At 68.7% G+C, this 55,451-nt stretch carries 56 protein-coding genes (1 of these 56 running past the window's edge); 34 read left to right on the forward strand and 22 right to left on the reverse strand.

What is annotated here, in order from left to right; genetic code table 11:
* The first annotated feature begins 223 nt into the window (after positions 1–223).
* Positions 224–775, forward strand: coding sequence for an IS630 family transposase (locus PUT80_RS15165; RefSeq protein ID WP_275292328.1), 552 nt, complete (start codon positions 224–226; stop codon positions 773–775).
* 190 nt (positions 776–965) lie between these two features.
* Here the strand turns inward: PUT80_RS15165 and PUT80_RS15170 are convergent, their stop codons facing one another.
* A complete protein-coding gene (locus PUT80_RS15170; RefSeq protein ID WP_037817921.1) occupies positions 966–1,547 on the reverse strand; it encodes a TetR/AcrR family transcriptional regulator in 582 nt (193 codons plus the stop codon).
* A gap of 79 nt (positions 1,548–1,626) precedes the next feature.
* Here PUT80_RS15170 and PUT80_RS15175 point away from each other — a divergent pair, with 79 nt between their 5' ends.
* The gene (locus PUT80_RS15175; protein ID WP_275292329.1) at positions 1,627–3,024 is read left to right on the forward strand and encodes a cytochrome P450; all 1,398 of its coding nucleotides are present in this window, start codon (positions 1,627–1,629) and stop codon (positions 3,022–3,024) included.
* Here PUT80_RS15175 and PUT80_RS15180 read toward each other — a convergent pair.
* Positions 3,007–4,491: a SulP family inorganic anion transporter gene (locus tag PUT80_RS15180; protein ID WP_275292330.1), complete on the reverse strand. Its 1,485-nt coding sequence runs from the start codon at positions 4,489–4,491 to the stop codon at positions 3,007–3,009. The two genes, PUT80_RS15175 and PUT80_RS15180, sit on opposite strands and share 18 nt — an antisense overlap.
* A 209-nt stretch (positions 4,492–4,700) precedes the next feature.
* Between PUT80_RS15180 and PUT80_RS15185 the strand changes: the two genes are divergently transcribed.
* Genes PUT80_RS15185 through PUT80_RS15200 form a run of 4 tightly spaced genes read left to right on the forward strand, consistent with a single transcriptional unit; the run spans position 4,701 to position 7,430 of the window.
* On the forward strand, positions 4,701–5,285 hold the full coding sequence (locus PUT80_RS15185; RefSeq protein ID WP_037817925.1) for a TetR/AcrR family transcriptional regulator: 585 nt from the start codon (positions 4,701–4,703) through the stop codon (positions 5,283–5,285).
* Positions 5,282–6,481: an FAD-dependent monooxygenase gene (locus PUT80_RS15190; protein ID WP_275292331.1), complete on the forward strand. Its 1,200-nt coding sequence runs from the start codon at positions 5,282–5,284 to the stop codon at positions 6,479–6,481. Before PUT80_RS15185 ends, PUT80_RS15190 begins: the two co-directional genes overlap by 4 nt.
* Positions 6,478–6,975, forward strand: a complete 498-nt coding sequence (locus PUT80_RS15195; RefSeq protein ID WP_199818006.1) for a nitroreductase family deazaflavin-dependent oxidoreductase — start codon at positions 6,478–6,480, stop codon at positions 6,973–6,975. The genes PUT80_RS15190 and PUT80_RS15195 overlap by 4 nt, the downstream gene beginning before the upstream one ends.
* Positions 6,975–7,430, forward strand: a complete 456-nt coding sequence (locus tag PUT80_RS15200; RefSeq protein WP_037817932.1) for an NUDIX domain-containing protein — start codon at positions 6,975–6,977, stop codon at positions 7,428–7,430. Before PUT80_RS15195 ends, PUT80_RS15200 begins: the two co-directional genes overlap by 1 nt.
* 112 nt (positions 7,431–7,542) lie before the next feature.
* Here PUT80_RS15200 and PUT80_RS15205 read toward each other — a convergent pair whose 3' ends face one another.
* Positions 7,543–8,112, reverse strand: coding sequence for a heme-binding protein (locus PUT80_RS15205; protein WP_275292332.1), 570 nt, complete (start codon positions 8,110–8,112; stop codon positions 7,543–7,545).
* Positions 8,113–8,297: 185 nt separating this feature from the next.
* Here PUT80_RS15205 and PUT80_RS15210 point away from each other — a divergent pair, with 185 nt between their 5' ends.
* The 3 genes from PUT80_RS15210 to PUT80_RS15220 all read left to right on the forward strand — a co-directional run bounded on the left by PUT80_RS15210 (position 8,298) and on the right by PUT80_RS15220 (position 12,780).
* Positions 8,298–9,416: a sensor histidine kinase gene (locus tag PUT80_RS15210; RefSeq protein WP_275292333.1), complete on the forward strand. Its 1,119-nt coding sequence runs from the start codon at positions 8,298–8,300 to the stop codon at positions 9,414–9,416.
* A complete protein-coding gene (locus PUT80_RS15215; RefSeq protein ID WP_134728770.1) occupies positions 9,409–10,044 on the forward strand; it encodes a response regulator transcription factor in 636 nt (211 codons plus the stop codon). The genes PUT80_RS15210 and PUT80_RS15215 overlap by 8 nt, the downstream gene beginning before the upstream one ends.
* A 546-nt stretch (positions 10,045–10,590) precedes the next feature.
* On the forward strand, positions 10,591–12,780 hold the full coding sequence (locus PUT80_RS15220) for a hypothetical protein (RefSeq protein WP_275292334.1): 2,190 nt from the start codon (positions 10,591–10,593) through the stop codon (positions 12,778–12,780).
* Here the strand turns inward: PUT80_RS15220 and PUT80_RS15225 are convergent.
* The 6 genes from PUT80_RS15225 to PUT80_RS15250 form a co-directional block, all read right to left on the reverse strand.
* Positions 12,755–14,335: a hypothetical protein gene (locus PUT80_RS15225; protein ID WP_275292335.1), complete on the reverse strand. Its 1,581-nt coding sequence runs from the start codon at positions 14,333–14,335 to the stop codon at positions 12,755–12,757. The genes PUT80_RS15220 and PUT80_RS15225 overlap by 26 nt on opposite strands.
* Positions 14,336–14,485: 150 nt before the next feature.
* Positions 14,486–15,364, reverse strand: a complete 879-nt coding sequence (locus PUT80_RS15230; RefSeq protein WP_343076884.1) for an SAM-dependent methyltransferase — start codon at positions 15,362–15,364, stop codon at positions 14,486–14,488.
* Between the two features lie 30 nt (positions 15,365–15,394).
* A complete protein-coding gene (locus PUT80_RS15235) occupies positions 15,395–16,297 on the reverse strand; it encodes a helix-turn-helix transcriptional regulator (RefSeq protein WP_275292336.1) in 903 nt (300 codons plus the stop codon).
* A gap of 157 nt (positions 16,298–16,454) precedes the next feature.
* Positions 16,455–16,685, reverse strand: a complete 231-nt coding sequence (locus tag PUT80_RS15240; protein WP_009081852.1) for a DUF397 domain-containing protein — start codon at positions 16,683–16,685, stop codon at positions 16,455–16,457.
* Positions 16,686–17,653: 968 nt separating this feature from the next.
* On the reverse strand, positions 17,654–17,800 hold the full coding sequence (locus PUT80_RS15245) for a hypothetical protein (protein ID WP_275292337.1): 147 nt from the start codon (positions 17,798–17,800) through the stop codon (positions 17,654–17,656).
* 210 nt (positions 17,801–18,010) lie between these two features.
* Positions 18,011–18,886, reverse strand: a complete 876-nt coding sequence (locus PUT80_RS15250; protein ID WP_275292338.1) for a helix-turn-helix transcriptional regulator — start codon at positions 18,884–18,886, stop codon at positions 18,011–18,013.
* Between the two features lie 103 nt (positions 18,887–18,989).
* Here PUT80_RS15250 and PUT80_RS15255 point away from each other — a divergent pair, with 103 nt between their 5' ends.
* Together PUT80_RS15255 and PUT80_RS15260 are read left to right on the forward strand one after the other, a co-directional pair.
* Positions 18,990–19,895, forward strand: a complete 906-nt coding sequence (locus PUT80_RS15255; RefSeq protein WP_275292339.1) for an MBL fold metallo-hydrolase — start codon at positions 18,990–18,992, stop codon at positions 19,893–19,895.
* Positions 19,896–19,905: 10 nt separating this feature from the next.
* Positions 19,906–21,210: a carboxylesterase family protein gene (locus PUT80_RS15260; protein ID WP_275292340.1), complete on the forward strand. Its 1,305-nt coding sequence runs from the start codon at positions 19,906–19,908 to the stop codon at positions 21,208–21,210.
* 3 nt (positions 21,211–21,213) lie between these two features.
* On the opposite strand, the gene PUT80_RS15265 is transcribed toward PUT80_RS15260, so the two are convergent.
* The gene (locus PUT80_RS15265) at positions 21,214–21,996 is read right to left on the reverse strand and encodes a helix-turn-helix transcriptional regulator (RefSeq protein WP_275292341.1); all 783 of its coding nucleotides are present in this window, start codon (positions 21,994–21,996) and stop codon (positions 21,214–21,216) included.
* A gap of 148 nt (positions 21,997–22,144) precedes the next feature.
* Between PUT80_RS15265 and PUT80_RS15270 the strand changes: the two genes are divergently transcribed.
* Positions 22,145–22,735 carry a nuclear transport factor 2 family protein gene (locus PUT80_RS15270; protein WP_275292342.1) on the forward strand — a complete coding sequence of 197 codons (591 nt, stop codon included), beginning with the start codon at positions 22,145–22,147 and terminating at the stop codon, positions 22,733–22,735.
* A gap of 75 nt (positions 22,736–22,810) precedes the next feature.
* On the opposite strand, the gene PUT80_RS15275 is transcribed toward PUT80_RS15270, so the two are convergent.
* A complete protein-coding gene (locus PUT80_RS15275; RefSeq protein WP_343076885.1) occupies positions 22,811–23,452 on the reverse strand; it encodes a hypothetical protein in 642 nt (213 codons plus the stop codon).
* An 87-nt stretch (positions 23,453–23,539) separates the two neighbouring features.
* Here PUT80_RS15275 and PUT80_RS15280 point away from each other — a divergent pair, with 87 nt between their 5' ends.
* Together PUT80_RS15280 and PUT80_RS15285 are read left to right on the forward strand one after the other, a co-directional pair.
* A complete protein-coding gene (locus PUT80_RS15280; protein WP_275292343.1) occupies positions 23,540–24,745 on the forward strand; it encodes an MFS transporter in 1,206 nt (401 codons plus the stop codon).
* A 59-nt stretch (positions 24,746–24,804) separates the two neighbouring features.
* Positions 24,805–25,578, forward strand: coding sequence for a hypothetical protein (locus PUT80_RS15285; RefSeq protein WP_275292344.1), 774 nt, complete (start codon positions 24,805–24,807; stop codon positions 25,576–25,578).
* A gap of 6 nt (positions 25,579–25,584) precedes the next feature.
* Here the strand turns inward: PUT80_RS15285 and PUT80_RS15290 are convergent, their stop codons facing one another.
* Complete coding sequence (locus PUT80_RS15290) at positions 25,585–25,980, reverse strand: PaaI family thioesterase (protein ID WP_205670028.1); 396 nt, start codon at positions 25,978–25,980, stop codon at positions 25,585–25,587.
* 31 nt (positions 25,981–26,011) lie between these two features.
* Here PUT80_RS15290 and PUT80_RS15295 point away from each other — a divergent pair, with 31 nt between their 5' ends.
* Positions 26,012–26,593 carry a TetR/AcrR family transcriptional regulator gene (locus PUT80_RS15295; protein WP_275292345.1) on the forward strand — a complete coding sequence of 194 codons (582 nt, stop codon included), beginning with the start codon at positions 26,012–26,014 and terminating at the stop codon, positions 26,591–26,593.
* A 4-nt stretch (positions 26,594–26,597) separates the two neighbouring features.
* Here the strand turns inward: PUT80_RS15295 and PUT80_RS15300 are convergent, their stop codons facing one another.
* Entirely contained in the window at positions 26,598–27,179 is a 582-nt protein-coding gene (locus PUT80_RS15300; protein ID WP_275292346.1) for a TetR/AcrR family transcriptional regulator, read from the reverse strand.
* A 584-nt stretch (positions 27,180–27,763) separates the two neighbouring features.
* Here PUT80_RS15300 and PUT80_RS15305 point away from each other — a divergent pair.
* From PUT80_RS15305 to PUT80_RS15320, 4 genes are all read left to right on the forward strand, one after another.
* Positions 27,764–28,111: a lactococcin 972 family bacteriocin gene (locus PUT80_RS15305; RefSeq protein ID WP_275292347.1), complete on the forward strand. Its 348-nt coding sequence runs from the start codon at positions 27,764–27,766 to the stop codon at positions 28,109–28,111.
* Positions 28,112–28,224: 113 nt separating this feature from the next.
* The gene (locus PUT80_RS15310; protein ID WP_275292348.1) at positions 28,225–29,181 is read left to right on the forward strand and encodes a hypothetical protein; all 957 of its coding nucleotides are present in this window, start codon (positions 28,225–28,227) and stop codon (positions 29,179–29,181) included.
* Positions 29,182–29,213: 32 nt separating this feature from the next.
* Positions 29,214–30,485, forward strand: a complete 1,272-nt coding sequence (locus tag PUT80_RS15315; RefSeq protein ID WP_275292349.1) for a hypothetical protein — start codon at positions 29,214–29,216, stop codon at positions 30,483–30,485.
* A 3-nt stretch (positions 30,486–30,488) separates the two neighbouring features.
* Complete coding sequence (locus PUT80_RS15320; protein ID WP_275292350.1) at positions 30,489–31,154, forward strand: ABC transporter ATP-binding protein; 666 nt, start codon at positions 30,489–30,491, stop codon at positions 31,152–31,154.
* On the opposite strand, the gene PUT80_RS15325 is transcribed toward PUT80_RS15320, so the two are convergent.
* A complete protein-coding gene (locus PUT80_RS15325; RefSeq protein WP_275292351.1) occupies positions 31,134–32,126 on the reverse strand; it encodes a helix-turn-helix domain-containing protein in 993 nt (330 codons plus the stop codon). The two genes, PUT80_RS15320 and PUT80_RS15325, sit on opposite strands and share 21 nt — an antisense overlap.
* Before the next feature lie 122 nt (positions 32,127–32,248).
* Between PUT80_RS15325 and PUT80_RS15330 the strand changes: the two genes are divergently transcribed.
* From PUT80_RS15330 to PUT80_RS15340, 3 genes are read left to right on the forward strand one after another with little or no spacing between them, the layout of a single operon-like run.
* A complete protein-coding gene (locus tag PUT80_RS15330; RefSeq protein WP_275292352.1) occupies positions 32,249–32,893 on the forward strand; it encodes a DJ-1/PfpI family protein in 645 nt (214 codons plus the stop codon).
* On the forward strand, positions 32,890–33,339 hold the full coding sequence (locus PUT80_RS15335) for a hypothetical protein (protein ID WP_275292353.1): 450 nt from the start codon (positions 32,890–32,892) through the stop codon (positions 33,337–33,339). The genes PUT80_RS15330 and PUT80_RS15335 overlap by 4 nt, the downstream gene beginning before the upstream one ends.
* Positions 33,336–33,605 carry a hypothetical protein gene (locus PUT80_RS15340; protein WP_275292354.1) on the forward strand — a complete coding sequence of 90 codons (270 nt, stop codon included), beginning with the start codon at positions 33,336–33,338 and terminating at the stop codon, positions 33,603–33,605. Before PUT80_RS15335 ends, PUT80_RS15340 begins: the two co-directional genes overlap by 4 nt.
* Here the strand turns inward: PUT80_RS15340 and PUT80_RS15345 are convergent.
* Positions 33,577–36,237, reverse strand: a complete 2,661-nt coding sequence (locus PUT80_RS15345) for a LuxR family transcriptional regulator (RefSeq protein ID WP_275292355.1) — start codon at positions 36,235–36,237, stop codon at positions 33,577–33,579. The two genes, PUT80_RS15340 and PUT80_RS15345, sit on opposite strands and share 29 nt — an antisense overlap.
* A gap of 106 nt (positions 36,238–36,343) precedes the next feature.
* On the opposite strand from PUT80_RS15345, the gene PUT80_RS15350 reads away from it, so the two are divergent.
* The 3 genes from PUT80_RS15350 to PUT80_RS15360 all read left to right on the forward strand — a co-directional run bounded on the left by PUT80_RS15350 (position 36,344) and on the right by PUT80_RS15360 (position 39,532).
* Entirely contained in the window at positions 36,344–37,186 is an 843-nt protein-coding gene (locus PUT80_RS15350) for an SDR family oxidoreductase (RefSeq protein ID WP_275292356.1), read from the forward strand.
* A 12-nt stretch (positions 37,187–37,198) separates the two neighbouring features.
* A complete protein-coding gene (locus tag PUT80_RS15355; RefSeq protein WP_275292357.1) occupies positions 37,199–37,615 on the forward strand; it encodes a Dabb family protein in 417 nt (138 codons plus the stop codon).
* A gap of 309 nt (positions 37,616–37,924) precedes the next feature.
* Positions 37,925–39,532, forward strand: a complete 1,608-nt coding sequence (locus PUT80_RS15360) for an ABC-F family ATP-binding cassette domain-containing protein (protein ID WP_275292358.1) — start codon at positions 37,925–37,927, stop codon at positions 39,530–39,532.
* On the opposite strand, the gene PUT80_RS15365 is transcribed toward PUT80_RS15360, so the two are convergent.
* Positions 39,516–40,811 (reverse strand): MFS transporter, encoded by a 1,296-nt coding sequence (locus tag PUT80_RS15365; protein ID WP_275292359.1) that lies wholly within the window; start codon positions 40,809–40,811, stop codon positions 39,516–39,518. The two genes, PUT80_RS15360 and PUT80_RS15365, sit on opposite strands and share 17 nt — an antisense overlap.
* Before the next feature lie 86 nt (positions 40,812–40,897).
* Here PUT80_RS15365 and PUT80_RS15370 point away from each other — a divergent pair, with 86 nt between their 5' ends.
* Together PUT80_RS15370 and PUT80_RS15375 are read left to right on the forward strand one after the other, a co-directional pair.
* A complete protein-coding gene (locus PUT80_RS15370; RefSeq protein WP_037817963.1) occupies positions 40,898–41,254 on the forward strand; it encodes a helix-turn-helix domain-containing protein in 357 nt (118 codons plus the stop codon).
* Between the two features lie 21 nt (positions 41,255–41,275).
* Positions 41,276–42,148, forward strand: a complete 873-nt coding sequence (locus PUT80_RS15375; RefSeq protein ID WP_275292360.1) for a cyclase family protein — start codon at positions 41,276–41,278, stop codon at positions 42,146–42,148.
* A gap of 51 nt (positions 42,149–42,199) precedes the next feature.
* On the opposite strand, the gene PUT80_RS15380 is transcribed toward PUT80_RS15375, so the two are convergent.
* Both PUT80_RS15380 and PUT80_RS15385 read right to left on the reverse strand, forming a co-directional pair.
* Positions 42,200–46,189: a trypsin-like peptidase domain-containing protein gene (locus tag PUT80_RS15380; protein WP_275292362.1), complete on the reverse strand. Its 3,990-nt coding sequence runs from the start codon at positions 46,187–46,189 to the stop codon at positions 42,200–42,202.
* Positions 46,186–46,524: a CU044_2847 family protein gene (locus PUT80_RS15385; RefSeq protein WP_275292364.1), complete on the reverse strand. Its 339-nt coding sequence runs from the start codon at positions 46,522–46,524 to the stop codon at positions 46,186–46,188. The genes PUT80_RS15380 and PUT80_RS15385 overlap by 4 nt, the downstream gene beginning before the upstream one ends.
* Positions 46,525–46,820: 296 nt before the next feature.
* Between PUT80_RS15385 and PUT80_RS15390 the strand changes: the two genes are divergently transcribed.
* From PUT80_RS15390 to PUT80_RS15400, 3 genes are all read left to right on the forward strand, one after another.
* Positions 46,821–47,438: a sigma-70 family RNA polymerase sigma factor gene (locus tag PUT80_RS15390; RefSeq protein WP_275292366.1), complete on the forward strand. Its 618-nt coding sequence runs from the start codon at positions 46,821–46,823 to the stop codon at positions 47,436–47,438.
* A 21-nt stretch (positions 47,439–47,459) separates the two neighbouring features.
* Positions 47,460–47,840, forward strand: coding sequence for a hypothetical protein (locus PUT80_RS15395; protein ID WP_134664726.1), 381 nt, complete (start codon positions 47,460–47,462; stop codon positions 47,838–47,840).
* 385 nt (positions 47,841–48,225) lie between these two features.
* The gene (locus tag PUT80_RS15400; RefSeq protein ID WP_275292368.1) at positions 48,226–48,507 is read left to right on the forward strand and encodes a hypothetical protein; all 282 of its coding nucleotides are present in this window, start codon (positions 48,226–48,228) and stop codon (positions 48,505–48,507) included.
* A gap of 8 nt (positions 48,508–48,515) precedes the next feature.
* Here PUT80_RS15400 and PUT80_RS15405 read toward each other — a convergent pair whose 3' ends face one another.
* Together PUT80_RS15405 and PUT80_RS15410 are read right to left on the reverse strand one after the other, a co-directional pair.
* On the reverse strand, positions 48,516–49,430 hold the full coding sequence (locus PUT80_RS15405) for a hypothetical protein (RefSeq protein WP_275292370.1): 915 nt from the start codon (positions 49,428–49,430) through the stop codon (positions 48,516–48,518).
* Positions 49,427–49,765, reverse strand: coding sequence for a helix-turn-helix transcriptional regulator (locus PUT80_RS15410; protein WP_275292372.1), 339 nt, complete (start codon positions 49,763–49,765; stop codon positions 49,427–49,429). The genes PUT80_RS15405 and PUT80_RS15410 overlap by 4 nt, the downstream gene beginning before the upstream one ends.
* Positions 49,766–49,854: 89 nt before the next feature.
* On the opposite strand from PUT80_RS15410, the gene PUT80_RS15415 reads away from it, so the two are divergent.
* The 4 genes from PUT80_RS15415 to PUT80_RS15435 all read left to right on the forward strand — a co-directional run bounded on the left by PUT80_RS15415 (position 49,855) and on the right by PUT80_RS15435 (position 54,155).
* Positions 49,855–50,571 (forward strand): TetR/AcrR family transcriptional regulator, encoded by a 717-nt coding sequence (locus PUT80_RS15415; protein ID WP_238604756.1) that lies wholly within the window; start codon positions 49,855–49,857, stop codon positions 50,569–50,571.
* A 592-nt stretch (positions 50,572–51,163) separates the two neighbouring features.
* Entirely contained in the window at positions 51,164–52,066 is a 903-nt protein-coding gene (locus tag PUT80_RS15425; protein ID WP_275292377.1) for an NADP-dependent oxidoreductase, read from the forward strand.
* A gap of 26 nt (positions 52,067–52,092) precedes the next feature.
* A complete protein-coding gene (locus PUT80_RS15430; RefSeq protein ID WP_275292378.1) occupies positions 52,093–53,583 on the forward strand; it encodes an MFS transporter in 1,491 nt (496 codons plus the stop codon).
* 119 nt (positions 53,584–53,702) lie between these two features.
* Complete coding sequence (locus PUT80_RS15435) at positions 53,703–54,155, forward strand: hypothetical protein (RefSeq protein ID WP_275292379.1); 453 nt, start codon at positions 53,703–53,705, stop codon at positions 54,153–54,155.
* A 486-nt stretch (positions 54,156–54,641) separates the two neighbouring features.
* On the opposite strand, the gene PUT80_RS15440 is transcribed toward PUT80_RS15435, so the two are convergent.
* Entirely contained in the window at positions 54,642–55,157 is a 516-nt protein-coding gene (locus tag PUT80_RS15440; RefSeq protein WP_037817976.1) for an SRPBCC family protein, read from the reverse strand.
* A gap of 20 nt (positions 55,158–55,177) precedes the next feature.
* Positions 55,178–55,451, reverse strand: partial view of a VOC family protein gene (locus PUT80_RS15445; RefSeq protein WP_275292382.1) — the 3' end only. It continues 647 nt past the right edge of the window; only the last 274 of its 921 coding nucleotides appear in the window; the start codon falls outside the window, past its right edge; the stop codon is at positions 55,178–55,180.

A 55,451-nucleotide genomic window follows, 5' to 3' on the forward strand; every position in this document is an offset into this window, starting at 1 on the left:
CAGGTGCCCTCTCCCTCGGTGACAATTGCTCTGTCGCAAGAACAATCATCCCAGGCCAGAGGGCACCTGCCCGACCGGACACGACCCACAACACCAATTCACACCGGTGGATCCAGGTCTGATTCCCTCAGGGAGCCCCTCGCAGACGGCATGCCCCGCTTCCCGGGTCCGGCGTCACCGTCGGAACGCGCGGGCACGCCACGCCCTGCGACACCGGCTTGAGGTGCAGGCCCTGGACCGGACCCAGCCGCTGCTGCCGATCACGTTCGACGCGACGGAGAAACGCACGCACGACTACGTCCGCAACGGGGTGACCAACCTGTTCGCCGCCTTGAACGTGGGCACCGGCGAGGTGTTCGGCGAGTGCTACCCCGTCCGGGACGGCGCGAACTTCCTGGCCTTCCTGAAGCGGGCGGTCAAACCCCATGCGGGCAAACAGATCCACGTCGTGCTGGACAACCTGTCCACCCACACCACCCCCGCCATCCAGACGTGGCTGGAGGCTCACCCGCACGTGCGGTTCCACTTCACCCCGAAGGGAGCCTCGTGGACCAGCCAGATCGAGACCTGGTTCGGCATCATCACCCGCCAGTCCATCCGCCGCGGCACCTTCTCCAGCGTGAAAGTGCTCATCACCCAGATCCGCGACTACATCGACCACTGGAACACCAACCCCCAGCCGTTCGCCTGGACCGCCACCGCCGACGAAATCCTCGCCAAGGTCCGACTCGTGCAGACCAGCGTCAGAAAACTCGTCGACAACAACGGAAAGTAAAGACATCAGAATCACAAGACACTAGTGGCCTGGCGGCGAGCCCCAGGTGGGATGACCACCCGAAGTTTGAGTGTGTTTCTGGCTTCGTATCGGGGTTGGGGGTGGGGTGGGGTGGCGCGCGAAAGTGCCTGAGGGGAACCCTGAGGGAATCAGAGTCAATGAGGGTGGCCCTCACGCACGTTCGCGTGCGCTAGATCGTGGTGGGGTCTACGTCTACTGCGGCGAAAAGGGTTCGCGCGCAAAGGTCTCGTAGCTCTTCGGTGCTGATCTTCGGTTCGTCCAGCCAGTCCAGGATTAGTGTTGCCACGAAAGAAAGCCATCCCCGCACCGCGAGTTGTGTCGTGGGGGTGACTGGGCGCAGCTGGCTCACCGCGGACAGGATGCGGTCCGCGTTCGCTGCCATTCCTGCTTCGCAGATTTCCCGGATTTCGCGGTCCGCGTCGCCTGCGCTGCGGTGCACGATGCGGTAGCCGTCGGGGTGGGTGCGGGCGAATTCCAGGTATACCTCCAGCCCGGCGCGCAGTTGTTCGGCTACCGGCAGTGCTGGGTCGGGTTCGCTCATGGCCAGGAGCTGGTCTCGCTGGCCGCGCACGATTGCGGCGAAGAAGTCCTTTTTGGTGGGGAAGTAGTGGTACAGCAAGCCGCGGGAGACGCCCGCGATTTCGGCTACCTCTTCGATCCACACCTCGTCGTACGGGCGGCCCGCGAACAGGCCTGCTCCGATGGTCAGCAGCTGTTCGCGGCGCTGTTCGGTGCTCAGGCGCGTCCGCATCTCCCCAGCTTACTTGACACCGGTTCAGTAGCGGGGGATGGTAACCCTATTGGATGTGGGTTCAGTAGGGAGCGAAACTGTGGACACCACCGCGATTCCGCATCGGCCGGGCCGGTTGCCGGTGCTCGGGGACCTGCTCGGGACCAATGTGCGCACGCCGTTGCAGAGCACCATGCGGGCCGGTGCGGGGCTCGGGCCGATTTTCACCCGGAGGTTCTTCGGTCTCGAGATCGTGTTCGCCTGCGGGATCGACCTGGTCACCGAGCTGAACGACGAGACAAGGTTCGGCAAGCACGTCGGGCTTGGCGTCGAACGGTTGCGCGGGGTCGTCGGCGACGGGCTGTTCACCGCGCACACGCGCGAGCCCAACTGGCGGCTGGCGCACGACATCCTGCAGCCCGCGTTCTCCGCCGAGGCGATGCGCCGCTACCACTCGATGATGCTCGACGTCGCTGGCGAGCTGACCGCGGCGTGGGACCGCGCGGACGGTCCGGTCGACGTCGCTGCCGACATGACCCGGCTGACGCTCGAGACGATCGGGCTCGCTGGGTTCGGGTACCGGTTCGGGTCGTTCGAGCGGGCCGAACCGCATCCGTTCGTCACCGCGATGATCCGTGCGTTGCGGTTCGCGCAGCTGGACAACGTCAAGCTTCCGTTCGTGCGGCGGGCGCTGGCCGGGTCGTCCGCGCAGAACCAGGCTGACATCGCGACCATGACGAACCTGGTCGACGAGGTCATCGAGAGCCGCCGCCGGGAAGGCGGCGAAGCACGCGACCTGCTCGGTCTGATGCTCACCGACGGGCACCCGATGACCGGGGAGCGGCTCGACCCGGTGAACATTCGCAACCAGGCCATCACTTTCGTCGTCGCGGGGCACGAGACGACGTCTGGCGCGCTGTCGTTCGCGCTCTACTACCTGACGCGTCATCCGGAACTGCTGGCGAAGGCGCGCGCCGAAGTCGACGCGGTGTGGGGTGATCGCGAACCGGCTTTCGGGGACGTCGCGAAGCTTCGGTACGTCCGCCGCGTGCTCGACGAGGCGATGCGGCTGTGGCCGACCGCGCCCGGCTACACCCGGGAAGCCCGCGAAGACCTGGTGCTGGGCGGGAAATACCCGATGCGCAAGGGCGATTCAGTCATCGTGCCGCTGCCGATGCTCCACCGCGACCCGGCCGTGTGGGGGCCGGATCCGGAGAAGTTCGATCCGGACCGCTTCGAGCCGGCGGCGGTGCGGAAGCGTCCGGCTCAGGCGTACAAACCGTTCGGCACCGGGGAACGCGCGTGCATCGGCCGCCAGTTCGCGCTGCACGAAGCGGTGCTGGCGCTGGGGGTCATGCTGCAGCGCTACGACTTCGAGGCAGACCCGGCGTACGAGCTGAAGATCGTGGAATCGCTGACGCTGAAGCCGAGCGGATTCACCCTCCGGCCGCGGATCCGGGAGCGAGCGGCCGGGCTGACCTCAGCTGCTGCCCGCTAGTTCCCCGGACAGGGTTTCGTGCATCGCCGCGCTGTGTTTGTTCAGCCCGACGATCTCGACGGTTTTCCCGCGGGCCTCGTACTTCGTCGTGATGGCGTCGAGCGCGGCCACGGTCGAGGCGTCCCAGATGTGCGCGGCCGATAGGTCGACGACCACGCGCTCCGGGTCGTCGGCGTAGTCGAACTGGTAGACCAAGTCGTTGCTGGACGCGAAGAACAGCGCCCCGGTCACGGAGTACCGGACGCTGCCGGGCTCGCGCACCGCGGTCACCTCGACCAGGTGCGCGACCCGGCGCGCGAAGATCACCATCGCGGTGATCGACCCGACCACGACCCCGATCGCGAGGTTGCTGGTCGCCACCACGATGCCCACGGTCACCGCCATCACCGCGACCTCGCCGACCGGCATCCGCTTCAGCGTCTTGGGCGCGATCGAATGCCAGTCGAAGGTGCCGAACGCGACCAGCACCATCACCGCGACCAGCGCGGCCATCGGGATCCGCGACACGATCGGCCCGAACACCAGGCACAGCACCATCAGGAACGCCCCGGCGAGGAACGTCGACAGCCGGGTCCGGCTGCCCGCGACCTTGACGTTGATCATGGTCTGGCCGATCATCGCGCAGCCGCCCATGCCGCCGAAAATCCCGGTGACGACGTTGGCGACGCCCTGCCCGACCGCTTCGCGGGTCTTGTTCGAATGCGAGTCCGTGATGTCGTCGACCAGTTTGGCGGTCATCAGCGATTCCATCAGCCCGACCAGCGCGAACGCCAGCGCGTACGGCGCGATCAGGCCGAGCGTGCCGAAGGTGAACGGCACGTCCGGGATCCCCGGCACCGGCAGCGCCGAGGGCAGCGCGCCCTTGTCGCCGACGGTCGGCACCGCGATTCCGGCCGCGATCGTCAGCGCGGTGAGCACCGCGATCGACACCAGCGGCGCGGGCACGGCCTTGGTGAGCCGCGGGAAGAACACCATGACCGCGAGACCGCCGGCGAACAGCGGATACACCGGCCACGGCACGTCGATCAGCTCCGGCACCTGCGCCAGGAAGATGAGGATCGCCAGCGCGTTCACGAAGCCGACCATCACGCTGCGCGGCACGAACCGCATCAGCCGCGCGACGCCGAGCGAGCCGAGCACGATCTGGAACAGCCCGCCCAGCACCACCGTCGCGACGAGGTAGCCGAACCCGTGTTCCCGGGCCAGCGGGGCGACCACCAGGGCGATCGCCCCGGTCGCCGCGGAGATCATCGCCGGACGGCCGCCCACGAACGAGATCACCACCGCCATGGTGAACGACGCGCACAGGCCCACGCGCGGATCGACCCCGGCGATCACCGAGAACGAGATCGCCTCCGGGATCAGCGCGAGCGCGACGACCAGCCCGCCGAGGATTTCGGTGCGCGCGACCCGCGGCGACAGCCATGCCGGACGTCGAATGGACCCAGTGGACAGTGACGAGGGCACGGTGGATTACCTGTCGGTTTCGGGGGCGGGCAGAAAGAGCCGTTTCCGACGGTAGCGGACCGATCGGACAGCGCCGCCGTCTCCCGCCTTCAGGTGAGTTGTGGGTCACCTCGCTTCCCGGCCGCGGGAGACCGCGCTACGATCAGGGCAGTCGTACAGGACGATCGCCCTGAACGACTGCACAGGACGATCGACCAGGAGAAATGCGGATGACTTCACCGGCAGCGGCACGGGGGCGTGACGTGCGGCAACGGTTGCTGGCGGCGGCGACGGAGCTGGTGCCCGAACGAGGCTGGGCAGCGGTGAGCACCCGCGTGCTGGCGGACCGGGCGGGGGTGACGCCGAGCGTGGTGCACTACCACTTCCCGTCGCTGCAGGCGTTGCTCCGCGAGGCGGTCCTGGACGCGATGCGCGAGGTGCTGGAGAGCGTCGGGCCGGCGCTGGCCGCGACGCAGAACCCGGCTGACCTGGTGTCCGCGCTGTTCGGGTCGGTCGAGCCGTACAGCGGGGTGGACCCGCTGTCGGTGCTGTTCATCGAGGCGTATCTGGCGGCGCGGCGCGACGACGAACTGCGGGACCAGATCGGGGGACTGCTCCTGGCGTTCCGCGCGCAGGTCAGCAGCTGGCTGGCCGAACGCGGCGTCCCCGATCCGGAGGCGACCACGGAGGTGCTGGTGGCGACCGTCGACGGCTTGCTGCTGCACCGCGGGCTCGCCCCCGGTGGGGATCCGGCGGCGGTCACCGCCGTCCTGCGCGGGCTGGTCACGCAACCTCAGGGAGGGGAAATGCGATGAGAATCCTGGTCTGCGGCGCCGGTATCACCGGGCTGGCCGCGGCGAACCGGCTGTCGGAGCTGGGCAACGAGGTCACGCTGGTGGAGCGGGCGCCCGGGCCGCGTCCGCAGGGCTACATGATCGACTTCTTCGGTCCCGGCTACGACGCGGCCGAAGCGATGGGAGCGTTGCCCGCCATCAAGGAGGCGGCGTATCCGATTTCCGAAGCGATTCTCCTTGACGCACAAGGAAAGCGTCGGTCCGATATTCAATTCGGCCAGTTCGCGCGCACCGTCGGCGGCCGGTTGCTGAGCGTCCTGCGGCCGGATCTGGAGCAGGCCTTGCGCACGTCGCTGCCCGCAGCGGTCGAGCTTCGGTACGACAGCGGGGTGGTCGCTGTCGAGGACGACGGCGACCGGGTCGCCGCGACGCTCTCGGATGGTTCCGTGCTCGAAGCCGACCTGCTGGTGGGCGCTGACGGGATCCATTCGACGGTCCGGCGGCTGGTGTTCGGCGAGGAATCGCGGTTCCTGCGCTACCTCGGCTTTCACACCGCGGCGTTCCTGTTCAAGTCCCCCGAGATCCACGCGGTGGCAAACGGACGGTTCTGCCTCACCGACACCGTCGGCAGGCAGATGGGTTTCTACGGCTTGCGCGCGGGAACGGTCGCCGCCTTCGCGGTCCACCGCACGCCCGATCCCGCCCTGCCCGGCGACGTCCGGGAGTCGCTGCTGGACACCTACGGCTCGCTGGGCTGGATGGTGCCGGAAGCGTTGCGGCACTGCCCGCCGTCCGAGGAAATCTATTACGACCAGGTCGCCCAAATTGAGATGCCAACGTGGCGCAAGGGCCGCGTCACGCTGGTCGGGGACGCGGCGTACGCGGTGTCGCTGCTGGCCGGACAGGGTGCGTCGCTCGGGATCGCGGGCGCGTACGTGCTGGCCGATCAGCTGCACCGGGCGTCGTCGATCGCCGAAGGGCTGGCGGAATACGAGCGGCTGTGGCGTCCCGTCGCGGCCGACAAACAGCACTTGGCCCGCAACGGCGCACGATGGTTCCTCCCGGACAGCAAACCGCAGCTCTACCTGCGTCGGCTCGCGCTCAAACTGGCCCGGTTGCCGGGAATTGACCGAGTCGTGGCCGGGAGTTTGACCGGGAAGTCCACCGCGCTCATCACGAACCTGCACCATTCGGCAAGGGAAGGAGTCCGACCGTGAAACCGATCGCGCGCACGGTCTTCAAGGCGCCGGCGAAGCTGTACGACCGCGACCTGGGATGGTTGCTGGGCAAGCGGTTCCTGTGCCTGACGCACGTCGGCCGCAAGTCCGGCCGCGAGTACCGGACGGTCCTGGAGGTGATCGGCCTCCGTCCCCGCTCCGACGAGGTGCTGGCCATCGCGGGATTGGGCCCGTCCTCGGACTGGTACCGCAACATCCAGGCGGCCCCCGCGGCGGAGGTCGCGATCGGCCGCCGGAAGTTCGTCCCCGCGTACCGTGTCCTCGACGAAGCCGAAGCCGCCGACGCGATCGCCGACTACGAACGCCGAAACCTGCTGCTGCGCCCGGTTTTGCACCCCGTGCTGAGCAAACTGCTGGGCTGGCGCTACGACGGCTCCGACGCGGCGCGGCACCGGATGGTCCGGCAATTGCCGATCGTCGCCTTCCGTCCCCGGGACGGAGCTGAACCCGACCAAGAAGGTACTGACCGCTGATGAACTACATCGCCGAACTGCGCGAACTAGTCGGCACGCGCCCGCTGATCCTGCCCGGCACGTCCGTGCTGATCGCCGACGAGCGCGGCAGGCTGCTGCTGGTGTTCCGCGAGGAAAGCCAGGACTGGGGGCTGCCCGGCGGATTCCTCGACCCCGGCGAGTCCTACGAGGACGCGGGCCGCCGCGAGGTGCGCGAGGAAATCGGCCTGGCGGTGCGGGACCTCGAACTGTTCGGCGTCTACTCCGGACCGGAGTACTTCTACCGGTACCCGCACGGCGACGAGGTCCACAACGTCACCGCCGCGTTCACCGCGACCGTAGAGAACACCGAGGTCACTGTGGACGGCACGGAGATCACCGGCTACGAGTTCTTCGAGCTGGACCGGCTTCCGGACGACATCATCGCGCCGGAAAGGCCGATCGTCGAGGACTACGTGAAGCGGTTCGGCGGCTGACCTGGCCTGGTCGGTGGGGGCGCATCGTGCTCAGCGGACCCGGTTGACCGCCGGGCCCGGTGGGCCTCGCCGCAGCCGACGAGGCTCACCGGATCAGCGCCGGGCTCGCCGTTTACTTGCCGAGCGCGTCCACTCCGGCCTGGGCGAAGGTCTCGTCCTGCGCACCCGACGGCGCGCCCGCGACGCCGACCGCCGCGATCGGGGCGTTGTTCGCGTCCACCGGGACCGCTCCGGCGAGGAACAGGGTGCCCTTGATGTCCTTCAGCGTCGGGGCCTGCTGCAGCCGGCCGGTCAGTTCCGAGGTCTTGGCGTTCCACGCGACCGCGGTGAACGCCTTCTCCTCCGCCGACGAGTACGACTGCGGGCCGGCACCGTCGCCGCGCAGGGTCACGATGGTGTTGCCGTCGCGGTCGACCACCGCGACCGACACCTTCTGGCCCGCCTTCTCGGCGGCGTCGAGCGCGGCCTGCGCGGCCTTCTGCGCGGCGGCGATCGACAGGTGCGTGGTCTGGACCAGCCCCTTCGGCGCGGCCTGGGCGGGAGCGGCGGCGGCCGCGGCGTTGGCGGCGGGGGCGGCCGGGGTGGCGGCGTTGGCGGCCAGCGCGCCGGTCGTGGCGGCTCCGATCACGGCGAGCCCGCCGACGACGGTGGCGACGCGGGTCTTGGCGGTGAAGTTCTTCATCGGGTGCTCCTTGGCTTGTCCGGCTTAATGGATTCATCGTGCGTCCGGGACCGCCTTCACCGGATCGGAGTCTCGGCTCGCCTCGCGGCGCGGAACGGCCGACACTCGGGTCATCCGATCGGCTGATGCCGACCGGGTTCGCACAGGTCAGGCTCGATGTGGGACCGGAAAAACGGAGGGCGGCGATGACCGATCGGGACGCGCGGTGGCTCGCCGCGACCATGCACACGGCGTTCTTCCTGCTGCTGGTCGCGTCGATCGTGCGCTTCCTCGACCACCACCACGGCGAACCGGCCGCGCCCTGGGTGATCGCGCTGACCGGTTGCCTGGCGGCGGTCTACGCGGTCGGCCTGGTGCTGCGGGTCACCGGGCCCGAGCAGGTCACCGTGCCGTATCTCGGCTGGCTGACCGTCGTGACCGTGCTGTGGGTGGTGCTGGTGCTGCTCGCGCCGAGCTTCGCGTGGTGCGCGGTCCCGCTGTTCGTCACCGGCCTGCGCACGCTGCCGACCGGACCGGCGTTAGTACTGGTCACGCTGGTAACGGCGCTCGTGGTGATCTCGCAGAACCGGCTCTCGACCGGCTTCGACCCGAACCTGACGATCGTGCCGGTGGCCGTCGCCGCGGTGACTGCCGCGGTGATCACGTACCTGCGTCGGCAGGCGGTGCGGTTGCGGGAAACCGAGCGCCGCGCGGGGATGCTGGACGAACGCCAACGGCTGTCGCGCGAGATCCACGACGCGCTCGCGCAAGGTCTGTCCAGTCAGGCGATGCTGCTCCAGGCGGCCGACCGCGCGTGGGCCGATCCGGACCTGGCGCGCGAGCATTTGCATGCGGCACAACAGATCGGCACGCGAAACCTGGCCGAAGCCCGCGGTCTCGTCCAGGACCTGGCTCCTGCCGACCTCGACGGGCACTCGGTCGAGGAAGCCCTCCGGAACGTCGCCGAACGCGAACCGCAGCCGGTGCGCGTCCAGGTCGACGGGCCTGCCCGGCCGCTGCCCAGCCGGGTGCAGTCCACTTTGGTGCGGATCGCGCAGGGCGCGCTGGCCAACGCACGCGAACACGCCGACGCGTCGGGAGTGGCGCTCACTCTCACCTACCTAGACGATGAGGTCGTGCTGGACATCACCGACGACGGCCGCGGTTTCGACCCGGCCGCCCCGAGCGCCGACGGCCGCGGCCACGGCCTGCCCGCTATGCGCGCGCGGGCGACCCAGCTCGGCGGCCGGTTGACCGTCGAATCCGCGCCCGGGCAGGGCACCGCCATCTCGGCCGCGATTCCGTTGGGACCAAGCCATGTCTGACGACCAGCTCATCCGCGTCGTGCTGTGCGACGACCACGCCATGGTCCGCGCCGGCCTGCGTGCGTTGCTGGCCGGTGCGGGCGGGATCGAGGTCATCGGCGAGGCCGCGACAGGGCAGGAGGCGATCAACCTCGCTGCCGCGTTGCGGCCGGATGTCGTGTTGATGGATTTGCAGCTGGGTGACGGAATGGACGGGGTGGAGGCTATTCGACGTATTCGTGCTGTTGCTGAGCCGCCTCGGGTTTTGGTGTTGACTACTTATGACACTGACGCTGATATTACTCGGTCTATTGCGGCTGGGGCTACGGGGTATTTGCTGAAGGCTGAGTCGGCGGATGAGCTGTATGCGGCTATTCGGGCGGCTGCGGCTGGGCGGACTGCGTTGTCGGCTCCGGTGGCGGATCGGATGATGGCGCAGTTGCGGGCGCCTCGGCCTGCGTTGACTGATCGGGAGCGGGATATTCTCGAACAGTTGGCGCAGGGGGTGGGGAATCGGGAGATCGCTCGGCGGTTGTTTATCAGCGAGGCTACGGTTAAGACGCATTTGGGGCGGATTTATGAGAAGTTGGGGGTGGATACTCGGGCTGGGGCTGTTGCTGTGGCTAAGGAGCAGCGGTTGTTGCCGTGATAACCGTGGTTGCGTGGGGCACCCCGAAGCTTGATTGTGCTGACGGGCGGCGGGTGCTTGTCAAGGCGGGAAAGATGCCTTGACAAGCACCCGCCGCCCGCAGGGAGGCTTCGTATCGGGGTGCGGGGAGGGGCTGGGTGCCTCGATGGTTGGGTGCATTGGCTGCGGGGACGGGCTGGGTGCCTCTATCGCGGGTGCATCGGCTGCGGTTTGGGTGGTGGCTAGCGCCCCAATGTGGCATTGGGTGCGTCGGATGCACCCAATGTGGCGTTCGGTGCGTGGGATGCACCCAATGCCGCATTGGGGCGGCAATCCCGATGGCGAGCCGGGCGGGGGTGGTCCGTGAAGGGCTCCTTGAGGGAATCTAAGTCCGTGAAGGAGCCCTTCACGGCGCGCGGGGAGGTGCGTGAGGGGAACCCTGAGGGAATCAGAGTCAATGAGGGTGGCCCTCACGTACTGGCTGGCGCGGGGAGTGTGACGTGGGGTGACGTGCACACCGCGCACTGCTAGCGTGGTTTTGCGCGTACCAGGAACTAGGGGTGGGGCTTGATCGACGCGGTTGCGGTGTTTTCCAGTGAGGCGGCAAAACTGCTGGCCACCGCCTTGGTCGGGCGGGTCGACAAGGGGCTGGGGCAGCTGGCGGGCATCGCCAGGGCCAAGTTCGGGGCGAAGTTCGGGTCCGGGCCGGTTTCCGTGGCGGAGCTTCGCGGGCAAGTGCTGGCCGCTTGCCAGGACGATCCTGGGTTTTGCGCGGAGCTGATGGAAGCCGTCGCGGTGTTGAATGCCGCGGGGCAGCGGCCGCCCGTCGTTGAGGGTGTTGAGCGGTTTTTCAATAATGCCGAGCATCTTCGGGAGCCGCGCGAATCCGGGGTTTGTCTTATTTACGGGGCGGTCGGGTCCGGGAAGACCGAGCTCGCCCGGCAGATCGCCGGGCTCGTGCGGGAGCGGTTCCCTGGCGGCTGGATCGAGATCGACGTCGCGGAATCGCGTACTGGCGCGGTCGTCGATCTGGCGCTCGTCAAACGGCAGGCGCTGCTGAAGCTGGGCATTCCCAGCGGCGAGATCGCGGCCGACGACGCTGGTCTGGACCAGCAGTTCGGCTCCGTGCTGGCGACCCGGTTGTTCACCGTCATTCTCGACAACGTCGGTTCGGCGCGCGAGGTCGAGCTGTTCCGGCCGTTCCGGATGAACCTGGTGCTCGCGACCTCCTCCGCTCGCACCCGCGACCTCGACGCGCTCGATCCGGCGCCGATTCTGTTGGGCGGCCTCGAGAACGAGGGTGCGCAGGAAATGCTTGCCTACTATTGCGGCGCGGTCCGGCTTGACGCGGAACCCGACGCGACCGACGCGCTGCTGGAGATGTCCGGCCGGATGCCGTCCGCGATTCGTGAAGTGGGCTTGAGCCTTGCGCGGCACAGTGGCGAGCCGTATCCGGTCAGCGGGCTCCTCGCGCGCTACCAGGCGAACGGGATCGTGGACGCTGAGGGCGTCATCAACGACTCGCTGGAACAGGCTTTCGGGAGGCTCGCGCCGGAAACGGCGGAGGCGGTCGCGTTGTTGTCCGGGTTTCCTGGGCACTGGTTTACCCGGGAAACCGCGATCGCCTATCTCGGGATGCCGGACGAAGTCTTCGAGGATGTCCGCAGTTCTATGCTGACTGAGCAGGTCGGTGGCTGGCATCGGCTCACCGCGCTGGTATCTCAGTACGCGGCGAAGCTTCCCGCGGATCGCGACGCGGCGTTTCTCCGGCTGTTGAGCCATGTCCGGGATCGAACGGTCGCCGCGGATCTTGCGGGGGACGCCGGGCGGTTGCGCGAATACGTCGTTCCGCCCGGTCTGTCGTGGACGCTCCCCGAGGACCGGCTCGACTGGCTGCACCGGCATCTGGGGCTCATCACCGAGGTGGTGCGCGCCGCGGCCCGGCGGGGGAAGCACGTCGAGGTGTGCCAGCTCGCCGGTGCGCTGGAAGTGCTGATCACCCGGCGCTGGCTGTGGCGCGAGTACGCCGAGATCAGCGACCTCGCGGTGCGTGCGGCGGCGGCTTTGGCTGGTGGCGAGCCGCAGGCGCTTTACGCGCGGACTTTGTCCATGCGGGCCAAAAACTGGTTCCTGGCAAGGGCTTTCGACACCGCAGACGCCGATCTTCGTCTGGCGTGGGAGCTGGCTGAGGCCGTCAACATCCGTCCGGCGCGGCGGGAGCGGCTGCAGTCATCGGTGGCGGAGTTCCGGGCGCGGTTCTTCGAGGAACAGGCCGACGCGCGTCCGGCGGAGCGCGCCGGTTCGCTCGCTGACGCCGAGGTCTGGCTCCGGAAAGCCATCGCGCTCGACCAGCATCTCGAACACGGCTACGCGCTCGGCATTCACCATCGGATGCTCGCTTCGGTCCTGATCAAGGCCGGACGCCCGGCGGAAGCGATGGCCGAGATCGAGCGCGGCCGTCAGCACGCCACCGGTGCCAACCTCAGCCGGCTGGACATGGTGGCTGCGCGGGCATTCCTCGCGCTGGGCGACCTGGTGCGCGCACGGGAGTGCTGGAGCCGTGCCCGCGCGGAGCTGAAATCCACTGGCGCGGACCAATACCAGTGGGAAGTCCGGGAAATAGAGGCGCGCATCCTTGCCGCGGAAGGCCAGCCGGAGGCTGCTCGGACGGCGTGGGGACAGTTGATCGGCGACGCCTGGAAGCTCGGTCACCCGCGGACGAACGAGTACATCACCGAATTCGAATCGCTACGCTGACCCGGTTCCGGCCGAAGTCCAGCTCGGTCCGTCCTAAGTAGAGCATCGACACTGCCGCCAGCGGGTCGACCTGGCGGGAGTCCGGGACAAGTTCGTAACGGCGGCCGCTGCGATCCGCGGCGAGGCAACGGTCTTCGACCCGGGCGGCAGCGAATTGGGCGTCCGGCCACTGCTTGAGGACGTCGGCAGCCCAGTCGGGGAAGCCGACCTCGGTGTCGTCGGTGAACACGATTGCAGCCGCCGACAGTTCGTGCAGCGACGCGCGGGTGTGGTGCGCGATCACGTGCAGATGGTGCAGCTGCTGCGGCACCTCGGTCGCAGGCAGCCGGACGAGCACATCCGTCGACCCGTGCTCGCGGATGCCGGCGACGAACGCGACCGGTTCCGTCCGAGCCGGCGAGGTGACCGGGTAGCTGGTGAATTCCGCTGGTCCGCTCGGCTCCGGCAGTTTCATCAAGCGGTAGCACGCGGCACGCAACAGCTCAGCCGACTGTCCGGGCACCGCGACCGCTTGCTTGGCAACAGGTTCGTAGCTGCCCGGGACATGCCGGTCGATCGCGTCGTCGATCTGCGCGGCCAGCGGACCGTCGGTGGCAAGCGGGTCCGTGCGCGCGGCCAGTAACGCGGCGGGAGAGCCGGGAACCGTTGCCGGAGAAGGGCTTCCGGCCATCAGCATCGGCCGGTCCAGCGCGGCGGCGTAAAGCGATACGGAACTTTCGTCCCCGATCACGCACGAGGACGCGGTCACCGCGGCCTGCCAGCCGGTTTCGGACGGGATCACCAGCAGCCCAGCCTGTTTCGCCTCGGCGAGCCACGCGTCGAGCTGCCACGAGCTGTGCGCCGCCGCGATGCCCGGATGCAGGATCGCGCACACCGTGGTGGTGTCGACCGGCAGTTCGGCGACAAGCCGGAGCGGAAGGTCGGGACGCTGTCCGAGAACCGACGACGGACCCCAGGTGGATGCGATGGTCACGAGCCGCTTACCCCGTCCGGCCAGCGCCGCGCGGTACTCGGCCGCCCGGTGCGCCCCGGCCACGAGCCGGTCGAGACACGGATCGCCGACGACCTCCGCGCGCTCGGCCGCCTCCGGGCTCGCCGTGCGGAGCTGGTCGCGCTGCTCGGCGTGCGCGACGGCGATCAGCGCCGGGACGACCCGGCCGTCGTGCACGAGCCGTTCCGGGTTGAGCCCGGCGACGACCGAACTGCCGGGGTAGTACTTCTGGTGGCCGATCCCGTGCGGCAGCAGGACGACCGGGGCGCGCAGCAGGTGGAGATCGTCGTTTTCGCTGGCCGCGATCGCGAGGTCGAACTCGGTCGTGATCGCCTGCTGCCACGGGACCACCGCGGCGCCCAGCTGTTCCAGCAGCCGGGGCACCCCTGCCCCGAGGATGGCCGGACGCTCGCGGTCGAAGGTGAAAACGGTCTGGACGCGGTGGTCGCCGCTGAAGAGCGTGAGCACGTCGAGCAACCGGTTGAGCGTCGTCACGGTCCGCACCACCACCAGGACCCGGCGCTCGAAACCGACGGTCAGCCAGTGGTCAAACCCAGGATCCACGGGCACTCTCCGTGAAAAAAGTCCGGGGGGGTAGGTATTTGCCATCAGACCGCGCACATCACCTGGCGAAACACTGGTGAAGCCTACCTGCCGCGCCCGGCCGCTCGCGGGAGTGCCCGCGACCACCGGCCGTGGTCGCGGGCGCCGCGCTCACTCCTTGCGGGCCACCCCGGCGAGCAGCAGCGACTCGTTCGCCGCGTCGAGCGGGATGGTCCGGTCGTCCGGGCCGGCTTCCTCCGGATGCCACAGCGGGGTCCAGGTGACGCCGGGCTCGAGCAGGGTGAAGTCTCCGAACAGGGCGGTGATCTCGGCGCGGTCGCGGTAGATGAGATCGGTGCCCGCGGCGGCGTAGCGTTGTTTGGCGTCGGCCAGCAGCTGCTCGCAGTGCGGCGGGACGCCCTCGTCGGTGACGTGCGACAGCGCCAGATATGACCCGGGAACGAGGAGTTCGCGGTACGCGGCGGCGACGCTGGGGCCGAGGTCCGCCGTGCTTTCGCTGCCCGGCGCGGGCGGCTGCTCGATGTGCAGGACGCAGATGAGCAGCAGCGCGATCGGCTGGTCGAGGTCGATGACGCCCGATCCGGCGAGCAGGGACCACAGCCGTCGCGGGTCGCGCAGGTCCGCGTGCAGGGCGACGTGCCGGGCCGGGTCGCCCTTTTCGCGCAGCAGGCTGGTGGAATGCGCGACAGCGACCGGTTCGCAGTCGACGTACGCGACCTTCACCTCGCCCGGCGCGATCTGCTCGGCGATTTCGTGCGCGTGCCCCATCGTGGGGACGCCGGATCCGAGGTCGACGATCTGCCGGATTCCGGCGCGCACCAGATGCCGGACCACCCGGTGCAGAAACCGCCGGTTGGCCTGGGCGATCGGGCGCACCGTCGGATAATCGCGCAGCATCCGCCCGGCGAACTGCCGGTCGATTTCCCAATTCGCGGTTCCGCCGAGGTAATAGTCGTAGACGCGCGCCACGCTGGGACGGCTGAGATCGATCCCCGGCGGCGGAAAGGACTCGTGCTCCAGGCCAGTCACCGGTTTCTCCTCGTGGTCGACGGCGCGGGATCAGCGTAGCGTCTCTCCGGCCCGGCGGGGAGAGGGCGGACGGACGCTGAGCAGATCCGCCTCGGCTTCTTCGAGCAGAATTGCCGATTCCTCCGCCGAAAGGGCGACACTCGAAAGGGATTCCCACGATTGCAGATCGGTGTCGTACGTTTCGGTGTCGTTGAGGAAAGACTGAACGCCGTTCGACGTTTCGGCGAAAGAACGGTCGAGCTTGCTGTTGACGAACTGCAAAATGGTGAAATCGGGGCCGACGTGCAACGGGCCTTTGTCGAACGGCACGAACCGGATGGTCGCCCAGGGGCGGGTGCGGGCGAGGGCGAGCAGATGCCGGACCTGGCCGAGCGCGACGTACGGATTGTCCGTGCGCGCCCGGGTCAGCCGGTGGACCGCGCTTTCGCTGAGGAGGAACTTGTACGTCCGGTCCGGGTGGTCGTCGAGCAGCTTGGCCCGCAGTTTGCGCTCGTGCACGGCGTCGGTGACGTCCGTGCGGCCGTAGGCCTGGAACTGCTCCATCATGTAGTCCTCGGTCTGCAGCATCCCGCTGATGCGCTCGCCGGTCCACTTCAGGATGATCGCGGCCTCCTGCTCGGCCTCGAACACCGGATGGAACCAGGCCGGGCTGGCCGCGAGGCGCCGCGCGTTCCACACCCGGTCGGCGCGGGCGGCCAGGTTGTAGTGCCGCATCCGCTCCGCCTCGGCGGAATCGATCTCCAGGACGTCGATCCATTTGTCGAGCAAATGCGGATGGATCCGCGTCTTGCCGCGCTCCATCTTGCTGATGTTCGGCTGCGTGTAGCCGAGGGCGTCGCCGAGTTCGCCCTGGGTCAGCCCGCGTTCGACGCGGGTGGCGACGAGAATTTTGCCCAGTTCGACAAGCTGGGCCTCGACGGAAAGCCGGCTCACGAGGCGCGAGCCGTCCGATCGGGGGAGAAAACCACACCTTTTCCGGGCACGAAATCATGATAGTCCCTCGCATTACCGACGGCCAGGACGGACGGGTTCGCCCGGTTGTCCGGAGGCGGCGCCGAATGGGGGACCGGGGCGGGCGATCTGTGCGCGATCAGCGGTCGAACTGCCCCTCGCGCAGCGCGCCGGCGAATGCGGCCCATTCCCGATTGTCGAAGACCAGGGCGGGAGAACGGCCGATCTTGGAATCCCGCACCGCGACGACGTCGGGATCGCTGAGATTGATCTCGACGCAGTCGCCGCCGTTGCCGCCGCACGCCGACGGCCGCTGCCAGGCCGCGTCGTCGAGCGAAGAACTCACGGTGTTCGGATCGTAGGAACTCATGGTTTCGTCCTTGTCAAGCCGATGACCTTCTTCGGAATATTCAAACCTCAGGATCGAGGAGGGAATAGGGCGAAGCAAGGCGCGGACTTGCACCGTGCCGAAATGGCCCGATAGGTTCACCTGTTTGGCGTCGGGACAGTTTTCTCGCGGTGATCGCGGTCATGGCGTTGTCCTTTTCCTGGCCGGGATCTGTCCAATGCCGCGGTGTTAGCGGCCGGTCGGGAGCTTTCCGGCGGGCCGTCGCCGGGGCGCCGGAAGCCGGGTGGGCAAGGCATGTCAGAATATTCTGCCTAGGCGGGGCAGGTATGCATATTCCAGTCGGCAGATGCCGTGCGGTCTGCGATAAACGGAGAACGCCGCGGTGGGTTGGCTGAATGCCAATATTCTTCGGCGGTCCGGCTTTTTCGGTAAAATCACTGGTCAGGGCTCCCTGTGGCATCCGGTGGCGCTGCGGTCGCAGTTCTCGGTGATCGGTTCTCGTCGAGCACAGATTACCACTCTTGTGAGTGATGAAAAATTGTTCTCGCTGCGCTAAGAATCGCTGCCGTCTTCCGGTCCGACGAGGGTTCCGCTCCCTGCCGGGGCTTCGCGTGCAGTGCTGTGCCATGCCTGTTAACGCAGGTCGGAGCCGGTGGGGACGGTTGCGAGCCGGAGTTCGGCCGGGGAGTTCGTTGTCGCCGAAGTTACCGGCGCCGTCCGGCAGAACCGGCGGACGATATTGCGCACGGTAGTTCGTCGTGTCTCTTTGCCGTTAACCGACAGTTGGATGCCGCTGGGCGAGACGACCGTCAGTGGGTATCGAGTTCTGTGTGCGCTCGTGGTCAAGATGAGAAGTATCGAACCGGGCCGCGCGCCCGGAGAGATGGATGTGGCCCCCTGCTGGAACAGGGGGCCACGGAGTTGTCTGAAACCCGCTTCTAGGCAAAGGAACAGACGCGATGACTGTACCGCCGGAGAACACCGATCCGCTAGACGACGACCACGCCGGAAGGGTGGAACGCGTCGAATTCGGGGCCGCCGTCGCCCCGGCCCGCGGCGGGAAACGGATCGCCACCCGCGACGAGATGCTCGCCGCCGCCACGAAAGTCTTTGCCCGCCGCGGCCCGGGGCGGCACCGCAAGCCGGTGGCCAGGGGCCGGTGGGTGTGCGCGGCGTCGGAAACGCTGTCGTGGCTGGCACCGGTGTTGTGGGGGGTGCCTGCAGCTGTCTTTCGCCGCGAGCGTGATCAGCGCGGTGGCGCTGCTGATCAGCCCGGTGGTCGGGGTCGCGGTCGCCGGGCTGGTGCTGATCTGCAGCGTCGTGCTGTTCAACCCGGCCCGGCCGAGTCATCGCCGGTAGGTGTCGTATTCGGCCGTTTCCGGAAGGCTCGCCGGGGCGCTGACCTGCCGAAGCAAGGTCAACGCCTCCTCCGAGGCCGACCCCTCCGGAGTGGTGCACACGATCAGCACCTGCTCCGGCGACCGCGCCACCGACAGCGTCTGCTGGGTCACCGTCACCCGGCCGACCACCGGGTGCCGCAGTTCGTACGAATCGGCGTCACAGGGCCCGACCCGGTGGTCCTGCCACAGCGAGACGAACTCCGGGCTCTTCATCGTCAGCTCGCCGATCAGTTCGGCCAGCAGCGGGTCGTCCGGGTGTTTCCCGACGGTGATGCGCAGGTTGCCGACCACCGCGCGGGCCTTGCGTTTCCAATCCGCGTACAGCTCGCGGCAGTGCGGGTCCAGGAACAGCATCCGGCTCAGGTTGGGGCGTTGGCCGAGGTCCAAGTGCCCGGCCAGCAAAGCGTGCCCGAGCGGGTTCCACGCCAGGACGTCCGTCCGGCGGCCGAGCACCAGCGCCGGGACGCCGTCGAGCGCGCGGAGGAGGTCGCGCGTTTCGTCGGCCAGCTTCTCCGGGCGGGGACGGCGCGGCTGGGGCGTGCGGCGGGCCGCCTCGGCGAGGCGGTCCAGGTGGGCTCGTTCGTGGGTGTCGAGCTGCAGGGCGCGCCCGATCGCGTCGAGCACCTCGGCGGACGCTCCGCGCGAGAGGCCCTGCTCCAGCCGCGTGTAGTACGAGACGCTGACGCCGGCCAGGTGCGCCAGCTCCTCCCGGCGCAGTCCGGCGACCCGGCGGCGGGGTCCGACGTCCTGCAGGCCGACGTCGGACGGGCGCAGCCGGGCGCGTCGTGCGTGCAGGAAGTCTCCGAGCGGGCCAGCGGTCATGGGTTCCACTATCCGCCGCGGTGAGATATCACTGCCACCCCCTGCGCGGGGTAGGAAAACGCGGGAGTGGTCCGGGCGGGCCGGTCCGCGCAGGCTCGGTCGCATGGACGAGATCATCCTGGGCGACGTCACGGTCACCCGCGTCAAAGAGTTCTCCGGGTCGGTCGAGATGGGCCCGGACCAGTTCTTCCCGGACAGTCCGGCGGGCTCGTGGGACGAGCATCGCGGCTGGCTGGCCCCCGATTTCTGGGATCCGGAGACCGGCGAATGCCAGTCGGCGATCCAGTCGTGGCTGCTGCGCAGCGAGGGCCGCACGATCCTCGTCGACACCGGCGTCGGCAACCACAAGGACCGGCCGTACGCGCCGGTGTGGAACCGCCTCGACACCAGCTACCTCGATCACCTCGCCGCCGCCGGTGTGTCGCCCGAGGACGTCGATGTCGTGATCAACACTCACCTGCATATCGACCACGTCGGCTGGAACACCCGGCTCGACGGCCGCGCCTGGGTGCCGACCTTCCCGAACGCCACGTACCTGATGCCGTTGCGGGACTTCGAGTTCTGGGATCCGGCCAACGAAAACGAGACCGTGCTCGGGCGAGGGAACCAGAACGTCTTCGAGGACAGCGTCGCTCCAGTGCGGCGGGCGGGGCAGGTCCAGCTGTGGGACGGGACGCACCGGATCGACCGGAATCTGCGGCTCGACCTCGCGCCCGGGCACACTCCCGGCTCCTCCGTGCTGACGCTGGACTCCGGCGGCGACCGGGCGCTGTTCGTCGGCGATCTGGTGCACACCCCGTTGCAGATCGCGGAGCCGGAGACCAACTCCTGCTTCTGCGAGGACCCGGCGGAGGCGCGGGCGACCCGGCGCACCCTGCTCGGCCGCGCCGCGGACGACAACGCGCTGCTGTTCCCGGCGCACTTTCCCGGTTCCGGCGCGGCGGAGGTCGAGCGGGACGGGTCGAAGTTCGCGATCAAGAAGTGGGCCGGGTTCTCCCGGATCTCCTGAAGGGATTCTCGTGTCTCAGCAAGAACATCCGGTCGTCGAGACCGCGGCGGGCGCGGTGCGCGGCTTTCGCGACGCGGCGGGCGAGCTCTACCGGTCCATTCCCTACGCCGCGGCCCCGATAGGGCCGGGCCGGTTCGCTTCGCCGGAACCGCATCCGGGCTGGTCCGGAGTCCGCGACGGTACTCAGCCGTCGCCGACCGCTCCACAGCCCACGCGCGACTTCGGGCGACTCGACATGACCCCGTACTTCGGCCCGGGCTGGGTTCCTGGCGAGGAATACCTGACGCTCGACGTGCGTACCCCAGCGGCGGACGCTGGTAACCGTCCAGTCATGGTCTTCGTGCACGGCGGCGGGTTTGTCACCGGTTCGACCCGCGCCGCACTCTACGACGGCAGCGCTTTCGCCCGCGACGGGATCGTCCTCGTGACGGTCAACTACCGGCTCGGCATCCCCGGTTTCCTTGCGCTGGAAGGAGCTCCGGACAATCGCGGGCTGCTCGACGTCCTCGCCGCACTCCGGTGGGTGCGCGATTCGATCGCCGCGTTCGGCGGGGATCCGGGGAACGTCACGGTGTTCGGGCAATCGGCGGGGGCGACGCTCACCTGTGCGCTGCTCGCTGCCCCGGAGGCGGTCGGACTGTTCCGGCGCGCGATTGTCCAAAGTGGAAACGGCACGGGTGCCTTCACCCCGGAGCAGGCGCAACGGGTCACCACGGCCGCGGCTGCCGCATTGGGCGTCGAGCCGACCGCGGCGGCGTTCGGGGAGATCTCTGACGAGCGGTTCCTGCAGATCTTGCCTGCGCTGGCCGGGCTGGACCTGCACACCGCGACCGCTGCTGATCCGCTCGCCGGCCTCAGCCCGTTCAGCCTGGTTCTGCCGGTACAGCCCGCCGACAGCGTGGTCGGCGACGTCGACCTGCTGATCGGCACGAACACCGAGGAGGGACGGCTTTACCTGGTTCCGCAAGGAAAACCGGACGACACCGCCGACCAGCTTGGCGAGTTGTTGTTCGGAACTGGCACCGCTCGGATGGCACAGGCGCACGCTGAGACCTCAACCGCCGGCCGCACGTATGTCTACTCGTTCGGCTACCGTTCCACAGCCCTGGACGGACGTCTCGGCGCGGCGCATACCGTCGAGCTGCCGTTTGTCTTCGATCTCGCGGATGAACCGTGGCTGCACGGCGATACCGGTTTGCTGGGCCCATCCGCTGCTCCGGCTGGTTTGGCGGCGGAGGTGCACGCGGCGTGGGTCGCGTTCGCGCGGACCGGGGAGCCGGGCTGGGCGGAGGGTGAACTGCGTCGGTTCGGCTGATTCTCACCGAGTCATGGCGGTCTGGCGTCGGAGTTCGGTTTGGTAGCTGCCTGGTGTCTGGCCGAGGATGGCGGAGAAGGTCTCGATGAAGCTGGTCGGGTTGGCCCATCCGCAGCGCAGCGCGGTGTCGGTCACCGAACGGCCCTGTCCGAGGTACACCAGCGCGTGCTGGATCCGCAGCTGTGCGCGCCACTGCGAGAAGCTCATCCCGAGTTCCGTGCGGAACAGCCGGCTGAGCGTCCGCTCGCTGGCCCCGACCGCCCGGCCGAGTTCGCCGAGCGTGGCGGTTTCGGCCGGGTTCCCGCGCAGGCGATCGGTGACCGCGCGGAGCCGGTCGTCGACGGGTTCGGGCAGGTAGACCGCCTGCTCCGGGAGTGCGGTCAGCTCGTCGACCAGCACCCGGAGCAGCCGGTCGCCGACGTCCGGCGGCAGGGGCGCGCCGCCGGTCAGTTTCAGGATCGCGGCGCGCAGCAGCGCCGAGACGGTGAAGACGGTCGGTGTGGCGGGGAGTGCGGAACACAGCTCGGCGGGCACTTCGAGAATGCTGATTTCGGTCTCGCCGTACGCGCGGTGGCCGTGCTCGAAGGAGGGCGGCGTCCACGAGATACGGTCCGCGGGCGCGACCCACGTGCCCCGCTCGGTGGTGGTGGCCAGCAGCCCGCTCGCCGCGTACAGCAGCTGCCCCCGCGCGTGCTGATGCGCGGCGACCCCTTCCCCGTGGGCCAGCGACCAGCGGCCCTGGATGGGATCGTCGCCCGACCAGCAGAGGTGGCGGCGTTTCGGCATCGGCTCCCAGGATACCGCCGAACGGCCTGCCGGTGATCTTGGCGGGATCCCGGTATCGCCTGTCCGACGGGCGGTGGTGGCGGGTTCTCCGCCGGGCGAAGCTGGTGAGGCAGGGGTGTAGATTCCGTTCGAGATCAGGAGAATCGCTATGCCAGAAGAAGTGCCCGCCGCCGACCGGCAGGCGATCGCCGACTTGACGACCGGTTGGATCCATCGCGACCGGGAGGACTGGGACGCACTGGCGAAGCTCTTCCACGACGACGCGACCCTGACGATCCTGTGGTTTTCCGGACTGGCCAAGGATTTTGTCGAGGGATCACGGCGGATGAGCGGCGGACCGTTGCGCAGCAAGCACTTCATCGGCACTCCGGTCATCGAGGCCGCCGGCGACCGTGCCTTCGTGGAGACCAATGCGATGCTCGTCGCCGATCACCTCGAACTGGGAATCGGCGTGACCGTCCACAACAGATTCCTCGACCGGATCGACCGCAGGGACGGCGTCTGGCGCATCGCGCGCCGCGATTCCGTCTACGACATGGGCGGCTTCACCTATCCCTACGGGATTCGGCCTACTGACGATCTTGATCCGCTTCGGCATCCGCGCGAGTACGCCGCGTTGGCGTATCTGCTGGAGCACAGTGGACATCAGGTTCCCGATACCTGTCCGACCCGTTTCAGCAAGCGGGAACAGGAAATCATCGAAGAAGGCCGCACCTGGTTGCGGGGAGTCCGCGCATGACTGGCAGCCGGACTGCGCTCGGCCGCATCGGCGAGCGCGAAGCTCGACGCGTCCGGCGGCGTCGGCCGGTAGCGGTCACGAGTCCGCGGGGCTGATCTCCAACGGGGCGGCCGACCCGCCGTCGAGTTGCTGCCGCCGGGTGACCGCGTGCTCGAGCTGCCGCGCCAGATGCGGGACGTTCGCCGAGGTCAGGTAGGTTTCCGCGCCGGCGTCGAGCAGCCGCCGGACCGGGCCGTGGTAGCTGACGCCCAGTTCCGGGTCGTCGACCTCGGCGAGGACGACCCGCGCCTTCGGGAACTGCGCCCGCAGCCCGCCGACCAGCTGCGGACTGACCGGCGGCACGAGCAGCACGTCGGCGGTCGCGGGTGCCGAGTGCAGGTCCAGCACGAGGTAGTCGGAGCCGAGTTCGGCGGACAGCGACATCCGGGCCGAGGCCGACAGCTTCATCGCGGTGGCGACCACTGTCACGTCGTCGTAGTCCGTCCGCGGCGGTTCGGGCCGGGCACCGGCGCTGGAGACCGTCGCGACTGGGTTGCCGTCCCTGGTGAGAATCAGGTTTTCGCCGGGTCTGAGCGACTCGATGAGGTCTGCGACGTCCTCGGGCAGACGGCCGACGTCGATCTGCCGCGCCCGCTCGCCGGTCATGATCGGACCGGTCGGCTCGGCAACTTTCCGGAGCGCGGCGACCGCGGTGGTGTCGTCATGGAACTCGATCATCCCACAAACCGCGGCGGCTTGTCCGGTCCTTCGGGTGATGGCGGATTTTCGCCAGCGTTCGCGTGCGGTCCTTTCTACGCTCGGCCCGTGCATTCGGAGAACATTCGCGGTCCTGTCGTCTGGTTCATTTCACTTGCCGCCGCGCTGGGCACCGCGGCCGTCTACCCGCTGCAGCCCGCGATCGCCGAGGTCGGCGGAGCGCTCGGCACGTCCCTCGGTTCGGTCGGCGTCGCGCTCGCCTGCGGGCCGGTCGGCTACCTGTGCGGGCTCGCGCTGCTGGTGCCGCTCGTCGACCAGTTTCCACCGCGCTACGTCCTGTCGGCGCAGTTCGGCGCGCTTGCCGTCGCGTTGGGACTGAACGCGATCGTCGGCCAGGTGTGGCTGCTCGGCCTGGTGCTCGGCGTGCTCGGCGCGTGCTCGTCGGCAGGGGCCGGGCTGAGTTCGGTGACCGCCCGCCTGGCGAGCCCGGACCGGCGCGCTACCGCGCTGGGAATCGTCACCGCCGGAATCTCAGCGGGCATTCTCGCGGGCCGCATCGTCGGCGGCTGGCTGTCCGACCTGATCGGCTGGCGCGCGATGCTGGGCGTTTTCGCCGCCGGATGCGGGGCGGTCGCGGTGGCGGTGCTGCTCGTGCTGCCTTCGGTGACCGGTACGAACAATCGCGGCTACCTTGCCACGTTGCGCTCGATTCCGGGCCTATACCGGCGATATCCGGTGCTTCGCCTCGCGGCGGTCCGGGGAACGCTCTGGTTCTTCGCGTTCTGTGCGGTGTGGTCCGGGATCGCGGTTGCCCTGTCGAAGCCGCCCTTTTCGTACTCCGCCGAGCGGATCGGGCTGTACGCTTTCGCTGGCATATTAGGAATTCTCGCTACCCGGATCGCGGGAGCGTGGACCGATCGCGTGGGCGCGCGCCGGGTGATCCTTTGTGGACTGAGTCTCGCCGGAGCGGCCAGTGCGGTGCTGGCTCTCGCGTTGCCGAGCACTGTTTCAACGTTACTGTGCTTGGCGTTGTTTGACGCGGGGCTTTTCGCGGCGCAGGTGGCGAATCAGAGCACTGTGCTGGCGATTGAGCCAAGCGCGCCCGCGCGGTTCAACAGTGCTTACATGGTGGTGTATTTCGCCGGGGGAAGCCTCGGTACGGCGTTCGGCGCGACTGCGGCGGAGCAGCTCGGCTGGCCGTTGACCGCGTTGGTTACCACTGCGGTGATCGTGGCCGCGGGTGTCATCACGCTGCTCGCTCAGGGCGCGGAACATCCGGCTGAGGGCGTGGAATCGGTCGCGGCGCGGAACTAGGAACGCGCGCGGCACGTCGGAGAGCCGTATCCGCAGCGCGCCTTGAGAGGATCCCATCGGTGAACGACGACTGGCCGGAGCAGGCCGACGGCTGGGAACTCGCCCGGCACGACCGGGTCGAGGCCTACCGCAAACGCCTCGCCAACAACGTCACGGTCACCGCGACCTGGGACGGCAGTGTCGGCACCGGCCGGGTGGAGGCTTACGTCGAACCGGCCGGGATCGGGCGGACGTTGAGCCGGAGCCGCAAGGATCTCCGCGACAAGGAAGCGTTCTGGACCGCCGCGCACTCCGTGCTCGAAATGGCCGCGAACCTGCCGTCGCTGGGCCAAGGACACGAAAGCCCGGCCGAGCTGGTGCTGTTCGGAGACGTCGCGGGGACCGTCGAAGCCGAACCGGGCAGTGCCGGGATCCCCGAGGCGGAGCTGACGTTCACGCTGACTGACGGCCGCAGCGTCGCCCTGCGCCTGTCCGACGAGCAGGCATTCGACCTGTGCCGCCGCATCGATCGGCTTGACGACCACGTGTGGTCTGTGGAACGAGAGGAATCGGCGGACTCCTTCGCGGAAACCGATGCCGAAGTCCCGGATGCGCGCGGGATCCAGTCGAGCCCGGACACCGCCCACGACGTGGTCGCGCTCCTGGGCACGCAGTTCGGGGTCGGCGAGGACCATCTCCTGGCGTACGTCGACTGGTCGGCGGTGATCGTGGTCGGCGAACCCGCAGTCAGCTCGCTGATCGCGCGGCGTGACGAACTGGCCGCGGCGGTCGGTCCGCGTTGGCAGCCCGCCGTCGTCGACCGGCCGGGGGAGCGATGGGTCGTGCTGAGCTGACGTCTTTCAGCTTGGGCGCAGGTATGTCAGCGTGTGGTGGGAGACCTGCCGTCCGGCGTCGTCGGTGACCGTCGCGGTGCCGTAGATCGTGCGACGGCCGGTCCGGGTCAGGGACGACTCGCAGGTCAGGTCGGACCGCGCGGCGCCGAGGAACGCGGTCGTCATGTTCACCGTGACGGCCGGTTCCTCGGGACCGAGCGCGGAGAGGATCGCGATCCAGCAGGTGACGTCGGCGAGCGTCATGGCGCAGCCGCCCTGCAGGACGTTGCCGGGGCGGAAAAACTCCGGACGGGCGGGCAGGGAAAGAGTCGCGGCGCCCGGCTCGACCGCCTTCACCACCAAACCCCACCACGGCCCGAACGGGCTGCTGTCGATGATCTCCTGAGCCCGCACCGTGTCCACGCTCAGAAACATAACATGATTAGGTAGATGGATGCGGCGAACGAACGAGGAACGGTCCCGGACCACCCGCCACGACCTGGTCGAGGCCGCGCGGTTGCGCTTCGCCGAGCAGGGCTACGCGGGTACTTCGCTGGCCCAGATCGCCGCCGCGGCCGGGATTACCACCGGCGCGGTCTACCACCACTGGGAGAACAAGCAGGAGCTGTTCCACGCCGTGGTCGAGCAGGTGCACGCCGACCTGCACCGGGTGTTGCGGTCCCGCTCCGGTGGCACGGCAACGCCGTCCGACCGGCTCAAGGCGTCCGGTTCGCTCTTCCTGCGCCGGTGCGCGGACCCGGCGGTCGGGCGGATCCTGCTGGTCGACGGCCCGTCCGTGCTGAGCCAGGAACGGTGGCGAAACTTGGACGAACAGTGGTGGCGGGAGCCAACTGTCGCGTTGCTGCGCGAAGCGGGCGGTTCTGGCAGCGGTCTCGAAGAGCTCGCTGTCGCGTTGCTCGGATCGCTTACCGCGCTGGGGCAAGAGATCGCGCACGATCCGCGTCCGGTGCGGATTCGGCGGTGTCAGCAGGTGTATCGGACGCTGGTGGATGCGGTCTCAGGTCAGGTGAACTGAGATATTACGAAGCAGCAAGAAGAATCGCTGCCTGCACTGCTTCCTCGGTGCGCACCGCATCACCACGCCGCAGCGCGTCCTCGGCTAGTTTTTCCAGTCCTCCCAACAGGATCAGCGCTCGGTTCCGCGACAGCGGAGCGCCGCCGGACGCGCGGAATTCGTTGCCTGCCGAGATGGCGCGGGCGACGTCGATGTACGCGTCGTAGTTCAGGTCCGGAGCGTCAAGCAGCGGTACGTCGTGGAGGTAGCTCAGCATGAGCGCGCGCCGGGCCTCGACGACGCCGATCCACGCCGTGACGAGCTGGCGGAGTTGCCTCTGCCAGGGCGCGGTGCGGTCGACCGCCGCGGCTACCTGCGCGGATCCGGTCGCGGCGGCTTCCTTGAGCAGGGCGGCCAGGCAGGCTTCCTTGGAATCGAAGTGCTCGTAGAAGCCGCGGCGGGAGGTGTGCGCGCGGCCGACGAGGTCGCCGATCGTGATCTTCGGGAAGCGTTTTTCCGCGAGCAGCGACTCCAGCGCGCCGGTGAAGCGGCTCCGGTAGGCGCCGGGGCGTTCGACTGGCGGATGCGGCTCTGCTGCGCGTGACACCGCGCGGGTCCTTCCTGTCCGCGGTTGTCCCGCGATTCTACCAGTCCGGCACCGGCCGGTATTCCGAAACGGGAGCGCGATATCCGAGGAATAGCAAGGGAGGAAAACGCGCGGCGGCATTCGGCGGCGCTGGCTGGTCCGGGTGGCAGTAACGCCGGCGACGCTCCGGGAGCGGTTACGCCATCTCAGTGACATGACGGGAAGACGTTTGGCCGATTGCGGGTACGTTCGGTAGTGTTTTGTTCCAGCGTCAGATTGGGGAGTCGAGCGCTAGGGGGATCCAGGTGTTTTCACCGTTTTTCTTCACGCCGCGCGCTAGACGCGGCACTCTGTGACGAAATAGCTGTTACCGCAGGTCAGCGGGTCTAGTGACGGGTGCGTGCGCGCCTGTTCTGATCGACCGCGCCTGCTCGCCGGAATGCTCCGGCGCATGCGTCCCGCCGGCGTTGGGGGCCGGCGGGGACGACGCGGCTGTTCTCGTCCCGGCATTACCGTGCCGAGGATAAAACCTGAATGTTTTTCGTTCAGGCTGGGGGAACATCCGCTCAGGGGAAATCAGGAAAAAGAATGGGGAAATCATGACAATGGGGTCTGCGTCTCTGAAGATCGCCAGGGTGGCTTCGGTCGCTTCGCTCGCGGTCGTCATGTCCGCGGGGATCGTTTCGGCCGCGAACGCGTCGCCGTCCCGGGTGGCTGCCCCGGCGAGCTGCGGCAGCGCCGGCGGCGGCACCTGGTGCCACGGTTCCGGGAGCGACGGCATCTGGAAGGGCTGCTTCTCGAATTACAACCACCCGAGGAACTACCACAGCTCGACGGCGGCCATCGGCGGCGCCAACGACAAGCGGTACGCGTCGGCGGGTTCCTGGTCCAACGCGCACACCAGGGCGGGATGGGCCTACACCTGCTACACGTACTACAACCCCAACGCGTGATCGTGGCCTGACGCTCCGGGCATGATCACCACGGCGCGGTGCCGGGCCAACGGGGTCCCGGCACCGCACCTCCACCGCAGCAAGCACGCAGCAGCGACGAGAGCGAGCTTTCCGTGCGACTGATCCTCTCTCTTCTTTTCGCGGGAATACTGTTCGCTGTTCCGGCGGTCGTCCTGATGGACGTGGTTCTCGAACAGGAAGCGCACAGCGAGACCGCGGCGGACCGGATCGGGGTGCCGTTCGTCTGGCCGGAACGCCCGCAGACCGCCGATCCGGAGACGACGCTGCGCATTCTCGCCGAAGCGGCGGAGAAGACCGGTGCCACGGTTGTGCGCACCACCGTGAGCATTCAAGCGGACCGCAAGCACATCACGCATTACGTCTTGCTCGGTGGCGATCGGACGGCGCTGTTCGGCGAATTCGCTCTCGCACAAGGACGTTGGCTGAGCCCAGCGGAATCGCGGAGTGGTTCGGCGACCGTCTCAACGTCCGGCAAGGCGGGAAACGTCGGGGTGCCAGCGGTTTTCGCGGACCGATACGAGCTGACGTTCGCGCCGTTGCGCCAGGCGTTCGATTCTTTGCCCAGTTCCGGCCAGTACGTGGTGGACGCTGGGCCCGCCACAGACCGTTTTCTCGGGCTCGTCCGCGAGCGGTTGGCGGAAGCGGGCGTCCCGGACGCTGAGCTGACTCTGCCGCAGCGCGGATCGCGGCCGACGACGGAACCCGGGCCAGGGCTGCGAATCCTGGCGTATCTGCTGGCCGGCGCGTCCACTGTGGTCATTGCGTTCCGGTTGCTGCGCGAGGGAAAGCGGATCGGCGTGCTCCGCCTGGTCGGGCATCCGACGGCACGGATCTGGTACGAGGTCGTCGGGAGAACGCAGATCGGCGCCACTCTCGCGGGACTGGGTGCGTGCGCGGCAGTCGTGCTCGTCTCGCCCAGCGTGGACTCGTCGTTCCTGTTCGCGGTGGCGCCGGTGACGGCCGCCGGGTTCGCGGCGACGCTGGGCATCGGGCTGCTCGTCGTCAACCGGGTGCGCATTTCGGATCTCGTCAAAGGAAGTCTGCAGTGAATCACAGGACGCGACACCGCTCGCCTTTCGGTTTGTCGATCGCCGCACCGGCCGTGGTCAAGGCGGTCTGCGGCGCGATTCTCGCGGTGCTGGCCGTGGTGGTCTGGCAGCAGTTCTCCGAACTGGCCAAGCAGCAGGATTTGCTGGCGCCGTGGGAGAAAGTCCAGGGCTATGCGGTCTTCTACCCGCGCATGATCGGAAACGACCAGCAGGAAATGGAAACCGGGGGCAACGCGTCGTCGGTCGCGGAAGCCGGCGACCTCTATCCGGTGCTCGACCGGGCAGGCGCGCTCTTCGTCGACGCCGCCAACTACGAGCCGGGCACACCGCCGGATCCGACGTCGCGCTGGCCGGTGCCGCCGATCCGGGTCAACACGCATTACCTCGAGCAGTACCCGATTCTGGACGCCGCGCGGAAGCCGATCACGGTCGCCGCCGACGATCCGGAGTGGGTCGTGGCCGTTCCCGAGCAGTTCAAGCCGCGGGAAGCGCAGATCCGCCAGCTCCTTCAGGAAACCCGCACCGGCGGTCCGGGAATCACCGGGGCGACGCAAGCGGAACAACGCATCACCGGTGACCAGCCGCGGTTCACGAGCCAGCGCGTCCGGATCGTCTGGACCGCGTCCGGGCAAGGCGTGTTCAGCTACGATCCGCAGGTCAATCCCGGGCACGGGAACCTGATCACCGACCCGATCGTCGAGATCATGACCCCGGCGAACAGCCTCACTGTCGACCGGCTCAACGCGATCACCGGCGGTCTGGACACCGGGCTCAAGGTCCGCGTCGGCGACGATCCGGCCGGCACGCTGGCCGCGCTCGGCCCGAAGCTGAAGCAGCTCAAACTCGACGACAACCTCCAGCACCTCGTCACCGTGCACCAGGCCATGGCCGCGCAACTCGACCAGGTGCGCGGCGGGATCACGCAGATCGCCGTGTTCGCGGGTGCGGCGCTGTTCGTCCTGATCGCCCTGACCGCGGTGATCGTGCTCATCGGTTCCGACCGGCTGCGCCGCCGGCTCACGGTGCGCAGACTCCACGGCATCGGCTTCGCCCGTTCGTACCGGGAACTGCTGATCGCCCTCGGCACCACGTGGCTGGGCCAGACCGTGCTGGCTGGGATCGGACTGGCGGTGCTGGCGATGAACACGCTGTCTCCGGCGGATACCACGGCAGGCCCGCTGGACCGGTTACCGGAGCTGGCTGCCATCTCAGTGCTCTCGCTGGCGATCGAGGCGATGTTCGTGGTCGTGACCGCTCGCATCCTGGAGCGCCGCAACACAGTCAACCGCTTGAAGGAGCTGTGACCCATGGAATTCTCGTGCGAACTCCGCGGAGTCCGGAAACAGTACGCTGCTCACCTGGACGATTTCGCCCTCCGCGTCGAGCCAGGCGAGTTCACCGCGCTGACCGGCGCGAGCGGGGCCGGGAAGTCGACCGTCCTGAACCTGCTCGGCCTGCTGGAATCGCCGGACGGCGGCGAGGTCCGCCTTTTCGGCGAACGCGCGCCCCGGCCTCGCTCGCGGGCGGCGAATCTGCTGCGCCGCAACCGGTTGGGCTATCTGTTCCAGAACTTCGCGCTCATCGACAACGAGACGGTCGAGCACAATCTGGAGATCGCGCTCACCTACGCCCAGCGTGGGACGCCGAAGCAGGACCGGATCAAGGAGGCGCTCGCGCAGGTCGGGCTGCGCCGGTCGGAACACCGGAAGATCCACTCGATGTCCGGCGGCGAACAGCAACGCGTCGCCGTGGCGCGGCTGCTGCTGAAACCGTGCGACCTCGTCCTGGCCGACGAACCGACCGGCTCGCTCGACGCCAAGAACCGGGATCGGGTCCTGGACCTTCTGCAGAAGCTCAACGAGGCGGGCAAGACGATCATCGTGGCGACGCACGACGAAGCGGTGGCCGGGCGGTGTTCGCGGGTGGTGGATCTGTCGGCCCGCGAGGCGGAATCAGTCGCCATCGGGCACTGACGCCGCAGGAGTTTTCGCGGGTCCGGCATCCGGTCCCGGCCGGAATACCTTCCGGTACGCGCCGGGCGTCACCCCGACCGCCTGGCCGAACTGGGAACGGAAATTGCTCGTCGTGGGGAATCCGGTCTGCGCGGCGATCCGGTCGACGGTGTGGTCGGTGGTTTCGAGCAGTTCCTGAGCGTGGCGGATGCGCACTCCGGCCACCCATTGCATGGGGCTTTGGCCGGTTTCGTCCTTGAACCGCCTGGTGAGCGTGCGCACGCTCATCCCGGCCGCGTCCGCGAGATCCGCGAGCGCGAGGTCCCGGTACGCGTTTTCCTCGATCCACGGCAGGACCTGGTCGAGCGTGGTCGGGCGGCTGGGCGCGCGGTTGCGGACGATGTATTGCGCCTGTCCGCCGGGCCGGTGCAACGGCGCGACAGCGAGGCGGGCGGCGTCGGCCGCGACCGCGGTTCCGTAGTCGTTCTGGACGATGTGCAGGCACAGATCAATTCCGGCTACCGCACCCGCGGAAGTGAGGATTGTCCCGTTGTCGGTGTAAAGCACATCGGGGTTCACCTGGACTGCCGGGTACTTCCGCTTGAATTGGTCGGCGGCGAGCCAATGCGTGGTCGCGTCCAGGCCGTCGAGCAAGCCTGCTTCGGCGAGGGTGAACGCTCCGACGCAGATCGACGCGATTCGGGTACCGCGATCCGCGGCGGCCCGCAACGCGTCGAGGACGGCTGGCGGGGTCGGCGCCAGCGGGTTCTCCCGTCCGGGCACCACGATGAGGTCGGCCCGCTGGAGGGCGTCCAGGCCCTCGCTGACTGACAGCCGCAACGGACCCGCCGCGATGTCGCGCTCCGGACCGGCGACGAGCGTCCGGTACCCAGGGCGGCCGTCCGGGAGCCGGACGCGTCCGAAGGTCTCGATCGGGGTGGCCAGATCGAAGGGGATCGCGTCCGGGAGAGCAAGCACCGCGGTGGTGTACATCCCTGGATGGTAAGGCATCTCCGGTGTGGCCAGATACCGGTGGAAGCTGTCCAGATAGCCATTGTGGAGATCATCGCGGATGGCTTTCGATGGACGAAAGCGTCCATCGAAAGGAACCACCCATGCTGCGGGCCCAGTTCGTGCTCTTCGACGGGTTCGACCCGCTCGACGTCGTCGCTCCGTTCGAAGTGCTGTCGGCGAGCGGCAAACTCGCCGTCGAACTCGTGAGCGCGGACGGCCCCGGCGTCGTGCGCTCCGGCGTCACCGGGCTCACCCTCACCGCGACCGCCGCGTTCGACCCCGATGCGTCCGGCTACGTCGTCGTCCCCGGAGCCGCCGGCCCGGTGGACGAAGATCCCGACCCGAGCGTCGAGACCATCCCCGTCCTGCTGTCGCGCTTCGCTTCCGGAGACGCGATGCCGTTGCTGCGCCGCGCGTTCGCCAACCCGGACAGCACGGTCGTGACCATCTGTGGGGGTTCGCTCGCGCTGGCGATGGCGGGTTTGCTGGAAGGCCGCACCGCGACGACGCATGTGCTCGGCGTCGACCGGCTCGCGTCCATCGGTGTGAACGCGGTCCGCGCCCGCGTGGTCGACGACGGCGACCTCATCAGCGGCGGTGGCGTCACTTCCGGTCTCGACGTGGCGCTCTACGTGCTGGAGCGCGATTTTGGCTCGCACACCGCGCATGCGGTCGAGGAGCTTTTCGAATACGAACGCCGCGGCACCACCTGGGTCAGCGCGAGCGGTGTCGGTGAAGTCGCGTGAACGCTTTCCTGCTGTCGATTCACGTCCTGGCTGCCATTCTCGCCATCGGTCCGGTCGCCGTCGCCGCGAGTATGTTCCCGAGCGCGGCGCGGCTCGCCGCTGATGACCCGAAGAAAGCCGCGACGCTGCAGGTTCTGCACCGGACGACCCGCGTCTACGCGGCGATCGGGGTGTTAGTCCCGGTTTTCGGCCTCGCGACCGGCGCGCGGATGGGAGTGCTCGGGGATACCTGGCTGATTGTCTCGCTGCTTCTGACAGTCGTCGCCGCCGGGATTCTGGTCGCGCTTATCCTGCCCGGGCAGAAACGCGTTGTCGACGCACTCGGTGCCGATCAGCCGGTAACCGTTCGCTTGGGAATTACGACCGGCATTTTCAACCTGCTTTGGGCGGCAGTCGTCGTTTTGATGATCTACCGTCCCGGTTCGACGACGGGGGTGGGATTGTGAGCCCGAAGCGGATTCTGGAAATCATCGGCGCGGTGGAATTAACGACGCTTGTGCTGATGTTGGGAAACATCGTGACAGTGCACCAGCCGGAAGTCTCGCAGGTACTGGGCCCAGTGCACGGATTGGCTTACACGGCAACGGTGATCGCCGCGGTGCTGGTGATGGGCGGCCGTCATCGGGTATGGCTGCTGGCTTTGGTACCGGGAATCGGCGGGCTTTTGGCGTCCCGGGCTACGCCTAGTCCCGAAGATCAGGCATGTCCCTGAGCTGTCTCCGCGAAGTAATCCCGAGCTTGCGAAAGATGTTCCGCAGATGCGCGTCCACCGTCCGAGGGCTGAGGAACAGCCGCGTCGCCACCTCCTTCGACGTGGCTCCCGCGGCGACCTCGCGCGCGATGTGCATCTCCTGCATGGTCAAGCGGTCGTAGGTATGCGAGGAACGGTTGCGCGCGACCTCCCCGGTTGCGCGCAGCTCATCGGCAGCCCGTCGGGCGAACGCCTCCAACCCGATTTTCGACAGTTGCTCATGCGCCGCACGCAGTTGCTCGCGCGCATCTCGACGGCGTCCCGCGCGGCGCAGCCATTCCCCGTACCGCAGGTGCGCCCGCGCGACCTGCACGGAAAGCGGGCTGTCTGTGAGATATGACAGCGCCGCGACGTACTCGTCCTCCGCGTCGTTGACCATCGCCCGTGCGCTCGCCGCGATGCCGAGCGCGAAATTGGTGCCCGCGGGTTCCGTGCGCTCGACCAACGCGTCCATGGCGGACCGGGCGACGGCGTCCTCCCCGCATCGCACGGCGGCTTCGATTTGCTCGGGCAGCGCGATGCCGGTGAGGAAGAGGTCGCCGCTCGCGATCGTGTGTGTCGCGGCCTCGAGAGCGGCTGGGTACTCGCCGAGGCCGTTGTGCAGTACGGCCATCGCCCAGTGCGCGTTCGCGGTCAGCTGGCCGGTGCGTCGGCTCGTGGCCTCGGCGAACAGGTCGAGGACCTCCTGCCGGCGGCCGCGCATCGCCGCCAGGTGCATTCGCGGGTAGAGCTGCGGCGGATCGCCGAGCGCGTCGGCGATGGCTTCTTCCTCGGCGATCGCGGCCATCGCCTGTCCGAAGTTCCCGGTGAACACCGCGTAGAGCGCGGCCTGCGACAGGCCGAGCCGGACGGTCATCGGCGATCCGGTCGACTCCCCGGTCCGCGCCAGCCAGTCGACGATCGTCCGGTGCAGGTCGAGGTCCCACAGTTCGCCCGCGAGCACGGTGGCCAGTGCGGGCGTGCGCGTCCAGCCGTCGTCGTCGCCGGTGAGAGCCTGCCGGATCGCGGGCACCCCGGCGCGGTGGCCTTCGGTCGTCAGGCGCACGAGTGCGGTGAGAAGGTCCGGCGGCCCGGCCGGGGGAGCGGCGGCGAGCACCTGGTCCAGCACTCCGGCGGGCCTTCCGACGACGAGGCCCATCTCCAGCGCGGCCACCAGGAATTCGCGCGACCGTTCGGGATCGCTCCCGGCGAGCTGCTGCGCGGCCCGCAGGATGATCTCCGGACCGCGAACCGCCCCGTTCGGGCCCTGGACGAAGGCGATCTGCCCGCGCAGCAGATCGACGGAGGCGCGCTCGGGGAGAGCCAACGTCGAGGTGTCGATGCTGGTCAGAAGGTCGGCGGCGGCGTCGGTCCGGCCCGCCGCGAGCGTTGCCCGCGCGGCGGCGAGCGTGCGTTCGACCTGTTTGCCGTGGTCGAGCGACAGCGCGGCGGCCCGTTCGAGGAACGCCGCGGCGGCCGCTACGCCACCGCGGGCCTGCGCGCGCGACGCGGACACCTCCAGCTCCGCCGCGACCTCCTCGTCCGGCCCGGCGGTCGCCTGCGCGCGGTGCCACGCGCGGCGGTCGCCAGCGGTGTCCGGGTCGGTCGAGTCGGCTAGCGCCTGGTGCGCGGCTCGCCGTTGTTTTGGCTCAGCCGCGCGGTAAGCGGCCGAGCGCGCCAGCGGATGGCAGAACCGTGCGCGGGTGTCGAACTGGATCAGCCCGGAAGCCTCAGCCGCGGCGCTCGCGGCGGGCACGTCGAGGTCCAGCTGCCGGGCGGCCGCCCACAGCAGGCCCGGGTCGCCGGTGGGATCGGCACTGGCGAGGACCAGCAGCTCGCGCGCGTCCGGGGGCAGGTCCGCCATCCGGGAGAGGAAACTTCGCTCGATCCGGCTCGCGATCGGCGACGGCGTCGGCAGCGCGAACCCGCCGGCTTTCGGCAGCTCGATCAGGGCCAGCGGGTTGCCGCGGGCCTCGGCGAGCAGGCGATCGCGCACCCGCTCGTCCAGGGTCACGGTCTTCTCCCCGGCCAGCAGCTCGCGGGCGTGCGCGTCGCTGAGCCCGCCGACGGTCAGCCCGGGCAGTTCGTCGAGCCCGGGGACCGGCTCCTGGTCGCGGGCGGCGAAAACCATCGCGATCGGCTCCGCCGAGATGCGCCTGGCCAGGAACGTCAACGCGCGCGCCGAGGCGGGGTCCAGCCAGTGCGCGTCGTCGATCACGCACAGCAACGGACGTTCCGCCGCGGCCGTGGCCAGCAGTTCGAGGGCGGCGAGCCCGGCGCGGAACGGGTCCGGCGTGCCCTCGGCAAGGCCGAACGCCACGAGGAGCGAGTCGCGGTAAGGCGTCGAGAGGCTGTCGAGGTGGGCCAGCAGCGGAACGCACAGCTGGTGCAGCGCCGCGAACGGCATCTCTCCCTCGAACTCCGACCCGGACGCGCGGATGCGCTGAAACCCTTCCGCTGCGTGCTCGACGTAGCCCAGCAGCGCGCTCTTGCCGATGCCCGCCTCGCCGCGCAGCACGAGCACCCCGCCCTCGCCCCGCTCCGCCGCGCGGACCAGCGCGAGAAGGCGGTCGATCTCGTCGTGCCGGCCGATGAGGGAGGGCGTCGTGGGCATAGGCGAAACCTTAGGGGTAGGCGAAGTAGGCGATTGTCACCGACGCGAGCGGCGGGGCGTCCGAGCGAAGGTGGGAACAGGCCACCGGAGGAAAGGAAGTTCCACAATGGACACCGTGCTCGTCACCGGCGCGACCGGGACCGTCGGGTCCGCGCTGATTCCCGCTTTGCAAGCCCGCGGCAGCGCAGTCCGCGCCATGACCAGGGGACGTCCCGTCGACGGCGTCGAGACCGTCGTCGCCGACCTGCGCGACCCGGCCTCGCTCGCGGTGGCGCTGAAGGGGGTCGACGCGGTCTTCCTCAACAGCCCCTCCGCCCCCGACGCGGCTGAACTGCAGATTCAGTTCGCGAACCTGGCTCGCGACGCCGGTGTCAACCGGCTCGTGCTGCTCTCCCAGTACGCCGCCCGCGCCGATTCGCCGGTGCGTTTCCTGCGCTGGCACGCCGAGGTGGAGGCACACGTCGCGAAGCTCGGGCTCGACTACACCGTGCTCCGTCCCAACCTCTACCTGCAGGCGTTGCTCAACTTCTCCGCCACCATCGCGCAGGGCTTCATCGCCGCGCCCATCGGCGACGCGGCGGTCAGCGCCATCGACACCCGTGACATCTCAGCCGCCGCCGCTGCTGTATTGACCACTGACGGACACTCCGGCCGCACCTACACCCTCACCGGTCCGCGCGCGGTGACCCATGCCGAGATCGCCGACGCGCTCTCCGCCGTCAGCGGACGGGACATCGCCTTCCACGACGCATCCGCCGACCAGTTCGCCGCCGCGCTCAACGGTTTGCTCCCGTCGTGGCAGATCGGCGGTCTGGTCGAGGACTACGCCCACTACGCGCGCGGCGAGGCCGCCGAGGTGGACCCCGCCGTCGCCGACCTCACCGGACGCCCCGCCCGTGACCTCACCGACTTCGCGCTCGACTACTCCGCCGCGTTCGCGGCCCTCTGAAAGGAAATTCCGATGATCTACCACAGCATTCGCTTCACCCTCAAGCCCGAAGTCACCGCGGCGGAAAAGACCGAACTCGCCGCGACGATGCGCGAGCTGTTCGACCGGATCCCGGCGGTGAAGGCACGCGTCGTCGGCCCGGATTTCGGCGGGAAGTACGAACTGGGCGCCGTCCTGGTGATCGAGGACATCGCGGGGTACGCGGAGTACATGAACCACCCCGCGCACCTCGAACTGGACCGGGTGGGGCTGCCGCTGGTCGAGGAGTTCATGTCGTCCGACATCACCGACGACCCGGACCCGGAGACCGGCGCGAAGATCGCCGAGGTCCACCGGAGCCGGTTCGCGAACGTGCCGGACATCGCGGAGCTCATCTCCGGGCTCGCCGAGTACACCGGCAGCGCGGCGCCGGGGAAGCACGGCCACTGACGCCACGCGGGTACGTGAGGGGAATCCGGAGGGAAGCTGATTCCCGCAGGGTTCCCTTCACACACCGCGGAGCGTGAGCCGCGTTAATTCGCTGGCGCGGGGCCCGGCCCGCTGGGTAAGCTGTCGCCAGTTGTCGCCGTTCATCGGAGAGGTGCATTGATCTTCTGAGGTGTAAAGACACCGCGATCCCGGGCTCTTCCGCCCGTCGCGCGTCTGGCCTCGGATGACGGCACCCTGAAATCGCCTCCCCTGCCCGCGCCGCGGTGTCTCCACGTTCTTGCGTCCGCTTGCGAACGGGGAGTTACGCCTATGTCTTTTTCCATCGTGTGCTCGGAGCTCAGTTTCGCCTGGCCGGACGGCGAGGTCGTCTTCGACGGCTTCTCCGTCGCCATCGCTGAGGGCCGCACCGGATTGATCGGCCTGAACGGGTCCGGGAAATCCACCCTCCTGCGGCTGGTCGCCGGCGAACTGCGGCCGACCGCAGGCTCGATCAGCGTGTCCGGCGACCTCGGCTACCTGCCGCAAAACCTGATCCTCGCCGCCGAACGCCGCGTCGACGACGTGCTCGGCGTGGCGAAGGTCCGATCCGCGCTGGCCGCGATCGAACGCGGGGACGCCGCCGAACGCCATTTCGCGACCGTCGGCGACCAGTGGGACGTCGAGGAGCGCACCCGCGCGACGCTCGATCAGCTCGGCCTCTCGCACGTCGCCCTCGACGCGCGGGCGGGGGAGCTCTCCGGCGGCGAGCTGACCCTGCTCGGGCTTGCCGCGCAGCTCCTGCGGCAGCCGGACGTGCTCGTGCTCGACGAACCGACCAACAACCTGGACCTGCGGGCCCGGCGGCTGGTCGGCGAGGCGGTCCGGGCGTGGAAAGGCGTGCTGGTGCTGGTATCTCACGATCGCGAGCTGCTGCGCCACGTCGACCGGATCGGAGATCTGCGGTCCGGGGAGGTGACGTTCTACGGCGGCAATCTGGAGGATTACGATGCGGCGGTGGCCGTCCAGCAGGAGGCGGCTTCGCGGATGCTGCGGGCTGCGGAGTCGGATCTCAAACGGCAGCAGCGCGAGCTGATCGAGGCGCGGACGAAGCTGGACCGGCGGGCCCGGTACGGCCGGAAACAGTGGGAGAACAAGCGCGAGCCCAAAGTGCGGATGCGCAAACGCCAGGAGGACGCGGAAATCGCCGCGGGCAAGCACCGCACGATGCACCTCGACAAGGTGGCGGAGGCCAAGGACCGGGTGAAGGAAGCGGAGGAGGCGATCCGCGCCGACGACGAGATCCGGATCGATCTGCCGGAAACCTCGGTGCCGTCCGGGAAAGAAGTGCTCACTCTGTCCGATGTGGAGCTTCGGAACGGGCTCGCGGTGAACCTCGCCGTGCGCGGGCCGGAGCGGATCGCGCTGGTCGGGCCGAACGGTTCCGGCAAGACCACGTTGCTGCAGACGATCACCGGGGCGATCGAGCCGCGGTCGGGGACTGTCAAGCTGCCGGTGCCGGTGCGCTGGTTGCCGCAACGCCTCGATCTGCTCGACGACACGCTGTCAGCCGCGCAGAACGTGGCCCGGGCGGCGCCTTCCGCGTCGAACAACGAGATCCGCGCTCAGCTCGCACGGTTCCTGGTGCGCGGCAGCCGGGCGGATCAACCGGCCGGGAGCCTATCCGGAGGGGAGCGTTTCCGGGCCACGCTGGCGACGTTGCTGCTGGCGGAACCTGCGCCGCAACTGCTGTTGCTGGACGAGCCCACGAACAATCTGGACCTGGCGAGCGTTCGGCAGTTGTCGCAGGCGCTGAAGTCGTACGCGGGCGCGCTGATCGTGGTCAGCCACGATCTCCCGTTCCTGCGCACCATCGGGGCGACGAGGTGGGTGGAGCTCGGGTCCACAGTGGAGGAAACGGTGGTCAGCGGATCGCGGTGAGGAGCGTGACTGCTCCCGCCGCGATCAACGCGGCGGCGAATCCCGTTCCGCCGCCGAGATTGGCGATGGTGCTGAACACCGCGACCCCGCCGCCCGCGCCGATGGCGAAACCCATCTCCTGCGTCGCCCCGGCCGCGCCCGCGTGCTCGGCGGTCGCGGCCTCGAACAGGGCGGTGGTCGCCAAGGTGCCGATCGCGCCATAGCCGAACCCGACCAGTGCGACCGGAAACACCGTGTGACTCAACGGGATCGCGGCGAGCCCGACAGCTTGGATCACTAGCGCAATGGACGTGGATGTCCGGCTGCGCAGCCAGTTCACACTGAATGGTGCGACCAAGCCGCCGACCGCGGTAGCCACGGCTTGCGGAGCGAGTGCGAAACCTGCCTCGATCGGCGTTTGCCCTTGCGTGTGCTGGAGTTCGAGGCTGACGAGGTAGAGGCAGGCGGCGGCGGTCGCGGCGGAAACGACGATCCGCGCGAACGCCGACGCGAAACCCGGCCGCAGGAACAACCGGACCTGCAACAACGGTTGCCGAAGCCGAAGTTGCCTGCGCACGAACACCATCCCGGCAACTACACCAGCCGCAATGAACACCATCCCGCGCAGTGGTGCGACGGTGATGTCCTGCAGCCCGTACACAATCCCGCCGATCGCCGCCACCGACCACAGCAGGCTCGGAATCTCCCACCCGGCAGCCGACTGCCCGACCGATTCGGGCAGCAACCAGACCGCCAACGCGAGCGTGAGCACCGCGAGCGGCACCAGCGCGAGGAAAACCCAGCGCCAGCCCGGCCCTTCCGTGAGCAATCCGCCGACGACCGGTCCCAGCGCGTTGCCCGTTCCCAGCACGGTGACCCACATCCCGTTGGCGAACGCGAGATCCCGCCCGGAAAAGAGCGACCCGATCGTGCCAACTACCCCGGCCAGAATCAACGCGCTGGCCACCCCGAGCAATCCGCGGCACACAATGAGCAAGACCGAACTGGTGGTGGCTGCGGCCACGGCGTTCAGCGCCGCCAACGCGCTCACCCCGAGCAGCAGCACGCGCTTCCGCCCGTAGCGGTCGCCCGCCCGAGCCGCCCCGACCATCGCGACTGCCAGCGCGAGCGGGTACACGTCGACGATCCACGCCCGCGCCGACGCCGACACCCGCAGTTCGTCCGCGATCCGCGGCAGTGCCGTGTTGACCATGCCGAGGGCGAGACTTCCGCCGAGAACCCCAGCCAGCAACGGAATCAGCACGAGCCCGCGCCGCGGCTCCACCCGGGTCAACGCCATGCGACGATCCTGTCCGGACACCCCCGCGATCGACAAGTACGGACTTTGCCGTCCAGTACTGACCGAATGGATAGTGAGGAGGCCGGATGCGCCCGCAAACGGAAAAGGCCGTACGAGCGTGGCGAACGAGCTGCGCCGCCGAGATCACGACGATGGTGCTGGGCGGCGCGTGGAAGCCGAGCATCCTGCACGCACTGGCCGAACACGGCGTGCTGCGCTTCGGGGAACTCTCGCGCCTGCTGTCAGATCTCACCGACCGCGTCCTGACGCGCCAACTCCGCGAACTGGAAGCCGACGGTCTGCTGCGCCGCGTCGTGTACCCGCAGGTGCCGCCGAAGGTGGAATACAGCCTGACGGACCTGGGCGAGAACGCGCAGGAGGTGCTGAACGCAATGGCGGCGTGGGGCCGTTCCTACGCCTCGTACGCGGTCGAGCAGCAGTAGTTTCTCCGTACGATCACGACCATGAGCGAGCGGAACGACCTGCCGAGCAACTGGGGCCGCTGGGGCTCCGACGACGAACTCGGCACGCTGAACCTGATCACCGACGAGGTCCGCGAACGAGCCGCGCGCGAGGTGCGCACCGGACGTTCGGTGTCCTTGGCGGTGCCGATCAAGCCGGCCCCGGTGCTGAGCGGTCCCTTCCCGCCGCGGACCGCCGAGGAATCCCCGGTCCAGCAGATGATGCTGTACACCGGAAGCCCCGCGATCGCGTACGCGGACGCCCTGACCGTGACGAACCACCACACGCTGTCCACGCATCTGGACGCGCTGGCGCACATCCCGCAGGCCGGCCAGGTGTATCCGGGCCGCCCGGCGAACGAGAGCGTCACGATGGGCGGCGTCGTGCACGGCTCCACCACCGCGTTCGCCGAAGGCATCGTGACCAGGGGAATCCTGCTCGATTTCGGCGCCGACGGTCCGGTTCCCGCCGACCGCGCGCTCACCGCGCAGGACCTCGAGGCCGCGGAGGAACGGTTCAACGTCCACGTCGAACCGGGTGACGCCCTCGTCGCGCGGTTCGGCTGGGTGCGGACCCGGTACCGCGGCAACCCCATGCCCGGCATGAGCCTCGACGCGGCGCCGTGGATGCACGACCGCGGGGTGTCTCTGTACGCCGGGGATCTCTCGGACGCCTACCCGCCGGTGTGCTCGCCTCCCGCGATGCACGGGGTCGCCCTCCCTCGGCTGGGGATGCCGTTGATCGACGCGGTGGACGCCGACGACCTGGCCGCGGTGTGCGCGGAGCTGGGGCGGTACAGCTTCCTGTTCGTCGCGGCTCCGCCCCGGATCCTCGGGCTGACGGGGGTGCCGGTCAATCCGGTCGCGGTGTTCTGAGCGGTTTCGCGGTGCCTCGACGGCCGGGATTGAGTGGCTGGAAGGGCAGTCTTAGGCGCACGGCCGGCTTTGCTCCGCACCTGCGGGCAGAAGGGTCTTCTCGGCCGGGGTGAAGTCCCGGTCGTTGATGCCGCAGAGGTGCCGCATCCAGGCGGCGCCGTCGAGCGGGACCGACGGCCGCGGGCCCGGTCTGGTGTCGAGCACCAGGTTTCCGTTCTCGACGGCCCGGTTGAGCGATCCGTCGCCGAGTTGGATGTCGGTGACCAGCTTGTGGTCGGGCCAGTGCCACACCTGGAAGTCCAGGGTGGCTTCGCCGAACAGGTAGTCGCCGTCGATGCCGTACAGGGTGTTCATCGACGCGGGCATCGTCGGCAGCATCCGGTTCGCGTTGAGGTCGAGCAGGACCACGCCGCTGACCACCCCGTTGACCATGGCCGCGAACGAGCCGGTGGGGTCGATGGCCGGGGCGCCCGGGAAGAAGTCCGAGCGGAACGTCTCGATCGCTTTCCGGCTCGGGAGATCCCACACCGCGGCCGTTTTCCCGCCGTAGACGAAGATCTGCCCGGGATGTCCTGGTCTCGCCTTCGCCTTGGCGACATCGGCTTGCGTGGTCAGCGGCAGCGGCGGCGCGGTCTGCTGCCCGGTGGCCGGATCCCAGAACGTGACAGTTTTCGCATGCAGGACGACCACGCTCTGTCCTGGGACGGCGATGATCGTGCCGTCGTCGTTCGGGTCCGGGTCGCCAGGAAGCGGCGCTTCGTGTTCGAGGACGAGGTCGTCCGCCCGGTAGGTCCGCAGTGTGCCGTCCTCGCTGACGGCCAGGACGTGTTTTCCGCTCGGGTCAAAGGAAAGCGCGGTCGGCGCGGGCACTGAGACCTGCTTCAGCACCTGCTGATGCGCGTCCAGGAGGGCGAGTTCTCCGGCGTCGGTGCGGGCTGCCCACTGCCGGCCGTCCGGCGACCGGGCGGACGGGTTCCACGAGGTGGCGTTGGCGGGTTTGGCGTCCGTCGTGGGCACGGCGCTGAGCTGCATCGTCCCGTTCCGGACGGTCAGCGCGGTCAACCGGCCGTCCGCGGCGGGGAGGAGGACCGGGGCCGGCGAGGTGTGCGCGGTTGCCCAATTGACCGTCACCGAGGGATCGGCGAACAAGTACCGCTTTCCGTCCGCCCAGTGCACGGCCCCGAGCGGTCCTGCTCCGGGTTTGTTCAGCAGAAGGAACTGCCCGGTGACGTCGATGTCCATTCCGGAGCAGTCGACGCCGTTCGCCAGCTGTCCCGACCGGGTGCCGGAAACGTCCAGGAAGGTGACTGTTTCGCCGTCGCAGGCGGCGAGCTTCCGGCCGTGGCCGACGAGAACGCCCTGGCCGAGCGAGCGGATCAGCGCGCCGGTCGCGGCGTCGCGCACCACTGCCTGGTTCTTGGCGTGGGGGTCGCTAGGCTGCTCGAACAGGACGACCTGGCGTCCGTCGTCGGTCGGGTACACCGTGTTCACCATGCCCGTCGCCAGGCTGGCTGGCAGCGAGGTCGAGGTCGCGTGGCGGGTGTGGAGATCCCAGACCTGGAGGAGGCGGGGCCGGGCAGTCTCGTTGGGCACTCCCACGAGGTACCGGCCGTTCGCGCTGAACGCCACGGATTCGAACGCTGTCGCGTCGCCAGCCCGGAGGACGACCGGCGGGGCGGAGCCGTCCAGGTCCCAGATCTTGACCCCGGGCTCGTTCCCGGACTCGGCGAGCAGCCTGCCGTCCGGGCTCAGTTCCAGGGAGGAGGTGGGGTTGACGGCGAGTGCGCGCGACTGGGGCGCGGGTCCGGGCAGCCCTTGCCAGAGCGTGACCGGCGTTGTGGGATCGGCGGATTTGATGATCATGCGCTGACCGTCCGCAGTGGACACGATCCGGTCCGTCGCCGCGATGTGCTGCGGCGGAAGGATCCGGTCGATCCCCCGCCAATAGAGCTCCTGCTGCAGCAGCGCGCCATAAGCCTCGCTGCTGTGCGGATTTTCCCGCCACGCCGCCTGTGCCATCTGCAATGCCGACGTGTCCTGCCCGTTCGCGTCGCGCAAGGATTCCTGAGCCAGCAGGATGGCGTTGGCGGTGTGCAGATTGTCGTTGATGGTCGCCTGATTGCGCAGTACCACGACGGTGAGCACGCTCGCGGCCAGTGCCAAGGTGAGTGCGACGGCGGTGACGATGCGCCAGCGCCGGATGCCGCGTCGTTCGGCGGCGTAGCTGCGCTCGATGTATTCCTTGTGCGGCGCGGCGATATCCGACCCGCGCTGGGCGAGCCATTGCCGGGCAGTGGCGAGCGCCGCGCCGCGCAGCAGGCCGCCGTGGTCCCGGTCGGACTGCTCCCACTGGTCGATGTCCTGCCGCAGGTCCGCTTGCCAGACCAGGAAATCCCGGTCTTCGGCGAGCCAGTCCCGCAATTGGGGCCAGTAGTCGATCAACGCCTGGTGGACGAGGTCCGCGCGCTGGTCGTCGTCGAGCACTACGAGGCGGCGGGCGGCGAGTTCGTGCGCGATGTCCCGCAGGTCCGGCCCGAGTTCGCCGAGCCGGACCGAACGCCGCGCGAATCCCGCGTCGCCGTCCGGTCTCGCGAGCTGGACGAGCAGCCTGCGCGCAGCGTCCTTTTCGGACGGACGCAGGGCTTCGAGCGCTTCGTCGGCGGCCTGGCCCAGTGCGCCGGGCACCCGGCCGAGCTTTTCGTAAGCCGCGTGGGTGAGCCAGCCGCCGTGCCGTTGCTGCCAAAGCCGTTCCAGCACCAGGGAAACCAGCGGCAGCGTGCCGGGCTGGTCCATCGCGTCGTCGAGGATGCGCGGCACCAGGCCGGATTCGAAGGCGAGACCGCCGACCTCGGCGGCCGGTCCGGTGATCGCCTCGGACAGCTCGTCGCGGGACATCGGCTGCAGGAAGCGGACAGCCTTGTTGAGCCGGTCCGCGGTTTCGCGGGTGATGAGCGAGTCGAGCGACCGGGCGCGCAAGGTGAGCACGACCCGCAGCGGGGCCGGTTCGCCCGGTGCCCGTCGTTGCGACGCGATCATCCGGGTGAGCAGTTCGAGCAACCGGCGCGCGCCCTCGCGGTCCGCGACGACGATCTCCTCGAACTGGTCCACGAAAAGCACCGCGGCTCCGTCGGGGACGAGCGCGTTCGCCGCTGCCACCGGGTCTTCGACCGGCTGCCCGATCGCGGCGGCGAACATGGCGACCGGTTCGGTCCCGGTGTTCGGGCGGATGTCGAGCACCCGCGCGCCCGCGGCGCGGAGGCGGGGCAGCAGACCGGCGCGGACCAGCGACGACTTGCCCGAACCGGACGGACCGGCCACGACGACGAGGTCTTGCCGGGCGGCTTGTTCGGTCAGCTCGGCCAGTTCGGCGTCGCGGCCGTGGAACAGCGCGGCGTCTCGCTCTTCGAGAGGTTTCAGTCCCCGGTAAGGGTTTTCCGCCGCGACGGTCCAGGCGTCGCCGAGCGCGGTGGTGGGGATGAGGTGCGCGGTGGTGTCGTGGCGGTTGGCCCGGGTGACGACCATGCCGACGACGCCGTTCGCGTCGTCGTCCCACACCGGCGCGCCGCTGAACCCGGGCTCGATGCGCCACTGCCGCGCGTCGGTCTCGATCTGGATCCGGCCGGTGCCCTGCGCGCCGAGCAGCCTGCCCTCGATCCAGATCCCGGCGTCCTGGTCGGACGGGAACCCGAACGTGCGGAACGAATGCCCGCGGACGTCGTCGGTGATCCGCGAAGGAGCGGGCAGCGCGCCGGAGGGGGCGGGCTCTTCCAGTTGGAGCACCGCGACGTCGCCCGCCCCGTCGCCGCTGTCCGGCTGCCAGTCGACCACGCGCGCGGGAATCGGGGAACCCGTTGCCAGCAGGGGAAACTCGACCTGCACGAGCCCGTCCGGGCGCTTGGCGTCCCCGAGTTCGCCGAGCGCCGCGGCCACCACGTGCGCACACGTGGCGACCCGGCCGGGAGCCACCAGGAACCCGGCCCCGGCGACCCCGGCCGCCCCGCTGATCCGGACGACGGCCGCGACGAGCGGATCAGCGCTCATGACGACGGCGCGGTCCACTCCATGCTGACCGTGAAATTCGCTTCGCCCGCGGTTTTGGCGATCGCCAGGTTCGCCTCGCCGGTGACCTTGATGCCGAACTGCAGGCTGATCTTGGACGGCCGCTGCTCCATCGCCCGGAACTCGGCGAGCACGGCCTCGGCCGCGGGCCGGATCCGCTGGAGCGCCTCCTGGACCGACTCGGAAGCCTGCTCGATCGACGGACCCCGGCCGACCGGCTGGTTCCCCCTGGCGGCCCGGCTCACGCCGTCAGCGGCATCGGTTTCGAAAAGAATGGCGTCGCCGCCGCCGACCGGCATGCTGACCCACTGCGTCATGGCCTCGGTACCCCTTCGGACCCGCGATCGCTTCGTGCCGGTCAGTCAATCACAACGGCCGGGGCGGGGAGGGCGGAATCGCGGAATCCGGTGCCTGGCATCGCCCCGCGCGTGCGCTCACGACAGTGCTCTCACTCCGGACCATTCGCGAGAAGGGCTTGCGCTTGGTGACTCGCGAGGTCACCCGATCGGACGCGGGGCTCGGAGGTGAAGATCGCCGGGTCCCCAGACGTTAGGGAGTCGAGGAGCTCATTGCCTCCCCGCCCGTCACCCGGGCGGGTGGGCCAGTTCCGCGAGTGAGGAGTTCGCCGGTGATGAGTTGTGCCGGTGGTGAGCCTGGAGAATTCCCGTGCCACGGGTCTCCGGGGGTCTGGTCGTGCCGTCCGTCCGCCCTGTGCGGCGGCAAGAGCGACCGGACGAGGGTCCGCGAAGCGTTCGATGCGTTCATTGACGAGGCCTATGACGCAGCACTGGCTGCTGCGAAGAGGTTCACGGAAGGGGACACGGCACTCGCGCAGGACCTGGTTCAGGACGCGTTCGTCAAGATGTGGTCGATCGTCCTGACCGGGACCGCGGAAGTGACGTGGAGCATCGGGTTCGCGGTGACGGTGGTCAGGAATCTGTTTCTCGACCATCGGCGGCGCCAGGTTCGGGAGCGCAAGCTGATCGCCCGGGCGGCGCGGCCGGAGGCCGCGATGCTGGATCCGGACCAGCGGACTATCGATCGTGCTGTGGTGCTGGAGTTTCTCCGGCGCCTCCCCGACCGGCACCGGGAGATTTTCTTCCTGAGCGAGGTCGGCGGCTTCAAGGCGGCGGAAGTCGCCGAATTGCTGAAGCTGGCTCCGGGCACGGTCAGCAATTACCTGTCGAGCGCCAGGAAGCAGTTGCGGATGCTGGCATCCGGCCTGGCATGAAGGAAGAGAAGGGGTGATGCTGTGGGCGTAGGCTTCGGCTACGACCACGTTGACGCCCCGGCTCGGCAAGATCAGCTGGCAAAGAACGCGCACCTGCGCAGCATTCGCGCCGCACTGGATTCAGCGGATTCGAATGCCGCGCAGGTGCGCGGCGCCGGCGGGACGGCCTTCCCGGGCGATCCCGCCGGCGCTTGCTCGCTTGATCAAGGCAGATGGCCTTACGCCGAACTGGCCTGCTCCTTGCGGGAGGCCGGCAGAGGACGAGGCGATGCGGCCCGCCGAGTCGCGGAGTTGCTGGAACTGTTGGAACTACCCGAGGACGCGGCCGTGTGGTGGCACCGTGCTGCCGAGTCCGGAGACCGGGACGCGGCGATGTATGTCGCTGCTCTCGACGCTTCCTAACTCGCTGATCGGGTCCGCGTAGCGGACAGCGCAAGGCTCCTCGTGTCCGAGAAACGGAACTGCCTATGCCGGGTGTACGGCGGTTCCTCGCCAGGAAAGGAAAAAATGATAGCCCGTTCGGAATCAGTAGTGCTGCTGCTGCGGGTATCAGCAGCATTGGCACTGTTGACGGTTGCTGTGACGAGGGCGGGGGGCCTCGCCTCGGTATTCCGGCGGATCGCCGTCGACATATCGTGTTGATGTCGTCGGCATGACAGGTGCGGCCCCCGGGAGTCGGAGACTCCGGGGGGCCGCATCCGCCGCACAGGTCTGGCTGAAATGAGATCGGCGGTTCCCCATTCGTTCGGTAGCTGTCAAAGGCACCGACCCCGGAGGAGTCCCGACTATGCCGACCGAGCGCCGTATCGCAGAGGAGAGGGACGGCCGGCCGACGCACAACTGGGCGAGCACGGTCGACGGCTGGGTACGTGATCCGGCGATCCGGCGGCACGCATTGCTCGCCCTTGCGATGGTGCTGGTGACGGCTCTGGTCGCGGTCGGCATCATTACTGGCGTGGCAGGCCAGTTCGCCGCCGTGCTCCTGCGCCATCATCTTGTTCTCTGGCTGGGCGGCGCTGGTGTTGGCGGCGCTGGGTGGTGGATCCGCCGTACTCGCCGGGCCAGGTGAGCGCTGGTTCAGTTCCGGTTCGGGCGGGAATTCCGGTCGAAACGATGAAGCAGGACGCCGAATCCGAAGGTGACGACTACCGGTGTGGCGTAAAGGACGAGCGGCAGAACCGCGTAAACGTCCAGGTATCCGAGCAACCGCGCCACGACCGGTACCACGACAAGCGGCGCAAGAAGGACCAAAGCGGCACGACGCCCACTTCGGGTGCGGAGGCGGCAAGCGGCGAAGACACCGATCACGAGCACCACTAGTTGCACCAATTGGGCGAGTGGCAGATGCATTCCGCGAGCGGTTGTCGTAAGCGCAAGCAGCACAACGACCGTGCCGACGAGGATGGACAGTCGCAAGCGGCCTAGTAAAGCCAAGCCATGGCGCGGCCCCGGGGACGCAGTCATCGCGAGGGCCGCGAAAACGCTGAGCAGCACCCAGCCGGGAGTCACGTCCACCGACCAATGCCGGGCGGGGTCGAGGATTGTGACAGTGATCAAGGCGGCATTAGCCGCCCACGCGAGGATCACCGAGGCGCGACGCATCCCCCACACGCCGAGCGCGACGGCGGCCAGCCAAGCCGACCACACCGGGACGTCGGCGAGCGCTCCCAGCCACATCCGCAGCGGCCACCCGTCCAGCCGGGCCACGCTCCGGATCTCGCGGACGGTGGAGGCGGCTCCGGTCAGCAACAGCACCGGTGCCAGCAGGCTGACTATCGCCAACGTGTCTCGCCGGGAGTGCCCGCGCAAAGCGTGTCGCCAGTGGACTTGGACGGCACCCCAGACGAGGTCGAACGTTTCGGCAACCCCTGGCGTGCTTCGGTTTTCGGCACCGTCGAGCAGTACTCCCAGCATTTCTTCGCCGTGCGCGGCTCGGTGCGCGCGCGGGTACAAAGCCAGCAGCCGTCGGTAGCGTCGCTCCAGGTCGCTCACGCCAGTCCTCCTGCGCTGCGGAGCTGAAGCCGTTGTTCGGCAGCAGTCGTGTGACGTTGCCGTCGCTGAACTTCCGCGGCCAGCCGCGCGGCGCCCGGTTCGGTCAGGCGGTAGTAGCGGCGCAGCCTGCTGTCCACGACTTCCTCGCGATCCACTTCCACCCAGCCTTCCGCGTGAAGCCGGTCCAGCGCGGCGTACAAGGTGCCTGCTCGCAGCTTGACCTGGCCGTCGGAGATCGTTTCGACATCGCGCAGCACGCCGTACCCGTGCTGCGGCTGGGCAGCTAGCGCGGTGAGCACCAAGAAGGTCGGCTCGCGCAGGGCTGTGTCACTCATGACGGGAGCATATACCGATGATCTGCATATGGCGAGCAAGTCAGGCGAACAGTGTTCGGCGAACGAACACTCCGGGATAAAGTGCACCGGTGGACCCCAAAGAGCGGCGCGCAGCACGGCACCAGCCACCGAAACCCGGAGCCAGCACGAAACCCCGGCGGCGCACGGTGCCGATCACTGTCGAGCAGGTCGTCGACGCCGCGTTGGAGATCATCGCCACCGAGGGGTACGAGGCGTTGTCCATGCGCCGGGTGGCCGACGCGCTGAACACCGGTCCCGCCTCGCTTTACGCGCACGTCGTCAACAAGACCGACCTCGACGAGCTGCTCATCGCGCGGCTGTGCACGAGAATTGTCCTGCCGGAGCCGGACGCCGCGAACTGGCGTGAGCAGATCCGCGACGTGTGCGTCCAGCTGCGCGACCTCTACCTGGCCTACCCCGGGATCTCCGGTGCCGCGTTCGCGGTGGCACCCACCGACCTCGACACCGCGCGGCTCAACGAGGGGATGCTGGCGATCCTGTTGAACGGGGGCGTCCCGGCGCAGGCTGCGGCGTGGGGTGTGGATTCCCTGCTGCTCTACGTGGCCGCCTACTGCCTCGAGACCTCGATCGTGCGCCGGCGGGTGGCGGAGAAGGACGCCGTGTGGGTCGTCGGACGGGACGAGATGCAGCGGCGGCTCGCTTCGCTGCCCGCGGAGGATTTTCCTTACACCGCAAGCCATGCCGTCGAGTTGACGGCGGGTGAGGGTCATGACCGGTTCGACTTCACGCTGGAAGTGATGATCGACGGTTTGGCGCGTCGCTAGGCGATTGGTCGCGGGCCGGGTTTGCCGTCCGTGAAGGACTCCTCGAGGGAATCAGATTCCCTCAAGGAGTCCTTCACGGACCTGTCTGCATGGTCCAACGGGAGCTGACCGGGTCGGGGAACCGTCCTGGCGGGGTTCTCCGCGCGTTGACAAGAACACTGTTCGTTGATAGAACGGTGTTCGTGGAAGTATGGACAGAGCGGCCGGTGGCGAAGACCTCGCACGGCCAGGTGCGCGGGACCCCCTCGGGCTTCCGCGGCATTCCCTTCGCCGCGGTGCCCGTGGGTGCCCTGGCACCTCAGCCGCCTCGTACCTGGGAGTACGTACTTGACGCCGGGGAATTTCGGACGGATTCCGGCCCAGGCGTCCTCGTCCGCGATCGGGCCTCGGCAACCTGACCGGTCCGCAGGTCGGGAAATCGCTGGGGCCGCAACCGAATGCCGAACTCGCCGCGCTCTGGGCGGCGATGAGAACGGCGCGGACCCGACGTGCGGCCTTGTCCGGAGCAACTGTCCGCACACCGGTGGGCCGGTCACGGCTTCCCGTGCCTGCCTCTTCGATCTTCGGCCTCGAGCCGGGAAGGGATTGCCTCATGAAATCGGTCCGGTTCAGCACCTTCGGCGGCCCGGAAGTCCTCGAACTCGCCGACGTCCCGGATCCGCATCCGGGCCCCGGCGAAGTCCGGATCTCGGTGCGTGCCGCGGGGATCAACGCGAGCGACTGGAAGAAACGCCAGGGCCTGATGGATCAGGAACTCCCGCAGACGATGGGACACGAGGCGGCGGGCGTCGTGGACGAACTCGGCGAGGGCGTCACGGAGGTCGCGCTCGGCGACCGCGTGTTCGGATTCTCCGCTTCCGGTGGCGCACAAGCGGAATCGACCGTGCTGTCCTGCTACGCGCCCATCCCGCCGTCGCTCAGTTTCGCCGAGGCGGCTGCCTTGCCCGCCGCGGCGGAGACGGCCGCGCGTGCGCTCGATCAACTCGGCGTCGAGAGCGGCGCCACGGTGCTCGTCAACGGTGCTTCCGGCAGCGTCGGCGCTGCTGCGGTTCAGCTCGCCGTGGCTCGGGGCGCGCGGGTGATCGGCACGGGAAGCCTTGTCACGCATGACTTTCTGCGCTCGCTCGGTGCCGAGCCCATCGCCTATGGACCTGGTATGTCAGACCGGGTCCGTGCGCTCGCACCCGACGGCGTCGACCTGGCGCTGGACGTCGCCGGAAGCGGTGTCCTGCTGGAGTTGATCCAGCTCGCGGGCGGTCCGGAGCACGTCATCACGGTCGCCGACTTCGCCGGTGCCCAGCAGCACGGCGTGCGCTTCAGCCGCGGCGACGGCGGGCACGCGCTGTACGTGCTATCTCAACTCGGCGACCTGGTGGAAGCCGGAAAATTCACCCTGCCCGTCGGGCAGACGTTCCCGATGGCCGACGTCGCGGAAGCGCACCGCGTCGGCGAATCGGGCCGGGTACGCGGAAAACTCGTCCTCCTGCCCGGCTGACGGGCCAACTCAATCGAGAGAACTTCATGAACTCTGACCTCTCGCCGACCGGGATCGCCCAGTCGGCTCCCCGAAGCGCGCCCGGAAACGCCGTGCGCCACCAGTACCGCTGGCTGACGCTCGTCGTGCTGAGCCTCGCCCAGCTGATGGACATCCTCGACTCCACGATCGTCAACATCGCCCTGCCGAGCGCGCAGCACGACCTCGGATTCCCCGCCGATTACCGGCAATGGGTGCTCACCGGCTACGCGCTCGCGTTCGGCAGCCTCCTGCTCCTCGGCGGCCGGCTCTCCGATTACTTCGGCCGGAAACGGCTATTCCTCGTCGGCGTCGGCGGGTTCGCCGTCGCTTCCGCGGTCGGTGGCGCCGCCGGGAACTTCACGACCCTGCTGGCCGCGCGAATCGGCCAAGGCGCGTTCGCCGCGATGCTCGCCCCGGCCGCATTGTCCTTGCTGTCCATCACTTTCGCAGACGACGCCAAGGAACGCGGCCGCGCGTTCGGCATCTTCGGCGCGATCTCCGGTGCGGGCGGAGCAGTGGGTTTGCTGCTCGGCGGTGTCCTCACGCAGGGCCTGTCGTGGCGGTGGTGCCTCTACGTCAACCTGATCATCGCGGCTCTCGCGTTCGCCGGCGGACTAGTTCTCCTCCGCGACGGCGACCGGCCGCAGCGGGTCCGGCTCGACGTCGCGGGCACGGCCGCGGTGGTGCTTGGCCTGATCGGGATCGTCTTCGGTCTCGGCACCGCGGAACGCAACGGCTGGCACGACATCCGGACGCTCGGACCGGTGCTCGCGGGTGTCGCGCTCATCGCCGCGTTCGTCGTCGTCGAACGCCGCACCGCCCACCCGCTGCTGCCGCTGCGGGTGATCCTCGACCGGGTCCGCGGCGCCGCGTACCTGACCTTGGGCATCACCGGGACCGGAATGTTCGCGATCTTCCTGTTCCTCACCTTCTATCTCGCGAACACGCTGGGGTTCAGTCCGCTGCAGACCGGCGTCGCGTTCCTTCCGATGATCGGCCTGGTCATGGCGGGAGCGGTGTTCTCCGGGGCGGTGCTCCTGCCGCGCTGGGGACCTCGGCCGATCGTGCCGCTGGGCTGTCTCCTCGCCGCCGTCGGCATGGTCATCTTGACCGGAATCGGCGCGGACTCGAGCTACGCCGGGAACATCCTGCCCGCCCTGCTCGTCACCGGGATCGGCTTCGGCTTCATCTTCGGCCCGGTGCAGAACGCCGCGACCAGCGGAGTCCGGCCGCACGACGCCGGGGTGGCGTCCGCGCTGGTGACGACGGCCCAGCAGATCGGCGGCTCCGTCGGAACCGCGGTGTTCAGCTCGCTCACGACGTCCGCGATCGCCGGCTACCTGGCCGCACATCCAGGAATCCTCGCCGCGGCGACCTTCGCCGGATACCACCTGGTGTTCTGGACCGCGGCGGCGGTTTTCCTTTGCAGCGCGCTGCTGGCTGCGGCGCTGTTCCGGAGCGGTCCGTTGCCGCTGCCCGCAGACCCGGCGGCCTGAGATGCGAACGCTAGCCTGGTGGTATGGCAGAGACCCGTCCTTGAGGCCGGGCGGCGCACAACGCCGTGCGCGAGTCGCCATTCGGAGTTCTGGGTCGCCTGCGGCATAGACTGGCCTGCGTGGCCGGCCAGAAACTTCTAGCTTTCCTCCGCGAACTGCGGGCGACCACCACCTGGAAGGTGACCGCCGACGACACCTCAGTGAGATGGCAACTCAGCGGGTTAACGTGGCAGACCACGGTGATCGTCGACCCGCGGCGCTGGCTCGGGCTGGAGTTCGAGGCACGGGTCCCGGCGACCGGCAAGCTTGTCACGTACGACATCGACACCGATCTGTACGACATCACGCAGGAGCGCCAGCGCGAGTTCGCCGAGGAGATCGAACACGACATCATCGAGTTTCTCGACAACCTGCGGAAGGGCTCGATGCTGCGCGGAACCGACGGCGCGCTCGTCTTCCCGCTCGACGGTTCGTGGATCCGCGTCGTCCGAGGGCGGTTCCTGACCAGCGCGTCGACGCACGCCGATGCTGCGGCAGCCCGGGCCGGTGGCGACTATGCCGTGGTGCGGTAAGGGCTACTGATACTTCACCGGGTTGCCGTTGAGATCGCCGCCGTCGCACGGCCAGGGTCCGTCGTCCAAGGGGCCGAGTCCGCTGCGTCGTCCGAGAAACCGGCCGCGATGCGGTCGGTAGCGATCAACAGTGGCTGCCAGCGTGCCGCGGCGAGGTCGGTGTCCTCTGGTGTCAGAGAACCGAGCGGGATGGCGGTCGGCCAGACTGCCCAGCCATCGGAAGCCAAGACACGCAGACGCCGTCCGCCAGCAGGACGAACGCGCCGAGCTATTCGTGCTCGAGCGCGACCGAGCGGAGGACCGCGCCGACGAAGTCGAGTTCGGCCAGGACGTAATCGTCCGAGTCTCGGTGGGCGATCCACACCGTCCCGTCGAGGCTGACCACCGGCGGGTACGGGTGGCCGTCGGCACGGTGCTGCCATCGGACCGCACCGGAGGAATCGAATGCGGTGTACGTGAAGGGAACCTCACGTACCTCGGCAGCGCTTATGCGGCAGTGCCCTCGATGTGCGCCTTCAGCAGTTCCAGCCCGGGCTGGATGCGGGCCGAGTCCTCGACCGGGTGCGGGCCTGCCGGTTCGGTGGGCGGGACCAGGCGCTCGAACAGGCGGCAGAACAACGTCGTGCCGTCGCCGAGGTCGAAGGTGGTGAAGGTGGCGATCGCGTGCATCGCCGGCGCCAGGGTTCCGTCGTCGAGCACGTCGCGGCCGACCACTGTCCACAGTTTGCCCGGCACTCGCGCGACGACCGTGTACAGCTTCGGCTTTTCGTTCAGGTCCGGGACGATGGTTTCGAGCAGCACGTCGCCGAGTTCCGCGGGGACGTCCGCGGTGCCGCGGCGTACTTCGGTTCCGGTGGCCATCGGCAGCCACTTCGGCAGGTTCGACCAGGTGGTCACCCAGTCGTAGACCTCCTGTGCCGGGCGGTTGACCACGATGCGGTTTTCGACGAAGCGGATGTTCAGGTTGTCCGGGATCTGCGGGACGTACAGTGCGGTGGACATGATTGTTCTCCTTTTCGGGGTTATTTGGTGGAATGCTGACCGGTCATGAGCGCGCCGAGGTCGTCCGGTTCGAGGAACGACGGCGGCGGGGGCGGGCCCCAGCTGAACAAGCCCTGTGCGCCTTCGAAAACCTCCGGCGTCCAGATCTCGTCCTCGGGGATGCAGTCCATGTCGGCGTAGTACTCGCTGAAGTTCCCCGCCGGGTCTTTGAGATACCAGAAGAAATTGGACCCCGCGTGATGGCGGCCGAGGCCCCACACGTGCCGGTCGGGGTGGCCGTTCAGCATCGCCGCC

Origin of the sequence: Amycolatopsis sp. La24 (assembly GCF_029087445.1) — a bacterium.
GTDB classification, from domain to species: domain Bacteria; phylum Actinomycetota; class Actinomycetes; order Mycobacteriales; family Pseudonocardiaceae; genus Amycolatopsis; species Amycolatopsis nivea.

What these genes read in the sequence shown, in the direction of transcription:
- PUT80_RS15275 (WP_343076885.1), bottom strand. Translation starts at nt 23,452, where the DNA reads ATGATCGAGTTCCATGACGACACCACCGCGGTCGCCGCGCTCCGGAAA.
- PUT80_RS15440 (WP_037817976.1), bottom strand. Translation starts at nt 55,157, where the DNA reads ATGTCCACCGCACTGTACGTCCCGCAGATCCCGGACAACCTGAACATC.
- PUT80_RS15355 (WP_275292357.1), top strand. Translation starts at nt 37,199, where the DNA reads ATGATCTACCACAGCATTCGCTTCACCCTCAAGCCCGAAGTCACCGCG.
- PUT80_RS15345 (WP_275292355.1), bottom strand. Translation starts at nt 36,237, where the DNA reads ATGCCCACGACGCCCTCCCTCATCGGCCGGCACGACGAGATCGACCGC.
- PUT80_RS15255 (WP_275292339.1), top strand. Translation starts at nt 18,990, where the DNA reads ATGGACGAGATCATCCTGGGCGACGTCACGGTCACCCGCGTCAAAGAG.
- PUT80_RS15185 (WP_037817925.1), top strand. Translation starts at nt 4,701, where the DNA reads ATGACTTCACCGGCAGCGGCACGGGGGCGTGACGTGCGGCAACGGTTG.
- PUT80_RS15350 (WP_275292356.1), top strand. Translation starts at nt 36,344, where the DNA reads ATGGACACCGTGCTCGTCACCGGCGCGACCGGGACCGTCGGGTCCGCG.
- PUT80_RS15385 (WP_275292364.1), bottom strand. Translation starts at nt 46,524, where the DNA reads ATGACGCAGTGGGTCAGCATGCCGGTCGGCGGCGGCGACGCCATTCTT.
- PUT80_RS15200 (WP_037817932.1), top strand. Translation starts at nt 6,975, where the DNA reads ATGAACTACATCGCCGAACTGCGCGAACTAGTCGGCACGCGCCCGCTG.
- PUT80_RS15410 (WP_275292372.1), bottom strand. Translation starts at nt 49,765, where the DNA reads ATGAGTGACACAGCCCTGCGCGAGCCGACCTTCTTGGTGCTCACCGCG.
- PUT80_RS15190 (WP_275292331.1), top strand. Translation starts at nt 5,282, where the DNA reads ATGAGAATCCTGGTCTGCGGCGCCGGTATCACCGGGCTGGCCGCGGCG.
- PUT80_RS15240 (WP_009081852.1), bottom strand. Translation starts at nt 16,685, where the DNA reads ATGAGTTCCTACGATCCGAACACCGTGAGTTCTTCGCTCGACGACGCG.
- PUT80_RS15295 (WP_275292345.1), top strand. Translation starts at nt 26,012, where the DNA reads ATGCGGCGAACGAACGAGGAACGGTCCCGGACCACCCGCCACGACCTG.
- PUT80_RS15360 (WP_275292358.1), top strand. Translation starts at nt 37,925, where the DNA reads ATGTCTTTTTCCATCGTGTGCTCGGAGCTCAGTTTCGCCTGGCCGGAC.
- PUT80_RS15430 (WP_275292378.1), top strand. Translation starts at nt 52,093, where the DNA reads ATGAACTCTGACCTCTCGCCGACCGGGATCGCCCAGTCGGCTCCCCGA.
- PUT80_RS15320 (WP_275292350.1), top strand. Translation starts at nt 30,489, where the DNA reads ATGGAATTCTCGTGCGAACTCCGCGGAGTCCGGAAACAGTACGCTGCT.
- PUT80_RS15365 (WP_275292359.1), bottom strand. Translation starts at nt 40,811, where the DNA reads ATGGCGTTGACCCGGGTGGAGCCGCGGCGCGGGCTCGTGCTGATTCCG.
- PUT80_RS15215 (WP_134728770.1), top strand. Translation starts at nt 9,409, where the DNA reads ATGTCTGACGACCAGCTCATCCGCGTCGTGCTGTGCGACGACCACGCC.
- PUT80_RS15400 (WP_275292368.1), top strand. Translation starts at nt 48,226, where the DNA reads ATGCCGACCGAGCGCCGTATCGCAGAGGAGAGGGACGGCCGGCCGACG.
- PUT80_RS15370 (WP_037817963.1), top strand. Translation starts at nt 40,898, where the DNA reads ATGCGCCCGCAAACGGAAAAGGCCGTACGAGCGTGGCGAACGAGCTGC.
- PUT80_RS15205 (WP_275292332.1), bottom strand. Translation starts at nt 8,112, where the DNA reads ATGAAGAACTTCACCGCCAAGACCCGCGTCGCCACCGTCGTCGGCGGG.
- PUT80_RS15325 (WP_275292351.1), bottom strand. Translation starts at nt 32,126, where the DNA reads ATGTACACCACCGCGGTGCTTGCTCTCCCGGACGCGATCCCCTTCGAT.
- PUT80_RS15305 (WP_275292347.1), top strand. Translation starts at nt 27,764, where the DNA reads ATGGGGTCTGCGTCTCTGAAGATCGCCAGGGTGGCTTCGGTCGCTTCG.
- PUT80_RS15250 (WP_275292338.1), bottom strand. Translation starts at nt 18,886, where the DNA reads ATGACCGCTGGCCCGCTCGGAGACTTCCTGCACGCACGACGCGCCCGG.
- PUT80_RS15170 (WP_037817921.1), bottom strand. Translation starts at nt 1,547, where the DNA reads ATGCGGACGCGCCTGAGCACCGAACAGCGCCGCGAACAGCTGCTGACC.
- PUT80_RS15380 (WP_275292362.1), bottom strand. Translation starts at nt 46,189, where the DNA reads ATGAGCGCTGATCCGCTCGTCGCGGCCGTCGTCCGGATCAGCGGGGCG.
- PUT80_RS15375 (WP_275292360.1), top strand. Translation starts at nt 41,276, where the DNA reads ATGAGCGAGCGGAACGACCTGCCGAGCAACTGGGGCCGCTGGGGCTCC.
- PUT80_RS15270 (WP_275292342.1), top strand. Translation starts at nt 22,145, where the DNA reads ATGCCAGAAGAAGTGCCCGCCGCCGACCGGCAGGCGATCGCCGACTTG.
- PUT80_RS15210 (WP_275292333.1), top strand. Translation starts at nt 8,298, where the DNA reads ATGACCGATCGGGACGCGCGGTGGCTCGCCGCGACCATGCACACGGCG.
- PUT80_RS15330 (WP_275292352.1), top strand. Translation starts at nt 32,249, where the DNA reads ATGCTGCGGGCCCAGTTCGTGCTCTTCGACGGGTTCGACCCGCTCGAC.
- PUT80_RS15425 (WP_275292377.1), top strand. Translation starts at nt 51,164, where the DNA reads ATGAAATCGGTCCGGTTCAGCACCTTCGGCGGCCCGGAAGTCCTCGAA.
- PUT80_RS15265 (WP_275292341.1), bottom strand. Translation starts at nt 21,996, where the DNA reads ATGCCGAAACGCCGCCACCTCTGCTGGTCGGGCGACGATCCCATCCAG.